We start from the raw sequence: 44,539 nt of genomic DNA, 5'->3' as shown, positions 1-44,539 counted from the left end.
CCTTGACCTAGTCAAGGTGGCAACAAGTTATGCCTGACGACCATAGCGACTTGGTACCACTCCTTCCCATCCCGAACAGGACAGTGAAACGAGTCAGCGCCGATGATAGTGCGGATTCCCGTGTGAAAGTAGGTCATCGTCAGGTTATTACAAGCCGAAAAAACCCCGCCTATTTAGGTGGGGTTTTTTTCCGTCTGTACGTTTTAGGCCCATAAAAAAGCATCGCATAGCAACGATGCTTGGTAAGCGTCCGGCGAACCCATCTTGAATGAGCGAGCGCAGTCTCACAAGATCGTGTGCACGCAATAGAACGTGCACACCATGCTCAAAGACCCAGGAATTTCCAGATATACGGCCCGGCGCACCCATAGGACCTACGCGCCCGAGTTCAAGACCGAGTTGGTGGCGGCCTGCCAAACGCCCGGCGCATCTATCGCTGCATTGGCTCGCCAGCATGGCATGAACGCCAACGTACTGCACCGCTGGCTGAAGGAACACGAGCGCAGCGGCTGTCATGCCTCGGCTGCACGCAACGCACCCGGCATTGCGCCCGCGTCACCAGCATTCATTCCACTGGCGTTGCCAGCGCCAATTCCTGTACCCAGGGAGCAAGAGATCAGGGTGGAGCTTCGCAAGGGTTCTGTGTCGATGGTCACTCACCCGGTTTGTGGACGACGGGCAATTACCGGTGGACAACAACTGGATCGAGAACCAGATCCGGCCAATTGCCATTGGGCGCAACAACTGGCTGTTTGCCGGAAGCCTGCGTGCCGGTCAACGCGCGGCTGCGGTGATGAGCCTGATTCAGTCGGCTCGCATGAACGGGCATGATCCGTATGCGTATCTCAAAGATGTGCTGACTCGGCTGCCAAGGCAGCGGGCCAGTCGCATTGAAGAGCTGCTGCCGCACCGCTGGCATCCGGTTTGATGCGGGGACAATGTCCGCGCATGAAACACATTGAAGACCTGATTGCCGATGGTGGCGACATCACGCTGGGTGCTCTCGCCCCCTTTGAATGCGTTGCCAGTGCGGCCGATGGCAGCAACACCTTGGCGATGCTTGTGCGTCGTGATGGTGAAACACTGTCCGCTTTGTTGAAACGCCTAAACAAGGCCATTGCCGCAGCCTACGACAACGGCCTCATCACTGACGAGGTGAACGGCATGCAGGACTGATTGCCTTGGGGCGTCAAGACGGGTTCGCCGGACGCTTACGATGCTTGTCAGAACGAGAGGCCCTCACCTCGCGATGGGAATCCTATGTTCAGGCTATTTTTCAGTACGCAGTTGCCTTCTAAGAATCTTGCCGACGTTGGATTTGGGCAAGTCATCGCGGAACTCGATGTACTTGGGGCGTTTGTACCCGGTGAGGTTTGCGTCACAGTACTTCAGCACGTCGGATTCGGACAAGGCCGGCGAGTTGCGCACGATAAAGACCTTAATCGCCTCACCTTGCTTGGTGTCTGCAACGCCGATCACCGCACACTCCAGAACACCATCGCACAGGGAGATAACGTTCTCCAGTTCCGAGGGGAAGACGTTGAAACCGCTGACCAGAATCATGTCCTTGATGCGGTCCACGATGCGCATGTAGCCACGTTCGTCCATGATGCCCACATCGCCGGTGCGCAAAAAACCATCGGCGGTAAAGGCCTTGGCATTCTCTTCGGGCTGTTGGTAATAGCCGGTCATAACGTTCGGTCCGCGAATGCAGATTTCACCGGAAGAATCTGGTGGCAAAGAATTGCCCGTTTCGTCTTTGATGGCGATGTCAATGCTTGGCAAAGGCAAACCAATCGTTCCCGAGAATGCCTTGGAATTTACGGGATTGTTGGTCCCGATTGCACAGGTTTCGCTCATGCCCCAGCCTTCCACCATGGGGCAGCCGGTAGTGTCCATCCAGTGTTTCGACGTACCTTCGGATGCAGCCATGCCGCCGGCCTGGGTGACGCAGAGGTTGGAAAAGTCCAGGGTTTTGAACTGAGGCTGTTGCAGCAACGCATTGAACAGGGTGTTCACCGCCGGCAGGATATGGAAAGGACGCTTCTTCAAGACCGCAACAAACTTGGAGAAGTCCCGAGGGTTAGGAATCAGCGTCATGTGCGCACCAAACCGTATAGACAGCATGCACAGGCCGAGCGCAAAGATGTGATAAAGGGGCAGGGCCGCAATCAGGTTCAGTTTGCTAGCATCTCCAACACGAGCCAGCGCGGGTTTGAACCAGGCTTCTGACTGCAGAATGGAAGCGACGATGTTGCGGTGGGTCAGTACGGCGCCCTTGGACAGGCCAGTGGTACCGCCCGTGTACTGGAGGAACGCAATGGAATCCATGGTGACCGGCGCGCTGCGCAGACTCATCTTGGTGCCTTCTGCCAAGCACCGGTTGAATGCGGTGACGGTACGGCCAGCGGGCAAGGTGAACTTGTAGGCGGGCACCATCTTGGCTAGGTGCCGGATGGCAAAGGTAATCCAGTTGCCATACCAAAAGCCGAGCAGATCTCCCATGGAGGCCACCACCACATGCTGGATCTGTGTGCGGTCGATCACTTCCTCCAGCGTATGGGCAAAGTTCTCCAGGATGATGATGGTGCTTGCGCCAGAGTCTTTGAGTTGGTGTTCCAGCTCGCGCGCGGTGTACAACGGGTTGACGTTCACACAGGTGTAGCCGGCGCGCAGAATGGCCGCCATGCTGACGGCAAATTGAGGGACGTTGGGCAGCATGAGCGCCACGCGTGCGTCAGGCTCCAGCCCCTTGCTCTGCAACCAGGCACCCATGGTGCGCGACAGCTCATCGAGCTGGCCGTAGCTCATCCATCGGTCCATGCAGACGGAAAACGGATTTTTGGCGTTACGCCGGAAGGACTCTTCCAGCAGATGGGTCAGCGACTTGAAAGGGGAGATGTCAATGGTGTGGGGGACGTCGTCGGGATAGCTCTTCAGCCAGATTTTTTCCATGGGTACTCCTGTTCAAACCATTGTGCCGACGGCGGCACAGGGAGTTCACAGGGCTTTTCCTAGGCATTGGTGCAATTTCGTCTCGCAGGCGACAACCGGCGCGTTGAACAAGGCCTCTATCCAATGGGTTTCGCGCTGCGCGATGGTGTTCAGGAACTCGAGCGCCTGTGCGCCCCTGCCACCCATGCCAGCAAAGGTGTCAAAACCCGCTTCCAGAAACGCTTGCAGCGAAGCCAGTCCTGCCACTTTGGCGGGGCCGCGCATCATGCGCAAGGTCATGCGCAGGCCTGGGGTGCGTGTCAACCGGTCTAGCTGGGCGCCAATGTCCAAGACCGCCTGTAGCTGCGCTTGCCGCACGGGCAGGGATGCCACGGAGCGCCAGGCTTTGAGGTACCGGGGCACGTCTTCGCCGCCCAGCGCACACCAGGCCTGTGCCATCGCCAGGTCCAATGCTTCAGTCTGCGCGTGCAGCTCTGCCAAGGCCACGGCCGTGGATACCACTTGTGTGGGAAAGAAGGTTTGTAACGCGCCAGCAATGCGCGCAAACTGTTGGTCCCGGTCAGAGAAATCGCGTTCGCTGTACAACTCGTGCAGGAAGAAGTGGGTTGGTGCCGCGAAGGCCTTGGTGGTCAGCAAATCCCCATAGGTGCCCGCAAAACGCTGCGCCTGCAGCCGTTTGATGGCCTTCAGGCCTTGTAGCAGTCGGGTATCCCCCGCCGCTTCGCTACGCAGGGCGGCTACACGGTCCAGGGCGTGACGAATGGTGTCGGCGGCGGTCATAAGGTGTTCGATGAGCCCGAGTGTATCGGGCGGGACGGGGGCCTCTCGCCGCGGGTGGGCTAGGGACTTTGCACGATTGGGGTGAAAATACTAGGGGAAACCCTTATATTAGTGCCATGGTTGATACAAAGAGTCTGATCAGAGCTTCGTTGGAGGCTGGCCGCGAGTTTTTGCGCCCGCCTTCGGAATCTGACGACATCGGCACGCCTCGGGCCACCCCCACACTGGTGCCTATCCGATCGCTGGGTGAAAACCACCGTGGCCGCATTGCGCAGCATCTGCTGGCGCTGGACCCACAGGACCGCTACCTGCGCTTCGGCCAGTGGACGCGGGATGAGCAAATCCAGCAATACGTGGACGGGCTGGACTTTGAGCGCGACGAAATCTTTGGCATTTACAACCGCAAGCTGGCGCTGATTGCCGTGGCTCACCTGGCCTATGCCAAGGACCAGCGTTACGACAGCTGCGCCGAGTTTGGTGTTTCCGTGCTGCCCGGCGCGCGCGGGCGCGGCTACGGTGCGCGCCTGTTTGACCGCGCGGCCATGCACGCCAGCAACGACGGTGTGAGCCTGATGTTCATCCACGCGCTGACAGAAAACGCCGCCATGCTCAAGATTGCCCGCAACGCCGGCGCCCGGGTGGAGCGCGATGGCTCGGAATCCGAGGCCTACCTGCGCCTGCCCCCTGCAACGCTGGACTCGCGCATGACGGAGATGATTGAAGAACAGATTGCGCAGACCGATTACCGCCTCAAGTCGCAGGCCAAAAGCTTCTGGAGTTTTCTGGCCGATATCCAGGAAATCCGCCGCAGCGTGATCGACGCCAACCAGCGCAGTTCGCCCTGACATGCAAATCCGCTATCCTTAGCGCTCCGCAACCACGGCAGTTTCTGCCCCACACGAGTGTCCGACCCCCATCCCGCGCGTTTGTCCGATAAAGAGGACAAACGCACCTTCCTACAGAAACTGGCCGAATTCATCCACCCCGGCCCGGACTCCACGGCCGAACTGATCGAGACGCTGGCCGAGGCGGAAGACAACAACATCATTGGTGCCGAGTCCCGGGTGATGCTCGAAGGTGTGATCCGCATGGCGGATATGACGGCTGGCGATGTGATGGTGCCCGCCACCCGCATGGACCTGCTCAACATCCAGGAGCCCCTGGACGCGCTACTGCACATGGTGATCGACACAGCGCACTCGCGCTTCCCGGTGTTTGATGGCGAGCGCGAAAACATCATTGGCATCCTGATGGCCAAGGACCTGCTGAAGCTGCAACGCGCGCCAGAGCTGAACATCCGCGCGCTGCTGCGCCCCGCCGTGTTTGTGCCCGAGTCCAAAGGGTTGAATGACCTGCTGCGTGACTTCCGTGGCAACCGCAACCACCTGGCTATCGTGATTGACGAGTTTGGCCGTGTGGCCGGGCTGATCACGATTGAGGACGTGCTGGAACAAATCGTCGGCGAGATCGAGGATGAGTTTGATATCCCGGAAGACGAGGGTGATATCTTCGCCCTGGCTGACCGCACCTACCGCGTCAGTGGCGACACACCGCTGGAGCGCGTGAACGATGCCTTCTCGGTCACCCTGGCGGGCTCCGACCCCGAGAACCACTTTGACACCATTGGGGGCCTGATCGCCCACGAGATGGGCCACGTGCCCAAGCGCGGCGAGCGCCACACGCTGGGCGGCCTGGACTTTGTCGTGCTGCACACCAAGGGTGGCGCGGTGAAGTGGTTCAAGGTGTCGCCCACGCCCAACCACGCCGAGGCGTGAGTACGCGGTCGGCCATGTTCGCCCGGGCGCAGGTCGCGCCCAAGTCCCCGCTCTTGTTTGCTACGCTTTTCATAGCTGCTTGCGCACAATCGGCGGGGGCTAGCTGGCCATTTGGCATATTTTTCCCTCAAGGCGCCACGCTATGGTGGCTGCAGTTGCTGGCCCAGTCGGTGCTGGTGCTTGCCTTGCTGCGGGCTCCGTCTGCACGCGTCGCCGCAGGGCGCGCCTGGTGGTTTGTCACCGTGTGGCTCAGCACCACGTTCTGGTGGCTGTTCATTGCCCTGCACACCTATGGCGGCCTGCCGGCGCTGCTGGGAGTGATTGCCATCGTGGCGCTGGCGGCCGCGTTGGGGCTCTACTACGCCGTGGCAGCCTGGGTATTCTGGCGCTGGCGCCATGTGCAGCCGGTGGTGGCCGCACTGTGCTTTGCCGCGCTGTGGACCATGGCCGAACTGGCCCGTGGCACCTGGCTCACCGGTTTTGGCTGGGGGGCGGTGGGCTATGCGCACCTGGACGGCCCGCTGGCCTGGTACCTGCCCTGGTTGGGCAGCTATGGCGTGGGGCTACTGGCGGCCTGGGGCGCAGCGTCCATCGCGTTGCTGGTGTCGCGACGTGGGATCGTGAATGCCGCCTTGGCGGCCAGTGTATTTGTATTGCCGCTGCTGGCGCCACCCGCCTGGAACAACTGGACGCAAGCCAGCGGCACGCTGAGCGTGACGCTGCTGCAAGGCAATATCCCGCAGGACGAGAAGTTTGAGACTGGTAGCGGCGTGCCATTGGCACTGCAGTGGTACGCCGAACAGCTGCAGCAGAGCAACACCGCGCTGGTGGTGGCGCCGGAAACTGCGGTGCCCTTGTTGCCACAACAATTGCCCGAGGGCTATTGGTCTGCGCTGGAGCAGCACTTTGTCAACGGCAAGTCCACGGCCATCATCGGGATCCCTTTGGGCAGTTATACCCAGGGCTATACCAATTCGGTGCTGGCCTTGGCGCCGGGCCAGAAAGAGCCCTGGCGCTACGACAAGCACCACCTGGTGCCGTTTGGCGAGTTCATTCCTCCGCTGTTCAAGTGGTTCACCCGCATGATGAACATCCCGCTGGGAGACTTCAACCGCGGGCCGCTGGGCCAACCGTCCCTGCCCGTGGCCGGTGAGCGCGTGGCGCCCAATATTTGCTACGAAGACCTGTACGGCGAGGAACTGGCCAGCCGGTTCGCCGACGCTGCGCTGGCCCCCACGGTGTTTGCCAATGTGAGCAACCTGGGCTGGTTCAACGACTCGATTGCGTTGGACCAGCACCTGAACATCTCGCGCGCTCGGGCACTGGAGTTCCAGCGCCCCTTTGTGCGCGCCACCAACACCGGCACCACGGCCATCCTGGACCACAAGGCGGTGGTGCAACAAGCCCTGCCACGCCTGACCCGCGGCGTACTGGTGGGCGAGGTGCAGGGCCGCACCGGCGTGACCCCGTTTGCCTGGTGGGCGGCCCGCTTCGGGCTGTGGCCTCTGTGGGTGGTGTGCCTGCTGTTGATAGCCGCTGCCTGGCGCTTGGGGCGTCGCACGCGCTGAGGGCCTGCAGCCCCGTAAAATGCGGGGTTTACTCGAACGAACGTTCTTGCACCGGCATCCGCCGCGCACCAGCCAACGCACCATGCTTACTTTTCAGCAAATCATTTTGAAACTGCAGTCCTACTGGGCTGAGCAGGGCTGCGCCCTGTTGCAACCCTATGACATGGAAGTGGGTGCCGGCACTTCGCACACCGCCACCTTTCTGCGCGCCATTGGCCCCGAGCCCTGGAAGGCCGCCTACGTGCAGCCAAGCCGTCGCCCCAAGGATGGCCGCTATGGCGAGAACCCCAACCGCCTGCAGCACTACTACCAGTACCAGGTGGTCCTAAAGCCCGCACCCAGCAACATCCTGGAGCTGTACCTGGGCTCTCTCGAAGCGCTGGGCTTTGACCTGAAGAAAAACGACATTCGCTTTGTGGAAGACGATTGGGAAAACCCCACACTGGGTGCCTGGGGCCTGGGCTGGGAAGTGTGGCTCAACGGCATGGAAGTCACGCAATTCACCTACTTCCAGCAGGTGGGTGGCATCGACTGCAAGCCCGCCACGGGCGAGATCACCTATGGGCTGGAGCGCCTGGCCATGTACCTGCAGGGCGTGGACAACGTCTACAACCTGACCTGGACCGAAGGCCTGAGTTATGGCGACGTCTACAAGCAAAACGAAGTGGAGCAGTCCACCTACAACTTCGAGCACAGCGATGCGGACTTCCTGTTCACGGCGTTCAACGCGCACGAAAAACAGGCCAAGCATTTGATCGAGGCGCAACTGGCGCTGCCCGCCTATGAGCAGGTGCTCAAGGCCGCGCACAGCTTCAACCTGCTGGACGCGCGTGGTGCCATCAGCGTGACGGAGCGTGCCGCCTACATCGGCCGGATTCGCAACCTGGCGCGCAGTGTGGCGCAAAGTTATTACGAGAGCCGTGAGCGCCTGGGCTTTCCCATGGCGCCGCGTGAGTGGGTGGAGCAGATGCCGAAGAAGGCTGCCTGACGCATGAAGTCAATACTGTTGACAAGCGCAACGCTGGCGGGGCTTGCCCTGCTCGGTACTGCCGTGTCTTCGGTCGCACAGCCGCGGGTGCAATCTCCGGTGCAATTCGACGGCAAGCCCAATCGACAGGCGCAGTACGAAGTGGCTCTGGGACACATGCGCACCGGGAAGGCTCAAGCATGCCGGGGCGACCTGGCGTTGTTGCGTTATCCGTATGAGGCGGGTTACCTGCACGCACGGAATGCCGCAGGAATCAATGCAGAAGAAGCGCCGGCGGATGCCCGCCGAAAGGATTTGCTGCAAGCCATCGTCAAGCTCCCTGTGAGGCTGGTTCGGCCCGGTGGCGCTCGTGATGCGGCGCCCGATGAGGCTGGCGCCGCGACAGCCCGGCAGGCGGCGCGGGCATCTTTTACTTCTGCGGTTGCGATCCTCGAAAAGCTGCTCGCTGGCGATCCCGGGCAGGCCGCGTGGCAGCGTGATCTGGCGATGTCGTATTCGCGCCTGGCTGAAGTGTCAGGTGTGTGGGCCACAAGCCGCGATCTGCACCAAAAAGCCGTCGATCTGCAAAAAAGCCTTGTCACGAAAGATCACGCCAACAGTGCGTGGCGGCATGACCTTGCGGACCTGTACCGGGGCCTGGGCTCCGTGCAATTCGGCATGGGTGGAGAAAAACCGGCACGCGCCGCCAAAATCGCCGAACTCGAACTGCGAGAAAAGCTGGCCGAGGAAGCACCCTCCAACGCCACACTGCAGCATGAACTTGCGCTGAACTACGACCGACTGGGCGAGATGTTCCACATCGTCGTCAACGTCGGCCAAGCGCGCGACGCGTACCAGGCTGGCTTTGAAATCCACAAGAAGTTGGTGCAACGCGACCCCGCCAACCTTGTGTGGCAACGCGATCTGGCGCACAACCGCGCCAGCGCTGGTGTGTTTGAACGCAACAAGGGTAAAAGCGACGTTGGCGCCCAGTTGCTGCGGGAGGCCCTGCGGTTGCGCACGGCCATTGTGGAGCGTGACCCCGTCAATATCGACGCCCAGATGGATCTGCGCAGTAGCTACCTGCAGATCGCCGACGATCACCTCAACGCCGGGCGAACCGACGAAGCCGTGGCGGTTTATGGTGACGCACTCCAACACATGCAACGCCTGGCGGTAGCACATGCCGCCGACCCCGGCTGGTTGTATTACCAGCTAGAGTTCCAGTTTCGCCTCGGCGAGGCGATCCAGGACGAAATCCGGCCGCGATTGGGCACCCGCGTTGCGCCACCGCCCGAGCAGGTCGCGCGCGTTACCGCGCAGATCGAGAAAATTGGTGAGTCGATGCTGGTGACCGCGCGTGCGCTGGTCGGCATGAGCGCTACCTCCGAAACCACCCGAATCTACGAAACCGCGCAGGCACCCCGCCTGTGCACAATCTCACTATGACCACCCAAAGCCTGCTTGTTGAACTGTTTGTCGAAGAGCTGCCCCCGAAGGCGCTGAATAAGCTGGGCAATGCCTTTGCCGGCGTGCTGTTCGAGCAACTCAAAGCCCAGGGCCTCACGGCGGCTGATTCGACCCTCACGGCATTTGCCTCTCCGCGCCGGCTGGCCGCGCATGTCACCGCGGTTGCGGCCCAGGCCGCCGACAAAGCTGTTTCGCAAAAACTCATGCCGGTTGTCGTGGGCCTGGATACTTCTGGCAACGCCACACCCGCCTTGCTGAAGAAGCTGCAATCGCTGGGCGCCGACGCGTCTGCCGTTGCAGGTTTGAAACGTGCGCAGGATGGCAAAGCCGAAGCGCTGTTTTACGACAGCAATGTCAAAGGCGCCACGCTGACTGAGGGCCTACAAAAGGCGCTGCTGGACGCGATTGCCAAGCTGCCCATCCCCAAGGTCATGACCTACCAGTTGGAAAGCGGTTGCGAGCTGCCGGGCTGGAGTAGCGTGAGCTTTGTGCGCCCTGCGCACAGCCTGATGGCGTTGCATGGTGCTGATGTGGTGCCCGTGCAAGCTCTGGGCCTCAACGCTGGCAACAGCACACAAGGCCACCGCTTTGAAGCGGCCGTGTCGCCCGTGGTGATTACGGATGCCGACGGCTACGCGGCTATCCTGGCCATGGATGGTGCGGTGATTGCCAGCTTTGCCGATCGCAAGGAGGAAATTCGTCGGCAATTGACTGATCGAGCGCCAGAAGGCTGCTTCCCATTAATTGATCCAAGCGGGGATATTGATGATGCGCTGCTGGACGAAGTAACGGCACTTGTCGAGCGCCCCAACGTACTGGTTTGCGAATTCGAGAAAGAGTTCCTCGGCGTGCCGCAAGAGTGCCTGATCCTGACCATGAAGGCCAACCAGAAATACTTCCCGCTGCTGGACGCAAACAACAAGCTGACCAACAAGTTTTTGGTGGTGAGCAACATCAACCCCGACGACGCCAGCTTGGTGATCGGCGGCAACGAGCGCGTGGTGCGCCCACGCCTGGCCGACGCCAAGTTCTTCTTTGACCAGGATCGCAAGAAGACGCTGGCTTCGCGCGTCGAGGGTTTGGGCAAGGTGGTCTACCACAACAAGCTGGGCACGCAGTTGGACAGAATGGTTCGTGTGAGAGCAATTGCAGATGCGATTGCAAATAAGTTGTCGCCTGCACTCCTCGCAGATGTGCAACGGGTAGCGGAATTGGCGAAGACCGATCTGGTTACAGATATGGTTGGCGAATTTCCTGAATTGCAAGGGATCATGGGCGGCTATTACGCCCTAAATGATGGTTTTTCGGAGACAGTTGCCCATGCTATTGAGGATCACTACAAACCTCGCTTTGCCGGCGATGCTCTTCCTCGCAATGAAGCTGGGGTAGTCGTTGCACTGGCGGATAAGCTGGAAACGTTGGTGGGAATGTTTGGCATTGGCAATTTGCCGACGGGTGACAAAGATCCCTTTGCCTTGCGTCGTCATGCTTTAGGCGTTATTCGCATGTTGGTGGAAAAAGACCTGCAGTTGGAAGTCAAAGATTTGATTGCTGGTGCAGTCCCTGCATTTTTGGGGCTTGTTCCAGATACTGTCGTAGCTGCCTTGTCTGACTTCATCTTCGACCGCCTAGCCGGTTCCCTGCGCGAGCAGGGCTACAGCGCCCAGGAAGTGGATGCCGTGCTGGCCCTGCGCCCCCAGCGCTTGGGTGATGTGGCCAAGCGGCTCGCAGCCGTGCGCGCCTTTGCCGCCTTATCTGAGGCCCCGGCATTGGCAGCAGCCAACAAGCGCGTGGGCAACATCCTCAAGAAGGTCGAAGGCGAAGTTCCAACGGCTATCAATCCCGCACTGCTGGTAGAGCCCGCCGAGAAAGCACTGGCCGATGCTCTTAAAACAGTAGCACCTGCCGCAGATGCCGCGTGGGCTGCAGGCAATTACGCTGCCAATCTGCAAGCCTTGGCTGCCCTCAAAGCACCCGTGGATGCGTTCTTTGATGGCGTGATGGTGAATGCCGAGGACCCCGCACTCAAGGCCAACCGCCTGGGCCTGCTGGCCACTCTGCACGATGCCATGAACCGCGTAGCCGACCTGTCCAAGCTGGCTGCTTAAACCGGGCAATACACCATGAAACTCTGCGTCCTCGACCGCGACGGCACCATCAACATCGACAGTGCGGAGTTCGTTAAATCGCCCCACGAGTGGCGGCCGCTGCCGGGTGCGCTCGAAGCCATTGCCAAGCTCAACCACGCGGGTTGGCATGTGGTGGTGGCCACCAACCAGAGCGGTCTGGGGCGCGGCCTGTTTGATGTGGTGGCGCTCAACGCCATGCACGCCAAGATGCACACCATGCTGGCGGCCGTGGGCGGAAAGATAGACGCCATTTTTTACTGCCCACATGCACCGGACGACAACTGCCATTGCCGCAAGCCTGAGCCCGGTCTGTTCGAGCAGATTGGTGAGCGCTTTGGGGTGGACCTGCGCGGCATGCCTGCCGTGGGCGACTCGGCGCGCGACCTGATCGCCGGAGCCGCCGTGGGCTGCGTGCCGCACCTGGTGCTGACCGGCAAGGCCGCCGCCTACAAGGGGCGTGAGCTGCCGGACAGTTTTCCCGCGGGCACCATCGTGCACGACGATCTGGCCGCCTTTGCCGACCACCTGGTGGCGCAGGCATGAGTGGCATGCCCCCCATCTCCGGCGTGCCCGCGCAGAAACGCCCCAATTGGTTCATGGCCGTGCTGCGCTCTTGCCTGCACATGCTGTGGATGCTGGTCACGGTGATGCCCTGGGCGATCATTATGTTGCTGGCGTCCATCCGCGTGCGCGGCAAGCCACTGTGGTGGATGGCCGTGCGCTGGCTGGGCTGGGCCATTGGCGGCGCGCGCGTGCTGTTGGGCATCCGAACCCACGTGATCGGCTGGGAAAACCTGCCCACGGGCGACACGGCACCGGCCATCCTGCTGGTCAAGCACCAGTCCACATTCGAGACCTTTTTGATGCCAACGCTGATGCCGCACCCGCTGGCGTATGTGTTCAAGAAAGAGCTGCTCTACGTGCCCTTCTTCGGTTGGGCCATGGGCCGGCTGGACATGGTCCACATCGACCGCAGCCAGCGCAACGAATCGTTTGCGAAGGTGGTGGAGCAGGGCAAGCGCCTGCTGGCGCAAGGCATCTGGGTCATCATGTTTCCCGAAGGCACGCGCATCCCACGCGGCCAGACCGGTACCTACAAGCTGGGTGGCACCCGCCTGGCCGTGGCCACCGGTGCGCCGGTGATTCCGGTGGCGGTGACGTCGGCCAAGTGCTGGCCACGCAAGGCCTTTATCAAGACGCCTGGTGTGGTGGAGGTGTCGATTGGCAAACCCATCCCCAGCGAAGGGCGCGAGCCCAAAGAGCTGATGGAAGAGGTGCAGGCCTGGATCGAAGGGGAGATGCGCCGCCTGGATCCTGAGGCCTACGCGCCCCAGCGTTAACACCTGTGCGGCCCACCCAGCGCCATGCACCCATTGCTACGCTACACCCTCGATCTCTTTGAGCCTTTGGGGGCTGTAGCCCCCGTCGCTATTGCGCCAGCAGCTCCTAAAAAAGTAGCAAATCCACTGCCCAACCAGCCCTTTGTAGCCGGGCAGCCGCTGGACAACGCCATTGCTCCGGTCAACTACGCCCACCCCAAGGCCACCCGCGAAGTGCGGCTGGACGGCGCTGTGGTGGCCTACGCCTTTGCGCGCGGCAAGCGCCGCACCATCGGCTTCGTGGTGGGGCCTGACGGCCTGAGCGTGCGCGCGCCGCGCTGGACGCCTCTCTACGAAGTGGACGCCGCGCTGCAGGAAAAAGCCGGCTGGATTCTGCGCAAGCTGGACGAAACCCGCGAACGCCAAACCCGCCAGGAGCATGCCCAGGTGGTGTGGCAAGAGGGCGCGGTCATTCCCTACCTCGGCAACTCCATCCGCATCGCACTGGACGGTGGCCACGGTTTTGCCGCCAAGGGTGCGCAACTGGACGAGGTGGCGCAGGACGACGGCGTTACCACCCTGCGCATTGCCCTGCCGCACACCGCCACAGAAGCGCAAATCCGCGATGCCGTGCAGGCCTGGTTGATGCGCCAGGCCAAGGCCAATTTTGTGGCGCGCCTGGACCACTATGCGCCGCAGCTGCAGGTGCGCTGGGCCAAGATGAGCCTAAGCAACGCCGGTACCCGCTGGGGCAGTGCCAAGTCCGACGGATCCATCCGCCTGAACTGGCGCCTCATCCACTTCCGCCAGGCCGTGATCGACTACGTGGTGGCCCACGAGCTGAGCCACCTGCGCGTGATGGACCACAGCCCCCGCTTTTGGGACACCGTGCGCTCGGTGATGCCCGACTACGCCGAGCTGCGCGGTAGCCTCAAGGACCCGGCGATTCCGAAGTGGTGATGCCCGCGCGCCACACCGCGTGCGTTAGTGCCGAAAGCTGTCGATTCGTCTGCTAAATTCACGGGCGCTTCTATTCACAAAATACAGGGAGGAAAAATGAAGTACTGGATACGTGCGGCCGCGGTTTTGTTGGCTTTAGGTGCCCATATGGCCGGGGCTGAAGAGTTGTTTCCCAATGGCAACCCGAGCAAAATTGCCCAATATTCTGAGGTGCCCACAGGCACTACCGTGGGTGGCTATCCGCTTTATACCGGTGGGCGCACCTGGTATGTGATGGAGAACAAGGCGGACAACAACAACATGGATGTGCGGATTCTGCGCACCACGCTCAGCAGTCCGCTGGATGGTGATTTCTTTGCAGAGATGTATGTCACGACGTCCATGGGCGCTGCCAGTACCGATGGGTATTTCGCGGCAGATTTGTGCAGCCCGAGCACCAGTCATTTATTCATGCTGAACAAGGCGTCTGGCCGGATCGACAACTGCTTGACCATCAATCCCCACGTTGTGAAGATGCAGTCAGGCGAAGTCGTGCTGCTTGTCGTCAAGGTCCGCAATTCCCAGTCCAGTTGGCGCTTGTACGACCTCACCATGGCGCTGAACCCTGTCAAACTCGGCTTCCCCGCCACCACGGCGGCGGACTGGAGTCTCAATGCAATTGCGGCAGATCCCAAGAAGAAACAATCTTTCGACAAGATCGTGGCCTGGGCCAAGCAACTGCAAGATGGCGTGAACAAGGCCATCGCGTTCTCCAAGCCGCAGGATGCGTTTGACGGCGTTCCCTCGATCCAGACGCTGTTGGCGGCAGATTGAGACACGGGTCACACACAGTCGCTGTCAGCGCACCGTGCTCGCATCCTGTCCAAACAGAATCTTCTTCGCCGCTTCGTCCATTCCAGGGTTGCGGATGCCCTCTGCAATCGCGTAGGCCTTGACCGTCGCAGGGCGCGCTGCCACGCGGGCAAACCAGGCGGCCAGGTGGGGGAAGTCTTCCAGCTTCTGGCCCTGGCGCTCGTAGGGCACGATCCAGGGGTAGCTGGCCATGTCGGCAATGCTGTACTCGCCCGCGATGTACTTGCGGCCATCGCTCAGGTGCTTGTTCAGCACACCGTACAGGCGCGCGGTCTCCTTGGTGTAGCGCTCCATCGCATAAGGCAATTTTTCGGGCGCGTACTGGTTGAAGTGGTGGTTTTGCCCGGCCATGGGACCCAGGCCGCCCATTTGCCAGAACAGCCACTGCAGCGCCACATTGCGCCCGCGCAAGTCTTGCGGCACAAAGCGGCCGACCTTGTCGGCCAGGTACAGCAGGATGGCGCCAGACTCAAACAACGAAATCGGCGTGCCGCCGTCGGTGGGTGACTGGTCCACGATGGCGGGAATGCGGTTGTTGGGCGCAATGGCCAGAAAGTCGGGCTGGAACTGCTCGCCGCGGCCGATGTTGATGGTGTGCAGCTGGTAGGGCAGGCCGGCCTCTTCCAGAAACATCGTGATCTTGTGGCCGTTGGGCGTGGTCCAGTAGTACAGGTCAATCATGCAAAGCGCTCCCGTTAAAGAGCGCAAACCTTAGCTGATTTGCTTTGGGCTTGCAGCGGCCCGCCCAATCCACAGCACGGCCCCGCCGATCAGTCCCATCCCCAGCACCAGCACGGCAATCACGCCGCGCGCGTCCGCACCCTGGGCGCCCAGGCCCACGGCCAGGCCGGCCAGGGGCTGGGTCAGGTTGTTGAGCAGCACGACCACGCCGCTGGTTTTGCCAAAGTCTTGCGGTGGAATGATGCGCTGGCGGCCGGCGCGGATATAGACGCTGAACATCTTGTCAAACCCGATAACCAGCAAAAAACCCAGCGCGTACACCGCGGGGTGCACGGCCCAGGCCGTCATGAGCCCACCCGCCAGCAGCAGGGTGTAGGACCACACGCCTAGCGTGTGGCCGCGCCAGTGCACGCGGGCCACCCAGGCCAGCACCAACACCGTGACTACCGCGCCTGCAGTTTGCAGCTGCGCATACACCGCATCGCTCTGGGCTAGCAGGCCAGTCACCATCGCCGCAGCGGTGGCCTGCGTCACGCCCACCACCAGGTTTACACCGGCCGCCAGAGCAATCAGCGGTTTGAGGCCGGGCAGTTGGGTGATGTGGCGCAGTGCGGTGCGCAGCGGAACCCACCAGCTTTCCCCCTGCGCACTGCGGCCCTGAGGCAGGGCACCGGTGTGCTGGCGCTGCCACCAGGCCAGCCCGGCATCGGCCAGTAGAAACAACAGGGCGCTGCAGCCCAGCACGCCTTGCCAGGGCCACAGCGCCAAGGCTGCGGCAGCCACCGCGGGACCAGCCACCATGCCGAGTTGGTCGGATATCTGGGCATGGGCCAAGACCCTCTCAAACCGCTCGCCGGGAAAGATGTGGGGCAGCAGCACTTCACGCGCCATTACGCCCTGGGTTGTGAACACGCCGCAGGCGGCCGACACCAGCACCAGCGCTACCAGCGCGGCCTGCCCGTTCATAGCAAAGCCTGCTGCCAGCCCGGCCGCACAGCTCAGCGCCCGCAGGCCCTGGCTTTGGCGCAGCAGGCGCATGGGCGGGTGCTGGTCGCTCAGCACGCCGCAGACGGKGAAGGCGACAAAACGCGCGAGCGTTTCCACAAAAAACGCAATCCCGGTCCACGACGCACTGCCGGTCTGCTGGTACACCACCAGCGGCACCAGGAACAGCAAGACCTGATCGGCCAGGCGCGAGAGCAGCAGGGAGCCGTAGAAAAGAAGGTGGTGGGTGCGCAGCATGGGCCCACTGTAGCGGCGATCTATGCGCCCTCGGGCGCTACGGCAGGGTGTCCTGCAGCGTTCCGGTTTTGTAACTGACCGGCGGTGTGCGGCTAGCCCGGGGTGGCCGCAAAGCGCAGCACGCCGTCGGCGCGCCGCGTGCGCTGCAGCTGCCCCGCATGCCAGAGCGCGTGCAGGTGGGCCACGGACTCACCCAGTGCGAAGGTGGTTTGGTGAAAGTCCATGGCGCGGGTGAACAGCACGGGAATGATGTCGGCCGCGCTGCAAGGCTGCTGGCGGCATGCCTCCAGCACCTTGTCCAGGTGGGCGCGGTGGTGGTCGTGCAGCTGCTGGATGCGTTCGTGCAGGCCCGTGAAGGGCTTGCCGTGCGCTGGCAGCACCAATGTGGATTCGGGCAGGGGACGGAATTTGTCGATGGAGTCCAGAAACAGGGCCAGCGCATTGGCCTCGGGTTCTGACTCGTAGACGCTGACATTGGTGGAGATACGTGGCAGCATCATGTCGCCGCCAATCAGCACGTTCAGGCCTTCGCAGTACAGCGCCATGTGTTCGGGTGCATGGCCGTAGCCGCTGATGCAGCGCCAGGTGTGGGCTCCTATGCGCAGCGTCTGGCCGTCCAGCAGGCGGTGGTAGTCGTCGGGCACCGAGGGCACCAGGGTGGTGAAGTAGTCGCGCCGGTTCAGTAGCTTGCTCTGGGTTTCGGTATCGTGGAGGCCATGCTGGGCGAAGAAGGCGGCCGTGCGTGCACCGCCAAAGCTGGTCGGCGCCAGGCAGGCCAGGCGCGCCACCTGGTAGTCCAGCCCGCTGATCCACAGCGATACGTTCCAGCGCTCGCACAGCCAGTGCGCCAGGCCAATGTGGTCGGGGTGCATGTGGGTGACGATGACGCGCAGGATGGGCAGGCCTTCCAGCTCGTGGGCGAAGATCTCTTCCCATTGCGCCTTGGCTTCGTCTCGGTGGATGCAGGCGTCCACCACGCTCCAGCCCGCCACGCCGCCGATCTCGTCCCGCAACAGCCAGAGGTTGATGTGGTTTAGCGCAAACGGCAGCGCCATGCGGATCCACTTCACGCCGGGTGCCACCTCGATGCAACGCCCGCTCTCGGGCAGGGCGTCGCCCAGGGGGTAGTGCAGGCGCTGTTCCAGGTCGTTCATAGGCCCCAATCGTTTTGCTTCATAATTGACGTTTACGTAAACGTCAACCTTGGCGGCATTGTAGACAGGCGCAGCCTGCCGCCTTGTCGCCATTTTTACCGCACCATGAGCACCACCTACAGCATCAGCGATCTGGCCCGCGAGTTTGACCTGACCACCCGTGCCATCCGGTTTTATGAGGATTTGGGCTTGCTGCAGCCCGAGCGCACCGGCCCGGGTGGGCGCAACCGCGTGTACAGCGGGCGCGACCGTACCCGGCTCAAGCTGACCCTGCGCGCCAAGCGCCTGGGCCTCTCCCTGACCGAGGCGCGCGACATCATCGAGATGTACGACAGCCCGCGTGACACGGGTGCCCAGCTTAAGAAGTTCTTGGACGTGCTGGCCGTGCACCGCAAGCAGGTGGAGGAGCAAATGGCCGAGCTGCAGTCCAACCTGGACGAGATCAAGGTGCACCAGCGCGAGGCCCGTGCCCTGCTGGCCGCCAGCGAAGCTCGGCTCGGCAAGCCTGCAGTCAAGACAGTCGCCAAGGCCGCCACCAAGAAAACCGCCTGAGCGGCAACCCCCATACCAAAACGAGGAGACACCCCATGAACGCCCTACCCGGACTCAACTTTCAACTCGGCGAAGACATTGACGCTCTGCGCGACGCCGTGCGCGAATTCGCCCAAGCCGAGATCGCCCCTCGCGCGGCAGAGATCGACCGCGACGACCAATTCCCCATGGACCTGTGGCGCAAGATGGGCGACCTGGGCGTGCTCGGCATCACCGTGGGCGAGGAATACGGCGGCGCCAACATGGGCTACCTGGCGCACATGATTGCGATGGAAGAAATCTCGCGCGCCTCGGCCAGTGTCGGCCTGTCCTATGGCGCCCACAGCAACCTGTGCGTCAACCAGATCAAGCGCAATGGCACCGACGCGCAGCGCGCCAAATACCTGCCCAAGCTGATCAGCGGCGAGCATGTGGGCGCACTGGCGATGAGCGAGCCGGGGGCTGGCTCTGACGTGCTAAGCATGAAGCTCAAGGCCGAAGACAAGGGCGGCTACTACCTGCTCAACGGCAACAAGATGTGGATCACCAATGGCCCTGACGCCGACACCCTGGTGGTCTACGCCAAGAGCGAACCTGAGCTGGGCGCACGCGGCGTCACGGCCTTCCTGATCGAGAAGGGCATGCCCGGTTTCAGCATCGCGCAAAAGCTCGACAAGCTGGGCATGCGCGGCAGCCACACCGGCGAGCTGGTGTTCAACAACGTGGAAGTGCCCTTGGCCAATGTGCTGGGCCAAGTGAATGGCGGCGCCAAGGTGCTGATGAGCGGCCTGGACTACGAACGCGCCGTGTTGACCGGCGGCCCGCTGGGCATCATGCAGTCCGTCATGGACAACGTCATCCCCTACATCCACGACCGCAAGCAGTTTGGCCAGAGCATTGGCGAATTCCAGCTCATCCAGGGCAAGGTGGCGGACATGTACACCGTGCTGCAGGCCGGCCGGTCGTTCGCCTACACCGTGGCCAAGAACCTCGATCTGCTGGGTGTAGAGCATGTGCGCCAGGTGCGCAAGGACTGCGCCTCGGTCATCCTGTGGACGGCCGAGAAGGCCACCTGGATGGCGGGCGAGGGCGTGCAGATCTTTGGCGGCAACGGCTATATCAACGAATACCCCCTGGGCCGCCTGTGGCGCGACGCCAAGCTCTATGAAATCGGGGCCGGTACCTCGGAGATTCGCCGCATGCTGATTGGCCGGGAGCTGTTCGCGGAGACAATGTGACTTTGGGTTCTTGATCTGTGAGGGAGTTTCTTGCGCCGAGTCATTGGGTTTTTTTCTACCGCCGCAATTCTTTTGTTTTTGTTCGCCTGTTCACAAGCTAAGGAAAGTTCTGCTCGCGGTGGTCAGAAAACCCCCGTGCCTGCTCAGTCGGCACTGCATTCTTTTAAATGCCATGCGCCCGATTTAACCCAAGGAGTGGTGAAAGTAATCCAGTTCGACGGTGAGCGTCAGTCGGAGGAAAAGCGGCCATATGTGGGCAACTTTTTTGCGAGTGCTGTTACTTTCAACATGAGAAATGGGACGGCGCAGAAGATCCAGCTGAATGACCCTATCAATTTCGTATCCGAGAAGCTAGGGCGTCACGATGGATGCAAACAATTTTCCTGGCATAAGGCGGGGCCGATTGTTTTCGTAACGTTCTGGGGAACCGGAGGCAATCCGTATCCACCGCAACAGGTGTTATTTTTGGATGAGGCGTCACAAACGTTGATGCCAATAGAAAAGCTGCATCCCTTGGTAGGAAGGGATTTTGTCGAATTTGAGAAAGACGGCTGTCTGGCGGAACTGCGGCATGGTGATGGCCTCGTCATGAGGACCTGCTTCAAAGACTCGACCCTTGTGCTGAAAAATGTGCTTTTGGAAGAGAGCTATCAAACCAATGCCTGGCACAGCTTTCTCTGTGATTTTTCAGACGACCGGGTGGATGTTGCTGAATATCGGGTTAAATCCGGTGCGCTCGACGACACTGCGGAGCTGGATGGGCCGGGTAGTCGACAGAAAATGTTGAGCGCATGTGGCCAGTTCTTGAAGAAATTCAATGAGCAGGTCGTACCTCGCGAGAGGAAGCACAGCGCCAATTGATTCACTTGGACACCATTATTGCGGGCTGTCCGATGTTTGGGAATATGACTTCATGACAATTTCGGTAGCCTCTGTTTTGAGCGCCGTCACACGGGGCTTGCTGCGCGGCCTCATGCGCGCCTGGGTGCTGGTCGTGCCGCTGGTGGTGGCGATGAGCCTGATTCGGTGGGGGCAGCTGGCGTATTTCTGGCCCAGGGGCTACCAGGCGTCTACCAGTGATCTCGCCACGGTGGCGCTGCAGGGCTTTCGCTTTGACCTGAAGGTCAGCGCCATCGCAGGTTTCCTGCTGTTGCTGCTGTTGCCATGGGTCTCGGGCAAGGTGCATGGGCGCATCGTGACCGGGCTGGCGCTGCTCTATGTGATGCTGTCGCTGGTCAACCTGCACTACTTCGGCTTCTACAAGACGCCCATCGACTCCCTGGTGTTTGGCATCGTCGAGGACGACACCAACGCTGTGCTGCAGACCATCTGGCACGACTTTCCCGTTATCTGGACCCTGCTGCTGGCGGCTGCGCTGACTTGGGGCGCCATTGCGCTGCACCGCGCACTGGTGGGGCGGGTGCAGCCCGATACGCTGCTGCACACCCGCCATGCGGTGGTCAAGATGGTGGCCATTGTGGTGGCGTTTTTCGCACTGGTGTTTGCGGGCAAAGGCACCATCCGCGAGATGGCATTGCAGCGCCAGCACTTGACGGTGACCACCTCGCAGTTCCTCAACGACATGGTGCCCAACGGGGTCATCGCGCTCAAATACGCGTGGGACAGCCGCCGCGAATCGCAAAACCTGTCGGACCCGCTGGTCGGCCTCAAGGCCATGGGCTTCCCATCGGCCCAGGCCGCCGCCCAGGCGCTGGGCCTGCCCCATGGTTCGGAGGCTGAGGTCAAAGCTGCGCTGTACCAGCACGACCCCGTGCCACCCGGCACTCCCAAGAAGAATCTGGTGTTCTTCCTCATGGAGTCCTGGAGCGCCGAGCCCATGCTCTACCAGAGCCCCAGCTTTGACGTGCTGGGCCGCATGCAGCCCACGCTGACCGACCCCAGCAAGGCCTGCCACTTCTCCAACTTCGAATCGGCCCAGCCCGGCACCCACCCGTCGCTGGAAGCCATCCTGTTTTCCACCCCCATTACGCCGCTGACCATGGGCGATGCGGGCCGCAAGCCCCTGCCGTGGTCGGAGGCCCTGGTGGCCAAGCGCGCGGGCTACGACACGCTGTTTGTCACGTCGGCCCGCTCTGGCTGGCGAGACCTGAACCGCGTGCTCAAGGTGCAAGGTTTTGACGAAGTCATTGACGCCAACAACCTCAAGGAAAGCTACCCCGATGCTGTGGTTGGTCTGTGGGGCGTGTGGGACAGCTATGTCTATAAATACCTGGAGAAGCGCATGGCCGCGCAGCCCAAGGACAAACCTTTGTTCGTCTTCGTCCTCACCTCTACCAACCACCCGCCCTACGACCTGCCCAAAGACTACCAGCGCGTACCGCTGGACATGGCGCAATGGAAAGGCGAAACCAGCGAGGCCACCCTGGTGCCCAACCTGGACACCTACCGCTACGCCCACGACCTGCTGGGCGCCTTTGTGCAAGACATCCAAAAAGGCCCGTTCAAGGACAACACCATCGTTGCCGCTACGGGCGACCACAATGTGCGCTCGTTTGGCGTGTATGCGGATGCGCAGCGCCGCTACCTCATGCGCCAGGTGCCGTTTGTGATCTGGGGCGACAAGCTGCAGTGCGGCAACCAGCTTGCCCTGCCGGCCAGCCACCGCGACATGTTCAACACGTTGTTCCCGCTGGCGGGTATTGACGGCAGCTATGTGAATGCGGGGCGCAACCTGCTCAAGCCGCTGCCGGCCCAGCCTGACCCGATGAACGCGCCGCGCGGCCTGTTCTTCACCGGGGACGCGCGCAACGCCCAGGGCATGTGGCAGCTGGGCAACCCCAAGTCCTTTGTCTGCACCTCTGCACACCTGGATGCGGGCAAGCCTTGCGAGTTCAACGCACTGGATGATTTGCAAGAACGTGCCCGGTACGGACTCCTGGACTGGAATGTTCGTATCTCACTTAAGAAATAATGGCGGCTATGACTGACAAACTCAACGAGCTCTTTTCCCGCAACCGCGAATGGGCCGCCGAGATGGAGCGCACCCGTCCGGGCTTCTTCACCGGGCTGGCCAACCAGCAAAAGCCCAAGTACATGTGGATCGGCTGCTCCGACAGCCGTGTGCCCGCCAACGAAATCATCGGCCTGGCGCCGGGTGAGATTTTTGTCCATCGCAACGTGGCCAACGTGGTGGTGCACTCCGACCTGAACGCGCTGTCGACCATCCAGTTCGCCGTGGAGCGGCTCAAGGTCAAGCACGTGATGGTGGTGGGCCACTATGGCTGTTCGGGTGTGCAGGCTGCGCTGGAAGGAGCACGCATTGGTCTTGCCGACAACTGGCTGCGCCACATCCAGGATGTGCGCGATCGCCACCGCGATGTGATGGATCTGATCCCCGACCACGGCAAGGCCGCGGCCCTGTGTGAACTGAACGTGGTCGAGCAGGTGGTGAATGTGGCGCAAAGCACGGTGTTGCAAGATGCCTGGGCCGCCAACCAGGATGTGACGCTGCATGGCTGGGTCTACGGCGTGCACGACGGCTTGGTGCAGGATCTGCACATGACGGTGACGCGCCAGGACGACTTGGAGTCGCTGTACCGTGAAGCGGTATCCGGCGTGCGCCTGATGCCGCGACATCCAAGGTAAAAAGGCCTCTAGCCCCTGTGGAATATGCGCGAGCAGCTATCAAAACCATAGTGATTGCTGCGCGCCATGTTCCCCACCCGCCTGGATTCCCCGCTCGCTCCCGACATTGCGCGGGCGATGCTGGACGGCTTCAACCGCCACTACCAGCTCTTCCGCACCGAGAGCGCGCGCGCCAAGCACCGCTTTGAGACGGCCGACTGGCATGGCCAACAGCGGGCGCAGCGCGAGCGCATCGAGTTTTATGACCTGCGTGTGAAGGAATGCTCCAAGCGGCTGGAGCGCGAGTTCAAAGCCGGTGAGCAAAGCATGGAGGTGTGGCAGGAGATCAAGCTGCACTACATCGGCCTGCTGGTCAACCACCACCAGCCCGAACTGGCGGAGACCTTTTTCAACTCGGTCACCACCAAGATCCTGCACCGCAGCTACTTCCACAACGACTTCATCTTTGTGCGCCCGGCTGTCAGCACCGAGTACATCGAAAACCTGGCCTCCACCGGTCGGCCTAACCACAGCGCAACCCACCGTCCCACCTACCGCTGCTATTACCCCACGCAGGACGACGTGCGAGCCCAACTCGTGCGCATGGTGCAGGACTTCGATCTGCGTGTGCCGTTTGACAACCTCGTGCGCGATGCGAGCCGGGTGACCGAGGTGATGCGCGCCCAGCTGGGAGAGGTGAAGCTGCGCGCCAACTTCCAGGTGCAGGTGCTGTCCAATCTGTTCTTTCGCAACAAGGGCTGCTACATCGTCGGCAAGCTCATCAACGGATTCGTTGAGCACGGCTTTGCGTTGCCCGTGCTGCATGGCCCGCATGGCAAGTTGCGCATTGACGCAGCGCTGTTTGGCGAAGACGACCTGCTGCGCCTGTTCAGCTTTGCGCGTGCGTACTTCATGGTGGACATGGAGATACCGAGTGCGTATGTGCAGTTTTTGCGCGGCATGATGCCGCGCAAGCCACGCAACGAGCTCTACAACGCGCTGGGGCTGGCCAAGCAGGGCAAGACGCTGTTCTACCGCGACTTCCTGCACCACCTGCAGCACAGCACCGACCAGTTTCGGATTGCCGCGGGTATCAAGGGCATGGTGATGCTGGTCTTCGATTTGCCCAGCTACCCCTATGTGTTCAAGGTCATCAAAGACTACTTCCCGCACCAGAAAGAGACCACGCGCGAGCAGGTCAAGGCCAAGTACCAGTTGGTCAAGCAGCACGACCGCGTGGGTCGCATGGCCGACACACTGGACTATGGCGACGTGGCATTTCCGCGGGAGCGATTCAGCGATGCGCTGATGGCCGAGCTGCAGCAGTTCGCTTCCAGCCAGTTGGAGATCAGTGACCGCGATGGGGATGGCCAGACCGAAGTCATCATCAAGCACCTGTATATCGAACGGCGCATGATCCCGCTCAATATGTACCTGCAGGAGGCGTTTGACGCCGGCGGCGCAGACCCCGCCAACACCAGCCCGGGCGCGCTGCGCGCCCGCGAGCAGATCACCCGCGCCGTCATCGACTACGGCTATGCCATCAAGGACATGGTGGCCGCCAACATCTTTCCCGGTGACATGCTGTGGAAGAACTTCGGCATCACGCGCAACAGCCAGGTGGTGTTTTACGACTACGACGAGATCGAGTACCTGACCGACTGCAACTTCCGCAAGGTGCCTGAGCCCCGCAACGAAGAAGAGGAAATGTCCAGCGAGGTCTGGTACCGCGTCGGCCCCCACGACGTCTTCCCCGAAACCTTCGCCCCCTTTTTACTGGGCAACCCGCTGGTGCGCGAAGTCTTCATGCAATACCACGCCAACCTGCTGGACCCGGTGTTCTGGCAGACGCAGAAAGAACGCATCGCGGCGGGGTATGTGCATGATGTGTTTCCGTATGAGAAGGAGAAACGCTTCGCGCGTGGTTGAGTGCGAAAACCGGTTTGGCGTACACTCCGCCCTGCCCGGGGTGCGCAATGGTTGCGCTGAGATGGATACCGAACCCGCGAACTTGATCTGGTTCATACCAGCGTAAGAAGTGCAGCGCAGCCTTGCGGCCTTATGCCGTCCGGGCGGCGTCTTTTCTCATCAGTTTGCGGGGCACGTGTCTTTTCTGTCTTCGGGTCTTAACCGGAGAACTCCAGTGAACGCACCCGACAAACTCGCCCAGTTCATTCGCCTCACGCGCGAACCGCTTCCCGCCTCCACCAAACGTTATCTGCAAGGCAGCCGCCCCGACATCCAGGTGCCGCTGCGCGAAATCATGCAGAGCAACGGTGAGGCCATCACGGTGTACGACACCTCCGGCCCCTACACCGACCCGCGTGCCGACATCGACGTGCGCCAGGGCCTGCCACTGGTGCGCCAGGGCTGGGTGGATGGCCGGGGTGATACCGAGCTGTACACCGGCCGCCCCCCGTTTGCCTTGGACGATGGTCTGAAGAACGGCGAGACCGATGCACTGGCCGCCCTGCGTGCCCAAGCCGCCGGCCTGCAACGCCAACCGCGCCGAGCAAAAGGCGGTGTGGGCAGCGGCGCCAACGTCACCCAAATGCATTACGCCCGCAAAGGCATCATCACGCCCGAGATGGAGTACGTGGCCCTGCGCGAGAACCAGAACTTGGAGTGGCAGGCGCAGTACCTGGGCAACGCCGAGCGTGAAGCGCGCTTGGCCGGCAACAGTTTTGGCGCCAGCATCCCCAAGGTGGTCACGCCCGAGTTTGTGCGCGATGAAGTGGCCCGTGGCCGCGCCATCATCCCGGCCAACATCAACCACACCGAGCTGGAGCCCATGGCCATTGGGCGCAATTTCCTGGTCAAGATCAACGCGAACATCGGTAACTCGGCCGTCACGTCCAGCATCGAAGAAGAAGTGGAAAAGCTGGTTTGGTCCATCCGCTGGGGCGCAGACACGGTGATGGATTTGTCCACTGGCAAAAACATCCACACCACGCGCGACTGGATCGTGCGCAACAGCCCCGTGCCCATCGGCACCGTGCCGATTTACCAGGCGCTGGAAAAAGTGGGAGGCATTGCCGAAGACCTGACCTGGGAGATCTTCCGCGACACGCTGATCGAGCAGGCGGAGCAGGGCGTGGACTACTTCACGGTGCACGCCGGTGTGCGCCTGCCCTTCATCCACCTCACGGCCAACCGCGTGACCGGCATCGTCTCGCGCGGCGGCTCCATCATGGCCAAGTGGTGCATTGCCCACCACAAAGAGAACTTCCTCTACACGCACTTCGACGAGATGACCGAGATCATGAAGGCGTATGACGTGAGCTACTCGCTGGGTGATGGCCTGCGCCCCGGCAGTGGCGCGGATGCGAATGACGAAGCCCAGTTTGCCGAGCTGCGCACCTTGGGTGAGCTGACGCACAAGGCCTGGCAGCAGGACGTGCAGGTGATGATCGAAGGCCCCGGCCACGTGCCCATGCACATGGTGCAGGCCAATATGACCGAGCAGCTCAAGCACTGCGGCGAAGCCCCGTTCTACACGCTTGGCCCCCTGACCACCGACATTGCGCCCGGTTACGACCACATCACCAGCGGCATTGGCGCCGCCATGATTGGCTGGTTCGGTACCGCCATGCTCTGCTATGTCACGCCTAAGGAACACCTGGGCTTGCCCGACCGCGAAGACGTGAAGGTCGGCATCATCACCTACAAGATTGCGGCCCACGTGGCCGACGTGGCCAAGGGCCATCCCGGTGTGCGGGCGCGCGACGATGCACTCTCCAAGGCACGCTTCGAGTTCCGCTGGATGGACCAGTTCAACCTGTCGCTGGACCCGGAAACCGCCAAGCAGTTCCACGACGAGACCCTGCCTGCCGAAGGCGCCAAGGTCGCGCATTTCTGCTCCATGTGCGGCCCCAAGTTCTGCTCCATGAAGATCACGCAAGAGGTGCGCGAATACGCGAAAAACCTGGGCGTGAGCGACGAGGAGGCGTTGCAGTCGGGCATGGATGTGATGTCTGACGAGTTCAAGAAAGTGGGCGGGGAAATCTACATTCCCATTGCCCGGGCAGAAGACATCAAGGCCTGATCGTGGCGGCAAAGCGCATCGGCATTGCCGGCGCGGGCGTGCTCGGGCGGCTGCTGGCGTTCACGCTCAGCCGCGCGGGGCATGCCGTGGAGGTGTTCGACCCCGCCAGTGGCCCCGGTCCGCGCGCGGACACGGGCTCGCTGGCCGCGGGGTGGACGGCTGCGGGTATGCTGAGTCCTGTGGCCGAGCTGGAGCGCGCGGGAGCAGAAGTGTTTGCAATGGGCCTGCGCTCTTGTCAGCTCTGGCCGCAGATCGTGCAAAGCCTGAACCAGCCCGTGGAACTGCGCATGCAGGGCAGCCTGCTGCTGGCGCACCGCAGCGATGCGGGCGCCGCCCAGCGGGTGGTCGGGTTGCTGCAGGCCAAGGCCGATCCACCGTACCAGCCGCAGCCGTTGACTCTGCAGGAACTGCGCGAACTGGAGCCCTCCATCAGTGGCCCGGCATTGGCCTGGTTGCTGCCCTGCGAGGGGCAGATCCACCCAATTCAGGCACTGCAGGCACTGGCCGCTGAAGCCACCGCGCAGGGTGTGCAGTGGCACTGGGGCGCAGTAGTGAATGCGGTGGAACCTGGCGCCTTGCGCGTGGACGATGCCCAGCACCGCTTTGACCATGTGTTCGACGTGCGCGGCGCGGGCGCCAAGCCCGCGCTGCCCGTGCGCGGCGTGCGTGGCGAGGTGTTTTGGCTGCACGCACCCGGCGTGCCGCTGCACCGCCCGGTGCGCCTGCTGCACCCGCGCCATTCGGTCTACCTGGTGCCGCGGCCCGGTGATGTCATCGTGGTGGGCGCCAGCGAGATCGAAAGCGAAGACCGCTCTCCCGTGTCACTGCGCAGCACGCTGGAATTGCTGAGTGCCGCCCACAGCGCCATCCCCGCGCTGGCCGAGGCGCGCGTGCTGCACACCGAGACCAACCTGCGCCCCGCGCTGCCCGACAACCTGCCGGTCATCCGCCACAGCGCAGGCAAAACCGAAATCAACGGCCTCTTCCGCCACGGCTGGCTCATCGCCCCCGCCCTGGTTGAACAAGCCCTGCACGAGCTATCGTTATGAGCACGATCCACCACGTCGACACCGCACTGCACACCATCACTGTGGTGGTCAACGGCAATCCGGAAAGCACCATTGCCACCACCCTGCAAGCCTGGGTGGAAGCGCGCGGTGTGCTGCCCGCGGCCGTTGCCACCGCAGTCAACGGCAATTTCGTGCCGCGCAGCTTGCGCGCCCAGCAGCCGCTGGCCGAGGGCGACACCATCCTCACCTTCCAACCGATAGAAGGGGGTTAAAAAAATGTCCGCAACACCAAGAGACTGGGAGGCAGGGCGTTCTGCGCAGGTAAAGGAGGAGCCCGCGCAGTGGGCGGGGGACACGGAGCAGAACGCTCTGCCTTCCAGGCTCCCCCCCGACCCGAGCGAATGGCAAATAGGCGGTCGGACTTTGACCAGCCGTTTCTTCCTGGGCACCGCCAGCTACCCGTCCCCCCAGGTCCTGCAAGACGCCATAGCCGCCTCCGGCGCCCAGGTCGTCACCATGGGCCTGCGTCGCCAACTCGCCCACGGTGCAGAGGCGGGTGACTTCTTTGCCCTCATCAAGGCCACCGGCGCCCACCTGCTACCCAACACCGCCGGCTGCCACACCGCCCGCGAAGCCATCACGTTGGCCCACATGGCACGCGAGCTGTTCGACACCACGTGGATCAAACTCGAAGTGGTGGGCGACGCCCACACCCTGCAACCTGACCCCTACGAGCTGCTGACCGCCGCCACACAACTGGTCAAAGACGGCTTTGAAGTCTTCCCCTACTGCATGGACGACCTCGTGAGCTGCCAGCGCCTGCTGGACGCGGGCTGCAACATCCTCATGCCCTGGGGTGCGCCCATCGGCTCCGGTCAGGGGCTAGTCAACCCCGGCGCGCTACGCACCCTGCGCGCGCGCCTGCCCGGCGTGCCGCTCATCGTGGACGCAGGCATAGGCTCGCCGGCCGACGCCGTGCAGGCCATGGAGCTGGGGCTGGATGCCGTGCTGCTCAACAGCGCCGTGGCCCACGCCGTGGACCCGGTGCGCATGGCGCGCGCCTTCAAACTCGGTATCGAGTCTGGCCGCCTCGCGTTTGAAGCTGGCGTCATGGCCCGCCAGGACATGGCCGTGGCCTCCACGCCCGTGGCGGGTCATCCCATTTTGCTCTGAGGTTGCTATGAAAAAAGAAGCTGCTTGCGCAATGCCTATGCGGGCTAGAAGCACTTTAGGCACTGAAATTCCTTTGGTGGAGGCAGGCACCCGCCCCGTGGTCTGGAGCATTGCCGGGTCTGATTCGGGCGCAGGCGCCGGCCTGCAGGCCGACCTCAAGGCGCTGCAAGCGTTTGGCGTGCACGGCTGCACGGCGGTGGCGTCCATCACCGCGCAAAACTCGGTGGCCGTCACCCGGGTGGAGCCGGTCAGCGCCGAGCTGCTGGACGCGCAACTCGCTGCGTTGGCGCAGGATCTGCCGCCGTATGCCATCAAGACCGGCCTGCTGGGCAGCGTGGACAACGTGCGCGTGGTCTGCCAATGGGTGGACCGCTTGCGCGCGCAGGGCCATGCGGTGGCGCTGGTGGTGGACCCGGTGCTGGGTTCCACCACCGGGGCAAGTTTTGCGGGCGACGCGCTGGTGCAGGCGTATGTGAAAGAGCTGTTGCCACGTGCCTCGCTGGTCACACCCAACCGGGCAGAGGCCGAGCGCCTGGGTTTGTCGGAGCCCAGCGCGCAACAGGCGCTGCGGGCACACGGCGTGTCGCTGTGCATCACTGGCGGAGATGCGGACGATGCACAGGCCAGCGACTGGTTCAGCAGCCCGCAGGCCACAGGCTGGCTCAGCCTGCCGCGTGTGGCGACCCGCCACCACCACGGCACGGGTTGCACCTTCGCGTCCACCGCCGCTGCCGCGCTGGCCAGTGGCTACTGCGTGGCCGACGCCGTGGTGCTGGCCAAGATGGCCACCACCCACGCTCTGCGCCACGCCTATGCCGCAGGGCAGGGCGCAGGTCCGGTGCAGGCGCTGCCGGACTTTGCGCAGCACATCGACAACCTGCCCGCCTTCACGCTGCCGGGAGCCACAGCGCCGCTGGCCATGCATGCGCTGCCGTCCTTCGCGCCGCTGAGCGACCCGGCCTTGGGCGTTTACGCGGTGGTCGACAGCGCCGCCTGGGTGCGCCGCGTGCTGGCCGCAGGTATTCGCACCGTGCAACTGCGCATCAAGGACCCCGCCGAGTCCACGCTGGCTGCACAAATTGCAGAGAGCATCGCCATCGCACGCACCACGCCGGGCGCCCAACTCTTCATCAACGACCACTGGCAACTCGCCCTGCAGCACGGCGCCTATGGCGTGCACCTGGGCCAGGAAGACTTGGACACTGTGGACCTGGACGCATTAAGGCAAGCCGGTGTGCGCCTGGGCCTCAGCACCCACAGCTACTGGGAAGTCGCCCGCGCCTGGGCCCTGCGCCCCAGCTACATCGCATGCGGCCCTATCTTCGCCACCCAAAGCAAAGACATGCCCTGGATTCCCCAAGGGCTGGACAACCTGCGCTACTGGGCGAATGTGCTGCCGCTGCCCGTGGTGGGCATTGCGGGGATTGATATCAGCAATGTGGCAGAGGTGGCGGCCACGGGTGCAGCCAGTGCGGCTGTGATTTCGGCGATCACGAAGGCAGAGGATCCCGAGCGAATGAGCCGGGTCTTGATGGAAGGTTTTCGTGCCTGAGGCTATAGTCTGTGCATTAAAAACAGGCCGCTGAGCCTGCGGGGAGGTTCCATGGGCGCACTGCTGTTTCTGCTGATCGTCATCAACTTGGCCGTCTGTGTCTGCGTGGCGCGTAGCCATTTCTATACGCGTGCCCAAATGTGGATGCAGGTCGCGCTGGTGTTGTTGTTCCCTCTCTTGGGGGCCTTACTGGTGGGCATTTTTCTGTGGACTCAATATGCACAGGTCGGAGGGTCTCGTGGCGCCCATGAAGAGAGCGAAAACTGGCAGAACCCTGCTGACGCAACGCACCATGGTGATTGAGGTGTGGATTGATGTCTGTGACTTACATCCATCTGCTCCCCGAGTCCAAGTGCTTCTTCAATAGCTTGCTTGAGGGGCCCTCACGGGTGGTCGTCATCGTGGAGGCACAGGTGACACCTGCTTGGCAGCATGAAGTGAGTCGATGGCTGATTGAGGAAGGCTGCGTTTACATGATGGCTTGGGGGCTGGATTGTAGTACCTGGGACGATTCTGTGGATATGGCCAACCTAGAGATATTCGATTTCGAGCCGATTCCAGATGAACGGTTTGTCATGACGACCTGGCATGAAGAGGAAACATTGCAAGAAGTCTTCTGGTATGCCAAGAACTGTGCGCATCACCCCATTGTTGAGACTAAAAGAACCGTGCTTTTGCATATTTCTGCAGAGCCCAATGAGGCTGAGTTGCTGGCGGCGTATGTGGCATGCCCGGCGTAATGGTTCAAGTGAGCCGCTTTGACACCTTGATTTAGCGGGGAACACCCGGCTTAAGCTCCAGCGCAATGTAGTTTTTCTCCCCCTCATGCTGCATCAGCAGCGCCACCGACCCCTTGGCCTGCGCCAGTAGCGCGCGGGCCTGCTCCACTGACGTGACGGGCACATGGTTGATCGCCAGCAGGATGTCGCCGGGGGCGATGCCGGCCTTGTCGGCCTCGGGCTGCACGCCTTCGACCATCAGGCCGTAGTGTGCGTCTGCGGCACGTTGCTCCACAGGCAGCAAGGGGCGCACGGCCAAGCCCAGCTGCGGTAGGGTGGGTACATTCAGGGTGGCGTTGGCGGTGGGTTTACGCAACGCAGGGTCGTCCAGCGTGGCACGGGTCTGCAAGGGGTTGCCGTTGCGCAGCACGTCTACCCGCAACTGCTGGCCTGGTACGGCCATGGCCACCCACAGGGGCAGGTCGCTGGAGGTTTCGATGGAGTGGCCATCAATGCTCACGATCACATCGCCCAACTGCAGACCGGCCTTGGACGCTGCGCTGTCCTGACGCACGTCGGCGATCAAAGCGCCCATGGGTTTGGGCAAATGGAAGGCATCCGCCAGCGCCTGCGTGACCTCCTGGACCGACACGCCCAGCACGCCGTGCGAAGCGTGGCCGGAGGCGACGATCTGGCGCTGCACCGCCTGTGCCAGGTCGATGGGGATGGCAAAACTCAGGCCCTGGTAGCCGCCGCTGCGCGTGTAAATCTGGGAGTTGATGCCCACCACCTCGCCACGCGCGTTGAACAACGGGCCGCCCGAGTTGCCGGGGTTGATGGCCGCATCGGTCTGGATAAAGGGCACGGTGTAGTCGTCGGGCAGGGTGCGGCTCTTGGCGCTGACCACGCCAGTGGTCACCGTGTTGTCCAGCCCGAAGGGCGAACCAATGGCCAGCACCCATTCGCCCACATTCAGGTCGGCGGGTTTGCCAATGGCCACAGTGGGCAGGTTGTTGGCTTCAATCTTCAGCACGGCCACATCGGTCTTGGCGTCGCTGCCCAGCACCTTGGCTTTGAACTCGCGCCGGTCGGTCAGCTTGACGATCACGTCGCTGGCATGGGCAATCACGTGGGCATTGGTTAGCACCAGGCCATCGGCACTGACGATGAAGCCCGACCCTTTGACGTTGACGGGGATCTGCATGCTGGCGCCGGTGGCGCCAAACTGTTCCTGGAATTTGCGCAGAAACAGCTGGGTGGGGTCTTCGCTGTCCGCGCCCTTGGCGTTGGTGTTGCTGTCCTTGCTGTCGGCCGTGATGAGCCGCGTGCCGCTGACACTGATGTTGACCACAGCCGGGCCGTAGCGCTGCACGATCTGCGCAAAGTCGGGCGTGCCCAGCGTGCGGATGGTTGGCAGGGAGGCGCTTGCGGGGCTGATGGTTTGCGCGTGGCCGGTGGCCAGCAGGCCGGCGCTAGCCAGGACGAGGAGGGCAGTGCGCGCCAGGCGCGGCAGGGGATGGAAAGTGGCAAAGGCGTTCATGCAACGATGGTGCCGGGCTTGCATAAAGACGTGTAGACCGCGCATGAAGCTGCGGTAAAGTTTTTCTGCCACAATTGACGTTTACGTAAACGTCAATTGCGTTCAACCACCCGGAACAACGAGGAAGACCATGTCAGACACCATCGTGATCGTCAGCGCCGCCCGCACCCCTATGGGAGCTTTTCAGGGCGATTTCTCCAGCCTTGCTGCCCATGACCTGGGCGGTGCCGCCATCAAAGCGGCAGTGGAGCGTGCCGGTATCAGCCCTGAGCTGGTCACCGAAGTTCTCTTTGGCAACTGCCTGATGGCGGGCCAGGGCCAGGCGCCGGCGCGCCAGGCGGCGTTCAAGGGCGGCCTGCCCAAGAGCGCGGGCGCGGTCACGTTGTCCAAGATGTGCGGCTCCGGCATGCGCGCGGCGATGTTTGCGCACGACATGCTGCTGGCCGGCAGCCATGACGTGCTGGTGGCCGGCGGCATGGAAAGCATGACCAACGCGCCGCACCTGCTGTTGAAAGGCCGAAGCGGCATCCGCATCGGCCATGACCGCGTGATGGACCACATGATGTTGGACGGCCTGGAAGACGCGTATGAAGCCGGCCGCTCGATGGGTACCTTCGGCGAAGACTGCGCTGCCAAGTACAGCTTCACCCGTGAACAACAAGACAATTTCGCCACAGCCAGCGTACAACGGGCGCAAGCAGCTATCAAATCAGGAGCGTTTGAGGTGGAGATTACCCCCGTGATCGTGAAGACCCGCGCTGGCGACGTGCAGATCAGCGTGGACGAAGGCCCCGGCAAGATCAAGCTCGACAAGATTCCCACGCTCAAGGCCGCGTTCAAGAAAGACGGCACCATCACCGCCGCCAGCAGCAGCTCCATCAACGACGGCGCCGCCGCCATGGTGCTGATGCGCGCGGGCACTGCCACTGAGCTGGGCTGCAAGCCGCTGGCCCGCATCGTGGCCCACGCCACCCACGCGCAAGAGCCCAACTGGTTTGCCACCGCCCCCGTGGGCGCCACGCAAAAGCTGCTGGCCAAAGCGGGCTGGAAAGTGGAAGACGTGGACCTGTGGGAAATCAACGAAGCCTTTGCCGTGGTGCCCATGGCGCTGATGGCCGAGCTGCATATTCCGCATGACAAGGTGAACGTGAACGGCGGCGCCTGCGCGCTGGGCCACCCCATTGGCGCGTCCGGTGCGCGCATCATGGTGACCCTGATCCATGCGCTCAAGGCGCGCGGGCTCAAAAAAGGCGTGGCCACCCTGTGCATTGGCGGCGGAGAAGCCACCGCGTTGGCGCTGGAGTTGCTATAAATTCGGTAGCTGTTCGCGAATGTTGTACGCGGGCTAGGAGCATATTTTGAACGTATTCGTCATCGGCGCGTCACGCGGCATCGGTTTGGAAGTGGTGCGTCAACACCTGGACGCGGGTGACCGCGTCATCGCCACCGCGCGCGATGACGCTGGCCTGCAACGTCTGCGTGACCTGGGCGCCCAGGTCATGAAGCTGGATGTGGCGGACCCCGCCAGCGTCAGCGGCCTGAGCTGGGCGCTTGACGGCGAGAAGCTGGACCTAGCCTATTACGTTGCCGGCGTGTTCAGCACCGAAGACGCCCAGTCGCCCCCGACCCAGCAGGCCTTTGATTCCATGATGCATGCCAACGTGCTGGGCGCCATGCAGGCGCTGCCACAGGTGGCGCCCTGGGTGGAAGAGGCGCAAGGCCAGTTTGTGTTTTTGACCAGCGACTTTGCGCAGATCGGCGGGGTGGAAACCAGCCGTGGCTGGGTTTACCACGTGAGCAAGGCCGCCCTCAATATGGCCGTTGTGGCCGCGCAACCCGACTACCCCAAGGCGCAGTTTCTGCTGGTCCACCCCGGCTGGGTGCGTACCGACATGGGCACGCCCGATGCGCCCTTGCTGCCCAAAGAGAGCGTGGCCGCTATTCGCGCCACCGTGGCCGCCCGCAGGACTGGCAAGACGGCCTTTGCCTGCAGCGATGTGCCCTACCTGCGCTGGGACGGCACGCCGTTTTCCAGCTGGTAGGCCCCCAAAAATAACGACCCGAGAGAGACAAGCCCCATGCTGCTGACCCAAGACCAGGAAATGGTGCGCGACGCCGTGCGTGCCTTCGCGCAAGCCGAACTCTGGCCCCATGCCGCCCAGTGGGACAAGGACCACACCTTCCCCAAAGCCGCCCACCAGGGCTTGGCCGCGCTGGGCGCCTATGGCATCTGCGTGCCCGAACACCAGGGCGGCGCGGGGCTGGATTATGTGACGCTGGCACTCGTCCTTGAAGAGATTGCGGCGGGCGACGGCGGCACCAGCACGGTCATCAGCGTGACCAACTGTCCGGTCAACGCCATCCTCATGAAATACGGCAATGCGCAGCAACAGAAGCAGTGGCTGGAGCCGCTGGCGCAGGGGCAATTGCTGGGCGCGTTTTGCCTGACCGAGCCGCATGTGGGCAGCGACGCCTCCAGCTTGCGCACCACCGCGGTGAAGGATGGTGACGGCTACGTCATCAACGGCGTCAAGCAGTTCATCACCAGCGGCAAGTACGGCGATGTGGCCATCGTCATTGCGGTGACGGACAAGGCCGCGGGCAAGAAGGGCATGAGTGCGTTTCTGGTGCCCACCAACGCACCTGGCTATGTGGTCGCGCGCGTGGAAGACAAGCTGGGCCAGCACAGCAGCGACACCGCCCAGATCAACTTTGACAACTGCCGCATTCCCGCCGAGAACCTGATTGGCAAAGAAGGCGAGGGCTACGGCATCGCCCTGGGCGGGCTGGAGGGCGGGCGCATTGGCATTGCCGCGCAAAGCGTGGGAATGGCGCGCAGCGCGTTTGACGTAGCCGTGGCCTATGCCAAAGAGCGCCAGAGCTTTGGCCAGCCCATCTTCAACCATCAGGCCGTGGGGTTCAGATTGGCCGAGTGCGCCACGCAGATCGAAGCCGCGCGCCAGCTGATCTGGCACGCCGCAGCCTTGCGCGATGCGGGCCGCCCCTGCCTGAAAGAAGCTGCCATGGCCAAGCTGTTTGCCAGCGAGATGGCCGAGCGCGTCTGCAGCGCCGCCATCCAGACCCTGGGTGGCTATGGCTATGTGAGCGACTTTCCGGTAGAGCGCATCTACCGCGATGTGCGCGTGTGCCAGATTTACGAAGGCACGAGTGACGTGCAAAAGATCATCATCCAGCGTGCGCTGGGGTGAGGCAGGGACTACGTTGCCTTGCTGTTTTGTCATCTGGGCACTAAAATGTACATTTCATTTGTACATTTCTAGGTATTGCCATGCAAACCATTCCTTTTTCTGAGGCCAGAGCACAACTTGCCGATGTGTTGCGCGGGGTGGAGGCTGGGGATGCACCTATGGTGATCTCCCGCAGGGGCCAGGCCAGCGGCGTGCTGATGTCGTTTGCGCAGTACCAGCAACTCAGCGGTGAAGGGCAGGGCTTTGCCGATCGTTTGGAAGGCTGGCGCGCCAAGTACTTGGCGTCGGATATGCCCGGTGATGATGTCAATCCTTTTGATGGCGTTCGCCAATCCGACGATGCGAGGGATTTCGCGTGGTGAGCGCGGTGACGTGGTTGCTGGATACCAATGTGGTGTCCGAGGCCATCCGGCCGCAACCAAACCCGGCAGTGATGGGGAATCTGAAGCGTTATCAAGGTGAGATGACGATTGCGGCTCCGGTCTGGCATGAGCTGCGCTTTGGCTGGCTACGCTTGCCTGAAGGCCAGCGCCGTGACGCGATCGGGCGCTTCGTGCAAGATGTTGCCGGGCAGCTTCCGGTCCTGCCTTATGACGCATCCGCTGCACGTATTCACGCAGAGTTGCGGTCCCAGCGCGCACTGGCGGGCCAGACCTTGCCCTTTGTGGACGGGCAAATTGCGGCCATTGCCATTGCGCATGGCGCTACGCTGGTAACCCGTAATACGAAGGACTTCGCTGGCTTGCAGGGGTTGCGGATGGTGGACTGGTTTCAATCCGATAGCTTTGTAGATAGGTGAGACGGTATTGGCAAATGCAGGGGTGATATGGCAAAAAAAGAATCAGAATTTTTGAAATGGATGGGGCCGCTATTGGACGCCTTGCGTGAGCTCGGTGGTTCGGGGCGCCCCCGAGAGGTGTCTGCACTGATTGCGGAGCGCAATCAATTGGAGCCCGAGAAGCTGGAAGCTACTACAAAGACGGGGCAAGCGAGGTTTCACAACCAAGTGGCTTGGGCTCGCCAGTATCTGGTGTGGGAGGGATTGCTCGATGGTTCCAAACGAGGTGTTTGGACGCTTTCACCCAAAGGGCAGGCGACGACACTGAGTCTGCCCGCGTCGCGAGAGATCTTTTTGAAGTGGGTGAAGTTTCACGCAGAAACAAGGCGGGCGGCTGAAGAGCCCGTCGTTGAGGTCAATACCAAACCTCCGGGCGGAAAAGTGCCGCGTGAATCAAACATGGAAATGTTGCCGCCTCCTGAGGAAATAGAGGAAGAAGAGCTCCTCGCCGTTTTGCGAAAGGTTTCGCCATCAGGGTTTGAGCGTGTCTGCCAGCGCTTGCTGCGTGAGAGCGGATTTGAGAGCGTTCGGGTTACAGGCAAATCTCATGACGGTGGAATTGATGGCGTCGGAATACTTCAACTGAATCCATTTGTTACGTTGAAAGTTTTGTTTCAGTGCAAACGATACAAGGGGTCTGTTTCGCGGGCCGAGGTGGGTGATTTCAGAAATGCAATGTTGGGGCGTGCAGACAAGGGGATCATTCTGACAACCGGTTCGTTTTCATCGGAGGCAATCAAGGAGGCGAATCGTGATGGAGCACCACCTATAGAGCTCGTTGACGGTGATAAATTGGTTTCACTCTTTGAGCGCGCCAAGTTGGGTCTGAAAGAGCGTGTTGTGTTTGATGTTGATCACGAGTTCTTTGCGCAATTTATGGATTGATAGTCAGATCCCAAACTATGCCAGTTCAACTCGACCCGCGCATCACCCTCTTCGAACGCGGCTGGCTCTCCAGCAACAATATCCTGATACGAGGCAGTGATAGCGCGGTATTGATCGACAGCGGCTATTGCACCCACGCCGAGCAGACGCTGGCATTGGTGGAGACCACGCTGCAGGGTTGGCCACTGGACCTGCTGCTCAACACCCATTTGCACAGCGACCACTGCGGTGGCAACGCTGCGCTGCAGGCCCGCTACCCCGCGCTGCACACCCTCATTCCCCCCGGCCATGCCGAGTACGTGCGCGTGTGGGACGCCTATGCGCTGAGCTACACGCCCACAGGGCAGCAGTGCCCGCAGTTCCGCATGGACGGCACGTTGGAGCCCGGTACCGAGATGCGACTGGGGGGGCTGTTGTGGCAGGTGCACGCCGCGCCAGGGCACGATCCGCACTCCGTCATCCTGTTCGAACCCGCCAGCCGCATGCTGGTCTCGGCCGATGCGCTGTGGGAGCGTGGCTTTGGCGTGGTGTTCCCCGAACTGGACGGTGAGGGCGCGTTTGACGAAGTGGCTGCCACGCTGGACCTGATCGAGCGCCTGAACCCCGCCACCGTCATCCCCGGCCACGGTGCGCCGTTTGTCGATGCGTCCGCGGCACTGGCCTTTGCGCGCCAGCGGCTGAACGGTTTTGTGCAAAACCCCGCCAAGCACCTGCAGTACGCGGCCAAGGTGCTGCTGAAGTTCAAGCTGTTGGAAGTCCAGCAGCTGGAGATGGACGCGCTGCTGGCCTGGGCTGGGCGCACGCCCTTCTTTGCTTCCACCTTTGCCGCAGGGATGGCGGGGTTGGCGTTGGAAGAGGCTGCTGGCCAACTCGTCAAGGATCTGGTGCGTTCCGGCGCGGCCACGGTGCAGGGCTCGTTGGTACTGAACGCCTGAACGGGTGCCCGGCCAAGGCATGATGGCGGGCATGAAATCCCTGGACCCTGACGACGCCTGCCCTTGCGGCCGGCTGAATAACAAGAAACCCGCACCCTATGGCCAGTGCTGTGGCCGCTGGCTGGACAGCGACACCCCCGCGCCCGATGCCGAAAGCCTGATGCGCAGCCGCTACAGTGCCTTTGCCCTGGAGCGTGCACCCTACTTGCTGCGCACCTGGCACGCCAGCCACCGCCCGACCAGCATCGAGTTTGAGCCCGGCGTGAAGTGGCTGGGGCTGGATGTGCGCAGCCATGCGGTGCTGGACGCGACCCACGCCGAGGTGAAATTTGTGGCGCGCCAAAAACCGTTGGCTGGCCCCGCTGTGCGCCTGCATGAGCGCAGCCGCTTTGTATGGGAAGACGGCCACTGGCTGTATGTGGATGGAGATGCGCTGTGAAGTTTGATGCGGTGTTATTTGATTGCGATGGTGTGCTGGTAGACAGCGAGCCGATTACCAACGGCGTGTTGCGCGACGTGCTGGCCGAGCAGGGCTGGCGGCTGAGCGTGCAGGCGTGTATGGACATCTTTGTGGGTAAGGCGGTGATCGACGAGCGCGCCCGCATCGAGGCGGAGACCGGCAAGCCACTCACACCGGAGTGGATGGCCGAATTTCGCGTACGCCGCAATGTGGCGCTGGATGCGCAGGTGGCTGCCATTGCCGGTGCTGTGCCCGCGGTGGTAGCCGTGCACGCCAGTGTGCGAGGGCGCATTGCCTGTGCCTCCGGGGCAGACCGGGCCAAGGTGGAAATGCAGCTGCAGAAGGTGGGCCTTTGGCCTTACTTTGACGGGCGGGTGTTCAGCGGCCACGAGATGCCACGCTCCAAGCCGCATCCTGATGTGTACCTCGCTGCGGCGCAGGCCTTGGGTGTGCCCGCCAGCCGCTGTGCGGTGGTGGAAGACACGGTGACTGGCATTGCCGCCGGTGTGGCTGCGGGCACTATGGTGTTTGCCTATGCGCCAGCGGGTCAAGGCGATCTGCTTATCCAAGCTGGTGCCCACCGGGTGTTCACGCACATGGACGCATTGCACGCCTGCCTGTTGGGCGCGGACTTGCGCCAGCCCGCCTAAACCTGCATCAGAGCCGGATGTCGGGCGATGGCGTGGTCGGCACGCCCTGGTCCAGCGCCGCTTGCTGCTGCACCTGCAGGCGTTCCGGCGGTTCGAAGTGGGTGTAGCGCAGCACCAGGGTCTGCGGAAAGGTCAGCGTGGCGCCGTCCACTAGCAGCGGCACCGTGCCTAGCGGGTTCTCCTGAAGGTAGTCACGTGCTAGCGCGCGGGGCGGAAAGGGCAACATGCGCAGCTCGTAGGGCAGGCCCAGCTCTTCCAGCAGCCACAGGGGCCGCAGAGAGCGTGCGCTGACGCAGTGGTGCAGAACAATCATGGCAAGCAGTGTAGGCTGGCGGCCGGTACAGGGTGTGCCGCGGCAGGGGCTTCACGCCAGTGGTGTGGCGCTGCGGCGGAACTCGGCGGGGGACTGGCCGGTCCAGCCCTTGAAGGCGCGGATAAAACTCTTCTCGTTCTGAAAGCCCGCCGCCTCGGCCACCTGCTTGATGGGGCGTTGGGTGCGCAGCAGCAGCTCGGTGGCGCGGCTTTGGCGCACCTCGTCTTTCAGGGCCTGCAGCGTGGCACCTTCTTCCTTGAGCTGGCGGTGCAGCGTGCGGGGTGACACGTGCAGGAGTGCTGCCAGCGCCTCGGCGCCATGCGTGTCCTGCGGCTGGGCACCCAACAGTTGGCGCACGCGCTGCACCAGCAGGCGGTCGCGCCGGTACTGCAGCACCGTCAACGGCAAGGCGTGTTGCAGCATTTGCTGCAGGGCTTTTTCGTCGCGCCGCAGCGGCAGTTGCAGGTACTGGGCATCAAAACTGATAGCAGCCTGCGCTTGCCCGAAGCGGGCGGGACCTGAAAACAGTACGTGGTAGGCCTCCTCATGGGGTGGTGCTGCAAACGGAAACTGCGCGTGCAGGAGCGGAATGCGCGAGTCCACCAGCCAGCAGGCCAGGCCATGGATGTTGCGCAGCACCGAGACCAGGCAGAACTCGCGCAGTGCGCCGCGTTCGCCCAACTCCCGGTGCTCTGCAATGCTGATGCTGGCCGTGCTGCCAGTGGTTTGCAGTGTGAGCGTGACGTCGTCGGCAATCAGGCCGTGGTGGCGGCACCAGCGCTTCACGGCCAGCGCCAGCGTGGGCGCGCTGATGGAGGCGCGTGCCAGCATGCCGTAGCTGCCCCAGGGCAGGCGGCGGCTGAACCAGCCTAGCGCCTCGTCGTCCAACTCGCGCATGGCCAGGTCCGAGATGCGCTCCATCTGCCAGGCGGTGATGCGGGCATGGTCCTGCAGCACCTGCTCTGGCGCAATCTGTGCCTGGGCCAGGGCGCTGGCCGGGTCTTGGCCGTAGCGCGCGTAGGCGGCCACAATGGCTTGGACAAAGGCCATGGGCGTGGCGGCAATGGGGCTGGGGTGCGGCATTCCCCCAGTGTGCCAAAAAATGCACGAGCCGTGGCAGGATTTGCAACCTCAGTGGCGTCCCGCCGGGCGGGCGGCGGACGCACAATGCCTGCTGACTGTCCAACCCCTGACCGGATGCGCCCATGACGATTCTGGAATCCCAGCTCAACCCCCGCTCGGCCGATTTTGCGGCCAACGCCAGCGCCATGCGCGCCCTGGTCGACGACCTGCAGGCCCAGGTGGCCCGCATTGCCGAAGGCGGAGGCGAGGCGGCCCGCGCCAAGCATGTGGCACGTGGCAAGTTGCTGCCACGCGACCGCGTGGCCATGCTGCTGGACCCTGGCACACCGTTTCTGGAGCTGGCACCGCTGGCCGCGCTCAACGTCTACGACAACGCGGCACCGGGCGCCGGCATCGTGGCCGGCATTGGCCGTGTGAGCGGGGTGGACTGCATGGTTGTGTGCAACGACGCCACCGTGAAGGGCGGCACCTACTACCCGCTGTCGGTCAAAAAGCACTTGCGCGCGCAGGAGATCGCGGCGCAAAACAACCTCACTTGCATCTACCTGGTGGACAGCGGCGGCGCCAACCTGCCCAACCAGGACGAGGTGTTTCCCGACCGCGACCACTTTGGCCGCATCTTCTTCAACCAGGCCAACATGAGTGCCCAGGGCATTGCGCAGATTGCCGTGGTCATGGGCAGTTGCACGGCAGGTGGCGCCTATGTGCCCGCCATGAGCGACGAGACCATCATCGTCAAGAACCAGGGCACCATCTTTTTGGGCGGCCCACCGCTGGTGAAGGCCGCCACGGGCGAGGTGGTGACGGCCGAAGACCTGGGCGGTGGTGATGTGCACACGCGCCTCTCCGGCGTAGCCGACCACCTAGCGCAGAACGACCTGCACGCCATTGCCCTGGCCCGCCAGGCGGTCGCCCATTTGAATAAAAAGAAGCCTCCAGCCCTCGCCACACTTGCGCCAGTAGCTCCTAAATATGTAGCGGAAGAGTTGTACGGCGTGATCCCCACCGACACACGCAAGCCCTTTGACGTGCGCGAAATCATCGCCCGCATCGTCGATGGCAGCGAGTTTCACGAGTTCAAGCCGCGTTATGGCGCCACGCTGGTTTGCGGCTTTGCCCACATCGAGGGCATGGCCGTGGGCATCATCGCCAACAACGGCATTTTGTTCAGCGAATCGGCGCTCAAGGGTGCGCACTTCATCGAGCTGTGCTGCCAGCGCAAGATCCCGTTGGTGTTTTTGCAGAACATCACCGGCTTCATGGTGGGCCGCAAGTACGAGAACGAAGGCATCGCGCGCAACGGCGCCAAGATGGTCACCGCGGTGGCCACCGCCAAGGTGCCTAAGTTCACCATCATCATCGGCGGCAGCTTTGGCGCCGGCAACTACGGCATGTGTGGTCGTGCCTACAGTCCGCGTTTTTTGTGGATGTGGCCCAACGCGCGCATCAGCGTCATGGGTGGCGAGCAGGCGGCCAGTGTGCTGGCCACCGTCAAGCGCGACGGCATTGAAGGCAAGGGCGGCGCCTGGAGCATGGAGGAAGAAGAGGCCTTCAAGGCGCCGATCCGCCGCCAGTACGACGAGCAAGGCCACCCTTACTACGCCAGTGCCCGTCTGTGGGACGACGGCGTGATCGACCCCGCCGACACGCGCCGTGTGCTGGCCCTGGGCCTGAGTGCGGCATTGAATGCGCCGATTGAAGACACCAAGTTTGGTGTCTTCCGCATGTAAGGGATCGCGCCATGACCGCACTGACCCTGACCCACACCGGCCCGCTGCTCACCATCACGCTGAACCGCCCCGAGGTGCGCAACGCCTTCAACGACGAAGTGATTGCCGAGCTGACCCAAGCCTTCCAGACCGCAGCAGCGAGCGCCGAGACACGCGCTGTGGTGCTGGCGGCCGAAGGCCCCGCCTTCTGCGCGGGCGCCGACCTGAACTGGATGCGCCGCATGGCCGACTACACGCGCGCCGAGAACCTGGCGGACGCCGCCAAGTTGGCTGAAATGCTGCGTGTGATGTATGCCTGCCCCAAGCCCACCATCGCGCGTATCCAGGGCGATGTAGTCGCCGGCGGCATGGGCCTGGTGGCGGCCTGCGACATGGTGGTGGCGGTCGACAGCGCGGGCTTTTGCCTCAGCGAGGTGAAGCTGGGCCTGATTCCGGCCACCATCAGCCCCTATGTGATTCGCGCCATGGGCGCGCGTGCTGCACATCGCTACTTTTTGACGGCCGAGCGCTTTAGCGCGCAGGAGGCGCACCGCATCGGTTTTGTGCACGAGGTGGTGCCGGCCGAGCAGCTGGACGCCAAGGTGGCCGAGCTGGTCAAGGCCCTGGTCAACGCCAGCCCGAATGCGGTGCGCAGCTGCAAGGAGCTGGTGCAGACCGTAGCTGACCGTGAGATCGACGGTGCGTTGATCGCCCACACCGTGGAAGGCATTGCCGACATCCGCAGCAGCAGCGAGGGCAAGGAGGGCGTGCAGTCCTTCCTGCAGAAACGCAAGCCGAACTGGCTGGTCTGAGTTCCCGAGGAAAACAACATGTTCACCAAAATTCTGATTGCCAACCGCGGTGAAATCGCCTGCCGCGTGGCTGCCACTGCTGCGCGACTCGCTATCAAAACTGTCGCGGTGTATTCCGATGCCGATGCGAACGCCAAGCACGTAGCGGCCTGCGACGAAGCCATTCACATCGGCGGCAGCGCCCCCAAAGACAGCTACCTGCGCTGGGAAAAAATCATTGCCGCGGCGCAGGCCACGGGTGCACAGGCCATCCACCCGGGTTATGGCTTTTTGAGCGAGAACGAAGAGTTCGCCCAGGCCTGTGCCAAAGCGGGGCTGGTGTTCATCGGCCCGCCCGCATCCGCCATTCTGGCCATGGGGCTGAAGGCCGAGTCCAAACAGCTGATGGAAAAGGCCGGCG

43 protein-coding genes, 1 rRNA gene, 3 pseudogenes and 1 riboswitch (1 of these 48 only partly in view) are annotated in these 44,539 nt (G+C 62.5%); of the genes and pseudogenes, 39 read left to right on the top strand and 8 right to left on the bottom strand.

All coding sequences use genetic code 11. From position 1 onward, the window contains the following. Positions 1-32: 32 nt before the first annotated feature. From rrf to AC1DZ5_RS02690, 4 genes and pseudogenes are all read left to right on the top strand, one after another. Positions 33-145: ribosomal RNA gene (gene rrf, locus AC1DZ5_RS02705) — 5S ribosomal RNA — on the top strand. Positions 146-321: 176 nt separating this feature from the next. Continuing rightward, a pseudogene (locus tag AC1DZ5_RS02700) lies at positions 322-579 on the top strand (transposase); the annotation flags it as partial. Positions 580-640: 61 nt separating this feature from the next. Then, positions 641-928, top strand: a pseudogene (locus tag AC1DZ5_RS02695) (transposase domain-containing protein); the annotation flags it as partial. 20 nt (positions 929-948) lie between these two features. Further along, on the top strand, positions 949-1,176 hold the full coding sequence (locus tag AC1DZ5_RS02690) for a hypothetical protein (RefSeq protein ID WP_477885760.1): 228 nt from the start codon (positions 949-951) through the stop codon (positions 1,174-1,176). 93 nt (positions 1,177-1,269) lie between these two features. On the opposite strand, the gene AC1DZ5_RS02685 is transcribed toward AC1DZ5_RS02690, so the two are convergent. After that, a complete protein-coding gene (locus AC1DZ5_RS02685) occupies positions 1,270-2,955 on the bottom strand; it encodes an AMP-binding protein (protein ID WP_477885758.1) in 1,686 nt (561 codons plus the stop codon). Positions 2,956-3,000: 45 nt separating this feature from the next. Further along, on the bottom strand, positions 3,001-3,735 hold the full coding sequence (locus tag AC1DZ5_RS02680) for an FFLEELY motif protein (protein ID WP_477885756.1): 735 nt from the start codon (positions 3,733-3,735) through the stop codon (positions 3,001-3,003). 116 nt (positions 3,736-3,851) lie between these two features. Here AC1DZ5_RS02680 and AC1DZ5_RS02675 point away from each other — a divergent pair, with 116 nt between their 5' ends. The 10 genes from AC1DZ5_RS02675 to AC1DZ5_RS02630 all read left to right on the top strand — a co-directional run bounded on the left by AC1DZ5_RS02675 (position 3,852) and on the right by AC1DZ5_RS02630 (position 14,736). Continuing rightward, positions 3,852-4,580: an N-acetyltransferase family protein gene (locus AC1DZ5_RS02675; protein ID WP_477885754.1), complete on the top strand. Its 729-nt coding sequence runs from the start codon at positions 3,852-3,854 to the stop codon at positions 4,578-4,580. A 57-nt stretch (positions 4,581-4,637) separates the two neighbouring features. Next, positions 4,638-5,510 (top strand): HlyC/CorC family transporter, encoded by an 873-nt coding sequence (locus tag AC1DZ5_RS02670; protein WP_477885752.1) that lies wholly within the window; start codon positions 4,638-4,640, stop codon positions 5,508-5,510. 14 nt (positions 5,511-5,524) lie between these two features. After that, a complete protein-coding gene (gene lnt / locus AC1DZ5_RS02665; protein ID WP_477885750.1) occupies positions 5,525-7,078 on the top strand; it encodes an apolipoprotein N-acyltransferase in 1,554 nt (517 codons plus the stop codon). 82 nt (positions 7,079-7,160) lie between these two features. Further along, positions 7,161-8,066: a glycine--tRNA ligase subunit alpha gene (gene glyQ / locus AC1DZ5_RS02660; RefSeq protein WP_477885748.1), complete on the top strand. Its 906-nt coding sequence runs from the start codon at positions 7,161-7,163 to the stop codon at positions 8,064-8,066. Between the two features lie 3 nt (positions 8,067-8,069). Then, entirely contained in the window at positions 8,070-9,494 is a 1,425-nt protein-coding gene (locus AC1DZ5_RS02655) for a tetratricopeptide repeat protein (RefSeq protein WP_477885746.1), read from the top strand. Next, positions 9,491-11,623 carry a glycine--tRNA ligase subunit beta gene (gene glyS, locus AC1DZ5_RS02650; protein WP_477885744.1) on the top strand — a complete coding sequence of 711 codons (2,133 nt, stop codon included), beginning with the start codon at positions 9,491-9,493 and terminating at the stop codon, positions 11,621-11,623. The genes AC1DZ5_RS02655 and glyS overlap by 4 nt, the downstream gene beginning before the upstream one ends. Before the next feature lie 15 nt (positions 11,624-11,638). Next, entirely contained in the window at positions 11,639-12,187 is a 549-nt protein-coding gene (gene gmhB, locus AC1DZ5_RS02645; protein WP_477885742.1) for a D-glycero-beta-D-manno-heptose 1,7-bisphosphate 7-phosphatase, read from the top strand. Between the two features lie 53 nt (positions 12,188-12,240). Beyond that, the gene (locus AC1DZ5_RS02640; RefSeq protein ID WP_477885796.1) at positions 12,241-12,984 is read left to right on the top strand and encodes a lysophospholipid acyltransferase family protein; all 744 of its coding nucleotides are present in this window, start codon (positions 12,241-12,243) and stop codon (positions 12,982-12,984) included. A 24-nt stretch (positions 12,985-13,008) separates the two neighbouring features. Then, entirely contained in the window at positions 13,009-13,923 is a 915-nt protein-coding gene (locus AC1DZ5_RS02635; RefSeq protein WP_477885740.1) for a M48 family metallopeptidase, read from the top strand. Positions 13,924-13,950: 27 nt separating this feature from the next. After that, positions 13,951-14,736 carry a hypothetical protein gene (locus AC1DZ5_RS02630; protein WP_477885738.1) on the top strand — a complete coding sequence of 262 codons (786 nt, stop codon included), beginning with the start codon at positions 13,951-13,953 and terminating at the stop codon, positions 14,734-14,736. Positions 14,737-14,760: 24 nt separating this feature from the next. On the opposite strand, the gene AC1DZ5_RS02625 is transcribed toward AC1DZ5_RS02630, so the two are convergent. The 3 genes from AC1DZ5_RS02625 to AC1DZ5_RS02615 all read right to left on the bottom strand — a co-directional run bounded on the left by AC1DZ5_RS02625 (position 14,761) and on the right by AC1DZ5_RS02615 (position 17,852). After that, the gene (locus AC1DZ5_RS02625) at positions 14,761-15,456 is read right to left on the bottom strand and encodes a glutathione binding-like protein (protein WP_477885736.1); all 696 of its coding nucleotides are present in this window, start codon (positions 15,454-15,456) and stop codon (positions 14,761-14,763) included. Positions 15,457-15,486: 30 nt separating this feature from the next. Further along, a complete protein-coding gene (locus AC1DZ5_RS02620) occupies positions 15,487-16,695 on the bottom strand; it encodes an MFS transporter (protein WP_477885794.1) in 1,209 nt (402 codons plus the stop codon). Positions 16,696-16,790: 95 nt separating this feature from the next. After that, positions 16,791-17,852: an MBL fold metallo-hydrolase gene (locus AC1DZ5_RS02615; RefSeq protein WP_477885734.1), complete on the bottom strand. Its 1,062-nt coding sequence runs from the start codon at positions 17,850-17,852 to the stop codon at positions 16,791-16,793. Positions 17,853-17,957: 105 nt separating this feature from the next. On the opposite strand from AC1DZ5_RS02615, the gene AC1DZ5_RS02610 reads away from it, so the two are divergent. The 13 genes from AC1DZ5_RS02610 to AC1DZ5_RS02550 all read left to right on the top strand — a co-directional run bounded on the left by AC1DZ5_RS02610 (position 17,958) and on the right by AC1DZ5_RS02550 (position 31,726). Continuing rightward, on the top strand, positions 17,958-18,404 hold the full coding sequence (locus tag AC1DZ5_RS02610) for a MerR family transcriptional regulator (RefSeq protein ID WP_477885732.1): 447 nt from the start codon (positions 17,958-17,960) through the stop codon (positions 18,402-18,404). Positions 18,405-18,439: 35 nt separating this feature from the next. Continuing rightward, positions 18,440-19,621, top strand: coding sequence for an isovaleryl-CoA dehydrogenase (locus AC1DZ5_RS02605; RefSeq protein ID WP_477885730.1), 1,182 nt, complete (start codon positions 18,440-18,442; stop codon positions 19,619-19,621). Between the two features lie 30 nt (positions 19,622-19,651). Further along, entirely contained in the window at positions 19,652-20,482 is an 831-nt protein-coding gene (locus AC1DZ5_RS02600; RefSeq protein ID WP_477885728.1) for a hypothetical protein, read from the top strand. A 52-nt stretch (positions 20,483-20,534) separates the two neighbouring features. After that, positions 20,535-22,553, top strand: coding sequence for an LTA synthase family protein (locus tag AC1DZ5_RS02595; RefSeq protein WP_477885726.1), 2,019 nt, complete (start codon positions 20,535-20,537; stop codon positions 22,551-22,553). A gap of 8 nt (positions 22,554-22,561) precedes the next feature. Further along, positions 22,562-23,227: a carbonate dehydratase gene (gene can, locus AC1DZ5_RS02590; protein ID WP_477885724.1), complete on the top strand. Its 666-nt coding sequence runs from the start codon at positions 22,562-22,564 to the stop codon at positions 23,225-23,227. A gap of 66 nt (positions 23,228-23,293) precedes the next feature. Next, positions 23,294-25,135: a bifunctional isocitrate dehydrogenase kinase/phosphatase gene (gene aceK / locus AC1DZ5_RS02585; protein ID WP_477885722.1), complete on the top strand. Its 1,842-nt coding sequence runs from the start codon at positions 23,294-23,296 to the stop codon at positions 25,133-25,135. Between the two features lie 26 nt (positions 25,136-25,161). Continuing rightward, positions 25,162-25,262, top strand: a riboswitch (TPP riboswitch). An 87-nt stretch (positions 25,263-25,349) separates the two neighbouring features. Beyond that, a complete protein-coding gene (gene thiC, locus AC1DZ5_RS02580) occupies positions 25,350-27,251 on the top strand; it encodes a phosphomethylpyrimidine synthase ThiC (protein ID WP_477885720.1) in 1,902 nt (633 codons plus the stop codon). 2 nt (positions 27,252-27,253) lie between these two features. Further along, positions 27,254-28,300 (top strand): FAD-dependent oxidoreductase, encoded by a 1,047-nt coding sequence (locus AC1DZ5_RS02575; protein ID WP_477885718.1) that lies wholly within the window; start codon positions 27,254-27,256, stop codon positions 28,298-28,300. Beyond that, complete coding sequence (gene thiS, locus AC1DZ5_RS02570; protein ID WP_477885716.1) at positions 28,297-28,533, top strand: sulfur carrier protein ThiS; 237 nt, start codon at positions 28,297-28,299, stop codon at positions 28,531-28,533. The genes AC1DZ5_RS02575 and thiS overlap by 4 nt, the downstream gene beginning before the upstream one ends. 97 nt (positions 28,534-28,630) lie before the next feature. Then, entirely contained in the window at positions 28,631-29,434 is an 804-nt protein-coding gene (locus AC1DZ5_RS02565; RefSeq protein ID WP_477885792.1) for a thiazole synthase, read from the top strand. Between the two features lie 7 nt (positions 29,435-29,441). Continuing rightward, the gene (gene thiE / locus AC1DZ5_RS02560; protein WP_477885714.1) at positions 29,442-30,986 is read left to right on the top strand and encodes a thiamine phosphate synthase; all 1,545 of its coding nucleotides are present in this window, start codon (positions 29,442-29,444) and stop codon (positions 30,984-30,986) included. A 51-nt stretch (positions 30,987-31,037) separates the two neighbouring features. Further along, positions 31,038-31,289, top strand: a complete 252-nt coding sequence (locus AC1DZ5_RS02555; RefSeq protein ID WP_477885712.1) for a hypothetical protein — start codon at positions 31,038-31,040, stop codon at positions 31,287-31,289. An 11-nt stretch (positions 31,290-31,300) separates the two neighbouring features. Next, on the top strand, positions 31,301-31,726 hold the full coding sequence (locus tag AC1DZ5_RS02550; RefSeq protein ID WP_477885710.1) for a DUF7684 family protein: 426 nt from the start codon (positions 31,301-31,303) through the stop codon (positions 31,724-31,726). A gap of 31 nt (positions 31,727-31,757) precedes the next feature. Here AC1DZ5_RS02550 and AC1DZ5_RS02545 read toward each other — a convergent pair whose 3' ends face one another. Further along, complete coding sequence (locus AC1DZ5_RS02545) at positions 31,758-33,245, bottom strand: Do family serine endopeptidase (protein ID WP_477885708.1); 1,488 nt, start codon at positions 33,243-33,245, stop codon at positions 31,758-31,760. Positions 33,246-33,375: 130 nt separating this feature from the next. On the opposite strand from AC1DZ5_RS02545, the gene AC1DZ5_RS02540 reads away from it, so the two are divergent. From AC1DZ5_RS02540 to AC1DZ5_RS02500, 9 genes are all read left to right on the top strand, one after another. Further along, the gene (locus AC1DZ5_RS02540; protein ID WP_477885706.1) at positions 33,376-34,557 is read left to right on the top strand and encodes an acetyl-CoA C-acyltransferase; all 1,182 of its coding nucleotides are present in this window, start codon (positions 33,376-33,378) and stop codon (positions 34,555-34,557) included. Between the two features lie 43 nt (positions 34,558-34,600). Further along, a complete protein-coding gene (locus AC1DZ5_RS02535) occupies positions 34,601-35,287 on the top strand; it encodes an SDR family oxidoreductase (RefSeq protein WP_477885790.1) in 687 nt (228 codons plus the stop codon). A gap of 36 nt (positions 35,288-35,323) precedes the next feature. Further along, a complete protein-coding gene (locus AC1DZ5_RS02530; protein ID WP_477885704.1) occupies positions 35,324-36,454 on the top strand; it encodes an acyl-CoA dehydrogenase family protein in 1,131 nt (376 codons plus the stop codon). 80 nt (positions 36,455-36,534) lie between these two features. Then, positions 36,535-36,816 carry a type II toxin-antitoxin system Phd/YefM family antitoxin gene (locus tag AC1DZ5_RS02525; RefSeq protein ID WP_477885702.1) on the top strand — a complete coding sequence of 94 codons (282 nt, stop codon included), beginning with the start codon at positions 36,535-36,537 and terminating at the stop codon, positions 36,814-36,816. Continuing rightward, complete coding sequence (locus tag AC1DZ5_RS02520; RefSeq protein ID WP_477885700.1) at positions 36,813-37,253, top strand: PIN domain-containing protein; 441 nt, start codon at positions 36,813-36,815, stop codon at positions 37,251-37,253. Before AC1DZ5_RS02525 ends, AC1DZ5_RS02520 begins: the two co-directional genes overlap by 4 nt. A 27-nt stretch (positions 37,254-37,280) precedes the next feature. Then, positions 37,281-38,177 (top strand): restriction endonuclease, encoded by an 897-nt coding sequence (locus AC1DZ5_RS02515; protein WP_477885698.1) that lies wholly within the window; start codon positions 37,281-37,283, stop codon positions 38,175-38,177. Positions 38,178-38,194: 17 nt separating this feature from the next. Continuing rightward, positions 38,195-39,112 (top strand): MBL fold metallo-hydrolase, encoded by a 918-nt coding sequence (locus AC1DZ5_RS02510; protein WP_477885696.1) that lies wholly within the window; start codon positions 38,195-38,197, stop codon positions 39,110-39,112. A 31-nt stretch (positions 39,113-39,143) separates the two neighbouring features. Further along, positions 39,144-39,551: a YchJ family protein gene (locus AC1DZ5_RS02505; RefSeq protein ID WP_477885694.1), complete on the top strand. Its 408-nt coding sequence runs from the start codon at positions 39,144-39,146 to the stop codon at positions 39,549-39,551. Beyond that, complete coding sequence (locus tag AC1DZ5_RS02500; RefSeq protein WP_477885692.1) at positions 39,548-40,222, top strand: HAD family hydrolase; 675 nt, start codon at positions 39,548-39,550, stop codon at positions 40,220-40,222. The genes AC1DZ5_RS02505 and AC1DZ5_RS02500 overlap by 4 nt, the downstream gene beginning before the upstream one ends. A gap of 67 nt (positions 40,223-40,289) precedes the next feature. Here the strand turns inward: AC1DZ5_RS02500 and AC1DZ5_RS02495 are convergent. Both AC1DZ5_RS02495 and AC1DZ5_RS02490 read right to left on the bottom strand, forming a co-directional pair. Beyond that, a pseudogene (locus tag AC1DZ5_RS02495) lies at positions 40,290-40,535 on the bottom strand (glutathione S-transferase N-terminal domain-containing protein); the annotation flags it as partial. A gap of 51 nt (positions 40,536-40,586) precedes the next feature. Next, on the bottom strand, positions 40,587-41,618 hold the full coding sequence (locus AC1DZ5_RS02490) for an AraC family transcriptional regulator (protein WP_477885690.1): 1,032 nt from the start codon (positions 41,616-41,618) through the stop codon (positions 40,587-40,589). Between the two features lie 122 nt (positions 41,619-41,740). Between AC1DZ5_RS02490 and AC1DZ5_RS02485 the strand changes: the two genes are divergently transcribed. The 3 genes in view from AC1DZ5_RS02485 to AC1DZ5_RS02475 are tightly spaced (at most 18 nt apart) and all read left to right on the top strand, a layout consistent with a single transcriptional unit that may run on beyond the window. After that, positions 41,741-43,348, top strand: a complete 1,608-nt coding sequence (locus AC1DZ5_RS02485) for a carboxyl transferase domain-containing protein (RefSeq protein WP_296470648.1) — start codon at positions 41,741-41,743, stop codon at positions 43,346-43,348. Positions 43,349-43,359: 11 nt separating this feature from the next. Beyond that, entirely contained in the window at positions 43,360-44,139 is a 780-nt protein-coding gene (locus AC1DZ5_RS02480; protein WP_477885687.1) for an enoyl-CoA hydratase/isomerase family protein, read from the top strand. 18 nt (positions 44,140-44,157) lie between these two features. After that, a protein-coding gene (locus tag AC1DZ5_RS02475) for an acetyl/propionyl/methylcrotonyl-CoA carboxylase subunit alpha (protein ID WP_477885685.1) crosses the window boundary here: on the top strand, positions 44,158-44,539 show its 5' portion. The gene runs 1,643 nt beyond the window's last position; 382 of the gene's 2,025 nt are visible here — the first part of the coding sequence; its start codon is at positions 44,158-44,160; its stop codon lies beyond the right edge, outside the window.

Source organism: Rhodoferax sp. P1_F3 (assembly GCF_056405715.1).
Note: the sequence above shows the minus strand (reverse complement) of the source record. Positions and strands in the feature narration are given on the sequence as shown.

What these genes read in the sequence shown, in the direction of transcription:
- AC1DZ5_RS02605 (WP_477885730.1), top strand. Translation starts at nt 18,440, where the DNA reads ATGAACGCCCTACCCGGACTCAACTTTCAACTCGGCGAAGACATTGAC.
- aceK (WP_477885722.1), top strand. Translation starts at nt 23,294, where the DNA reads ATGTTCCCCACCCGCCTGGATTCCCCGCTCGCTCCCGACATTGCGCGG.
- AC1DZ5_RS02525 (WP_477885702.1), top strand. Translation starts at nt 36,535, where the DNA reads ATGCAAACCATTCCTTTTTCTGAGGCCAGAGCACAACTTGCCGATGTG.
- glyQ (WP_477885748.1), top strand. Translation starts at nt 7,161, where the DNA reads ATGCTTACTTTTCAGCAAATCATTTTGAAACTGCAGTCCTACTGGGCT.
- AC1DZ5_RS02625 (WP_477885736.1), bottom strand. Translation starts at nt 15,456, where the DNA reads ATGATTGACCTGTACTACTGGACCACGCCCAACGGCCACAAGATCACG.
- AC1DZ5_RS02595 (WP_477885726.1), top strand. Translation starts at nt 20,535, where the DNA reads ATGACAATTTCGGTAGCCTCTGTTTTGAGCGCCGTCACACGGGGCTTG.
- AC1DZ5_RS02490 (WP_477885690.1), bottom strand. Translation starts at nt 41,618, where the DNA reads ATGCCGCACCCCAGCCCCATTGCCGCCACGCCCATGGCCTTTGTCCAA.
- AC1DZ5_RS02540 (WP_477885706.1), top strand. Translation starts at nt 33,376, where the DNA reads ATGTCAGACACCATCGTGATCGTCAGCGCCGCCCGCACCCCTATGGGA.
- AC1DZ5_RS02635 (WP_477885740.1), top strand. Translation starts at nt 13,009, where the DNA reads ATGCACCCATTGCTACGCTACACCCTCGATCTCTTTGAGCCTTTGGGG.
- AC1DZ5_RS02505 (WP_477885694.1), top strand. Translation starts at nt 39,144, where the DNA reads ATGAAATCCCTGGACCCTGACGACGCCTGCCCTTGCGGCCGGCTGAAT.
- AC1DZ5_RS02675 (WP_477885754.1), top strand. Translation starts at nt 3,852, where the DNA reads ATGGTTGATACAAAGAGTCTGATCAGAGCTTCGTTGGAGGCTGGCCGC.
- AC1DZ5_RS02485 (WP_296470648.1), top strand. Translation starts at nt 41,741, where the DNA reads ATGACGATTCTGGAATCCCAGCTCAACCCCCGCTCGGCCGATTTTGCG.
- AC1DZ5_RS02610 (WP_477885732.1), top strand. Translation starts at nt 17,958, where the DNA reads ATGAGCACCACCTACAGCATCAGCGATCTGGCCCGCGAGTTTGACCTG.
- gmhB (WP_477885742.1), top strand. Translation starts at nt 11,639, where the DNA reads ATGAAACTCTGCGTCCTCGACCGCGACGGCACCATCAACATCGACAGT.
- AC1DZ5_RS02690 (WP_477885760.1), top strand. Translation starts at nt 949, where the DNA reads ATGAAACACATTGAAGACCTGATTGCCGATGGTGGCGACATCACGCTG.
- AC1DZ5_RS02685 (WP_477885758.1), bottom strand. Translation starts at nt 2,955, where the DNA reads ATGGAAAAAATCTGGCTGAAGAGCTATCCCGACGACGTCCCCCACACC.
- AC1DZ5_RS02510 (WP_477885696.1), top strand. Translation starts at nt 38,195, where the DNA reads ATGCCAGTTCAACTCGACCCGCGCATCACCCTCTTCGAACGCGGCTGG.
- lnt (WP_477885750.1), top strand. Translation starts at nt 5,525, where the DNA reads ATGTTCGCCCGGGCGCAGGTCGCGCCCAAGTCCCCGCTCTTGTTTGCT.
- AC1DZ5_RS02680 (WP_477885756.1), bottom strand. Translation starts at nt 3,735, where the DNA reads ATGACCGCCGCCGACACCATTCGTCACGCCCTGGACCGTGTAGCCGCC.
- AC1DZ5_RS02640 (WP_477885796.1), top strand. Translation starts at nt 12,241, where the DNA reads ATGGCCGTGCTGCGCTCTTGCCTGCACATGCTGTGGATGCTGGTCACG.
- thiS (WP_477885716.1), top strand. Translation starts at nt 28,297, where the DNA reads ATGAGCACGATCCACCACGTCGACACCGCACTGCACACCATCACTGTG.
- AC1DZ5_RS02480 (WP_477885687.1), top strand. Translation starts at nt 43,360, where the DNA reads ATGACCGCACTGACCCTGACCCACACCGGCCCGCTGCTCACCATCACG.
- AC1DZ5_RS02550 (WP_477885710.1), top strand. Translation starts at nt 31,301, where the DNA reads ATGTCTGTGACTTACATCCATCTGCTCCCCGAGTCCAAGTGCTTCTTC.
- AC1DZ5_RS02655 (WP_477885746.1), top strand. Translation starts at nt 8,070, where the DNA reads ATGAAGTCAATACTGTTGACAAGCGCAACGCTGGCGGGGCTTGCCCTG.
- can (WP_477885724.1), top strand. Translation starts at nt 22,562, where the DNA reads ATGACTGACAAACTCAACGAGCTCTTTTCCCGCAACCGCGAATGGGCC.
- AC1DZ5_RS02615 (WP_477885734.1), bottom strand. Translation starts at nt 17,852, where the DNA reads ATGAACGACCTGGAACAGCGCCTGCACTACCCCCTGGGCGACGCCCTG.
- glyS (WP_477885744.1), top strand. Translation starts at nt 9,491, where the DNA reads ATGACCACCCAAAGCCTGCTTGTTGAACTGTTTGTCGAAGAGCTGCCC.
- AC1DZ5_RS02530 (WP_477885704.1), top strand. Translation starts at nt 35,324, where the DNA reads ATGCTGCTGACCCAAGACCAGGAAATGGTGCGCGACGCCGTGCGTGCC.
- thiE (WP_477885714.1), top strand. Translation starts at nt 29,442, where the DNA reads ATGAAAAAAGAAGCTGCTTGCGCAATGCCTATGCGGGCTAGAAGCACT.
- AC1DZ5_RS02515 (WP_477885698.1), top strand. Translation starts at nt 37,281, where the DNA reads ATGGCAAAAAAAGAATCAGAATTTTTGAAATGGATGGGGCCGCTATTG.
- AC1DZ5_RS02545 (WP_477885708.1), bottom strand. Translation starts at nt 33,245, where the DNA reads ATGAACGCCTTTGCCACTTTCCATCCCCTGCCGCGCCTGGCGCGCACT.
- AC1DZ5_RS02555 (WP_477885712.1), top strand. Translation starts at nt 31,038, where the DNA reads ATGGGCGCACTGCTGTTTCTGCTGATCGTCATCAACTTGGCCGTCTGT.